Here is a 56,274-nt window from a genome sequence, read left to right as displayed (position 1 = left end):
GGGCGGGGCGACGACGAGATGGCTGGTCGTCGTACGGCCTCCTCGTCCAGCTCTACTCCCTGCTCTCCCGCCGCTCCTGGGGCATGGGCGACCTCGGTGACCTCGCCGAACTGGCCACCTGGGCCGGCCGGGCGCTCGGCGCCGGGTTCGTCCAGGTCAACCCGCTGCACGCGGCCGTACCCGGAACCCCGACCGACCCCTCGCCCTACCGCCCGTCCTCCCGCCGCTTCCCCGACCCCGTGCACCTGCGGGTCGAGGACGTGCCCGAGTTCGCTTACGTCGAGGACCGCGCGCGGGTGCGGGCGCTGCTGGAGCGGGGCGGACAGCTGCGGGCGGCGGTGCTGGAGGAGGGCGCGCTGATCGACCGGGACGCGGTCTGGGAGGCCAAGCGCGCGGCGCTGGAGCTGGTGCGCGAGGTGCCGCTCGGACCCGGGCGGCGGGCCGCGTACGTCGACTTCCTCGCGCAGGAGGGGGACGCGCTGGAGGACCACGCCACCTGGTGCGCGCTGGCCGAGGTGCACGGCTCGGACTGGCAGCGCTGGCCGCGGGGGCTACGGGATCCCCGCTCGCCCGAAACGGCCCGCGCGCGGGGCGAGTTGATGGACCGGGTCGACTTCCACTGCCGGCTCGCCTGGCTCACCGACGGCCAGCTGACCGCCGCCCAGCGGGCCGCGCGGGAAGCGGGGATGCCCGTCGGGATCGTGCACGACCTGGCGGTCGGGGTGCATCCCGGGGGCGCGGACGCCTGGGCGCAGCAGGAGTACTTCGCGGCCGGGATGTCGGTCGGCGCGCCGCCGGACGCCTTCAACGCGCGCGGCCAGGACTGGGGACTGCCGCCCTGGCGGCCGGACCGGCTCGCCGAGTCCGGGTACGAGCCGTATCGCCGCCTGCTGCGGGCGCTCTTCCGATACGCGGGAGCCCTGCGCATCGACCATGTCATGGGGCTGTTCCGGCTGTGGTGGGTGCCGCAGGGGCAGGCGCCGACGCAGGGGACGTACGTCCGCTACGACGCCGAGGCCATGCTCGCGATCCTGGTGCTGGAGGCTGCGCGGGCCGGGGCGGTCGTCATCGGGGAGGACCTCGGCACCGTGGAGCCGGGGGTGCGCGAGGACTTGCGTTCGCGGGGTGTGCTCGGGACCTCCGTGCTGTGGTTCGAGCGGGACTGGGACGGCGACGGGCGCCCCCTGCCGCCGGAGTCCTGGCGCGCCGACTGCCTCGCCACCGCCACCACCCACGACCTGCCGTCCACCGCGGCCCGTCTCACCGGTGAGCATGTCGAACTGCGCGACAGTCTGGGCCTGTTGACCGGGCCGCTGGACCAGGAGCGCGCACTGGCCGCGGCGGACACGGGCGAGTGGCTGGAGCTGCTGTCCCGGCTGGGGCTGCTGCGGGGTGCGCGCGGCGGGCACTGCGTCTCGGAGGAGGAGGCCGAGATCCAGGCCGTCCACCGCTTCCTGCTGCGCACCCCGGCCCGGATGATCGGCGTCTGGCTCCCGGACGGCGTGGGCGACCGCCGCCCGCAGAACCTGCCGGGGACCTGGGACGAGTACCCGAACTGGCGGCTGCCGATCGCCGACGCGGACGGCAGGCCGATGACGCTGGAGGAGCTGGCGGGGTCGGCCCGGCTGTGGGGGTTGGTCGAGGTGCTGCGGGGCGGAGCCGGGCGGCGGAGGTGACGGGGCGGCCGGGGGAGATGGGCCTCATACGGCACCCCGGGCGCGCGGGCCGTTCCGTCGTTCGATACTTTTGGCCCCGTGGACAAGAAGAACGCCCTGCGCGCCGGCGCCCTGGCTGCCGGTACGACGCTGATGATGCTGCTGATGTCGTCCCCTGCGCTCGCGCTCACGCGTGACGACGGCGACGACCCCGGGCAGGGCCTGAGCGTCATGGAGACGCTGGCCCAGTTCGTCATTGCCCCGATCGTGATCTTCGCGGTCATCGTGGGCCTCGTGATGGTCCTGGACCGCTCCACGGACCGCCAGCCGAAGGCCAAGGCCAAGGCGAAGGCCTGATCAGGGCGTTTTTGCCCGATCCCTGCTTCCGTCGAGGGCGCCGGCCCCGTCGTACGTACGCGCATCCGCCGTATGGACGACGAGGCCGGCGCCCTCGACGCGTTCCGCGCCCGCGCCCGGCGATCGGCGTTTCCTGGCCGGGCCGACCCCTTTGTGCCCCCGGCGTATCCCCGTCCCGCGAGGCCGCTCTCACGCGGGGTACGGCGCGGTCAGATACCGCTGCACCGTGGGCGCCAGCCAGGCCACGAGCTCCTCGGGGGCCAGCGCCACGGCCGGCTCGAAGCGCAGGACATAGCGCGTGAGCGCCAGCCCGAGCAGCTGTGACGACGCCAGCGCGGCCCGTGCCGGGGCCTGCTCGGGATCGGGGCACACCCGGCGGGCGAGCGGCAGCAACTGGTCCGCGAAGATGCCCTGCATGCGCTCGGCCCCGGCCTGGTTGGTCGCGCCCACCCGGAGCAGCGCCGTGAGCACCTCGTTCTCCTCCCACATGTCCAGGAAGTGCGTCACGAGCGCCCGGCCGACCTCGTCCCGGTTCAGTGAACCCGGCTCCGGCAGCCGCAGATCGATGGCCATGGCCGCCGCGAAGAGGCCCTCCTTGTTGCCGTAGTAGCGCATCACCATCGACGGATCGATGTTCGCGTGCTTGGCGATGGCGCGGATGGTGGCGCGCTCGTAGCCGTCGGCAGCGAAGCGTTCGCGGGCCGCGTCGAGGATCGCGGTGCGTGTGGCGTCCGAGCGGCGGGGTGGGGCGGTGGGCCCGGAGGTGCGCTGGTTCATGCCAACGATCGTAGGCCAACGTGTGTAGGCCAACAAGTGTTGACACCTCGATGCCCCCGTCCTACGGTTGCCAACAAGCGTTGACCAACAGTCGTTGGCAAACAAACGTTGGCAAGCAAGCGTTGGCACCCAGGAGGCCACCATGAACGACATCGCCACCGGCACCGGCACCGACAACACCGTGATCGTCGTCGGCTCCGGCCCCACCGGCCTCCTCCTGGCAGGTGACCTCGCCGCCGCCGGCGTCCCCGTCACCCTCGTCGAGCGGCGCCCCCGCAAGATCAGCAACCTCTCCCGCGCCTTCGGCGTGCACGCCCGCACCCTGGAGCAGCTCGACGCCCGCGATCTCGCCGACGACCTGATCGCCACCGGCAGCACCATCACCCGGTTGCGCCTGTTCCGCCGGCTCTCCCTCGACCTCGGCACGCTGCCGTCCCGCTTCCCGTTCCTGCTCATCACCCCGCAGTACGAGGTCGAGCGGCTGCTGGAGCGGCGGGCGCACGAGCTCGGCGTGGAGTTCCGCCACGAGAGCGAGGTCGTCGGGCTGCGGCAGGACGCCGACGGGGTCGACCTCGACGTGCGCGGCCCGGACGGGACGGTCGTCACCCGGCGCGCGGCCTACGTCGTCGGCACGGACGGGCACCGCAGCGCCGTACGCCAGGCGCTCGGCCTGCCCTTCCCCGGCGTCGCCGTCATCAAGTCCCTGTTCCTGGCGGACGTCCGGCTCGCCGAGCGGCCGGACGGCGTCCTCACCGTCAACGGCGCGGGCAACGCCTTCGCGATGATCGCCTCCTTCGGCGACGGCTGGTACCGCGTCATGGGCTGGAACCGCGACCACGAGGTCGCCGACGACGCCCCGCTGGACCTCGACGAGGTCAAGGACGTCACCCGGCGCGCCCTCGGCACCGACTACGGCATGCACGACGCCCGCTGGCTGTCCCGCTTCCACAGTGACGAGCGTCAGGTGCCGCGCTACCAGGTCGGCCGGGTCTTCCTGGCCGGCGACGCCGCGCACGTCCACTCACCGGCCGGCGGCCAGGGCATGAACACCGGCCTGCAGGATGCGGCCAACCTCGGCTGGAAGCTCGCCGCGGTCGTCAAGGGCCAGGTGTCCGCGGGCCTCCTGGACACCTACCACGCCGAGCGCCACCCCGTCGGCAAGGCGGTGCTGCGCAGCAGTGGCGGGCTGGTCCGGCTGGCCCGGGCACAGAACCCGGCGCTGCGTGCCGTACGCGCCCTTGTCTCCGCCTTCGCAGGCGCCGCCCGGCCCGCCCGGACGAAGGCCCTGGCCCAGATCTCCGGCATCGGCTACCGGTACCCCGCCCCGCGCGGCGCCCACCGCCTGGTCGGCACCCGTATGCCGGACGTGGCCCTGGAGGGCGGGCGCCTGTACGAGGTGCTGCGCGGCGGACGGTCCGTACTGATCGCTCCGCGGGCCGCGCGGGAGTCGTACGGGAGCCGGAGCGGCGGCGAGCACCTGCCGGTCGTGGAGCGCTGGGCGAGCGAGCGCCGCACGGCCGTGCTCGTGCGGCCCGACGGATACGTGGCGTGGGCGGCGGACGACGCCGACGCGGCGGCGATCGAGACCGGACTGACCCTTCAGTTCTCCTGAAAGGAATGCTCGAAAAGATTCGATGGACGTGACGGATGGTGCGCTGCGACGGTGGACGCGTCACCCTCACCGCCCATCGAAAGGACCTCAGTGCCCGCCGTCCTGAACCGGACCGCCCGTAAGACAGCCCCCACCGACTCCGCCTCCACCACCCCGATCCCGAGGACGGCCGCCCCCGTCCTCGGGATCGCGCTCGCCGCCCTCGCGACCGTCGTCTGGTCCGGCAGTTTCGTCACCTCCCGCGCGCTGCACGACAGCGTGCCGCCGGTGCAGCAGGCGTTCTGGAGATGGCTGGTGGCGTTGGCCGTGGTGGCTCCGTTCGGCGCGCGGCAGGCATGGCGGCAACGGGAGTCGATCCGCCGACACCTCGGCTTCGTGCTGCTCGCCTCGCTCCTCGGCGTCACCGGCTACAACACCCTCGTCAACCAAGCCGGGCTGACGACGCCCGCCGCCAACATGGGCATGATCATGGCCGCGTCGCCGGTGCTGATGGCCGTGTTCGAGCGGGCGTCGGGGGTACGGCTGGGCGCGCGCCGGGTCGCGGGGCTGCTGGTGGCCTGTGCGGGTGTGGTGCTGCTGATCGGGGGCGGTGCGGGCGGGGCCCGGTTCGCGGCGGGGGACCTGTGGATGGTGGCGGCGGCCTGCTGCTTCGGGTCCTACAGCGGCCTGCTGCGGCGCAAGCCGGCCGAACTGGGCGGTACGGCCTTCCTGTTCACCACGTTCCTGGTCGGCACGGTCCTGCTGCTGCCCGCGCAGGGAGTGAGCCTGGCGGTACAGGGCGGCTTCGCGGTGACGCCCGCCACCGTGCTGCCGATCCTCTATGTCGCGGTCGCCTCCTCCGCCGTCGCCTTCTTCGCCTGGAACCGGGCGATCGCGCTGGTCGGACCGAGCCGCGCCGGGCTCGTCTACTACCTCCAGCCGGTGTGCGTGTCCCTGCTGTCCTGGGCGGTGCTCGGCGAGGCGACCGGCATGGCTCAGGCACTGTGCATGGCGCTGATCCTGGGCGGGGTCGTCCTGGGGGCTGCGGGGCGTCGGTGACGTAGGTTGCCGCCATGGTCGAGTGGGACATCCGGAAGCTGCAGATCCTGCGGACGTTGCGGGAGCGGGGGACCGTGACCGCGACGGCCGAGGCGCTGCGGATGACGCCGTCGGCGGTGTCGCAGCAGCTGACGAACCTCGCGAAGCAGGTCGGGGTGCCGTTGCTCGAGGCGCAGGGGAGGCGGGTGCGGCTGACCGACGCGGCGCGGCTGGTGCTGCGGCACGCCGAGGCCGTGTTCGAGCAACTGGAGCGGGCGGACGCGGAGTTGGCGGCCTATCGGCACGGCGAGGTCGGGGAGGTGCGGGTGGGGGCCTTCTCCACGGCGGTGCCCGCGCTGGTCGTACCGGCCGTGCGGGCGCTGCGGCAGACGGCACCCGGGGTGGTCGTACGGGTGCGGGAGGCGGAGGCCGGGGAGGCGTACGAGCTGCTGGCCGCCGGCGAGGTGGACCTCGCGCTGTCCCTCGCCGCGCAGGCCCCGGCGGTCGGGGACGCGCGGTTCACCCGGGTCGAACTGCTCGCGGACCCGCTGGACGTCGCCCTCCCGAAAGGGCATGCACGCGCGGCCGTGCCGGAACTGCGGCTGGCCGACCTCGCCGGGGAGGACTGGATCTTCGGCGGGAGCGGGCCCTGGTCGGACATCACGCGCGGAGCGTGCGAGGCGGCCGGGTTCAGCCCTCGGCAGGGGCATTCGGCGGCCGGCTGGACGGCGATCCTGGCGATGGTGGAGGCGGGGATGGGGGTGGCGCTGGTGCCCCGGATGGCTGCGGTGGCGCGGGACGGTGTCGTGATGCGGGAGCTGGGGGAGGAGCGTCCGGCCCGGCATGTGGTGGCGGCCGTACGCAAGGGCGGGGAGGACGCGCCTGCCGTGGGGCGGGTGTTGGCGGCGTTGCGGGAAGGGGCGTCGGGACTCTCTGCCAGGACATGACGAGGGGCGCCCGGTGCCCATGGCACCGGGCGCCCCTGTCGACGTACCGACGTCTGCGCTGCAGCCGTTACTCGGCCGCCGCGTCCGCCTCCTGAGCCCGCAGCGCGCGCTCGACGCCCGCCCGCGACTCAGAGACCAGCCGGCGCAGGGCCGCGTTCGGCTCGGCCGAGGTCAGCCAGGCGTCCGTCTTGGCCAGGGTCTCCTCGGAGATCTGCAGCGCCGGGTACAGGCCGACCGCGATCTGCTGGGCGATGTCGTGGGAGCGGGAGTCCCAGACGCCCTTGACCACCTCGAAGAACGTGTCGCTGTAGGGGGCGAGCAGTTCACGCTGGTCGGTCTGGACGAAGCCGCCGATCACCGCCTTCTGGACGGCGCTCGCCAGCTTGTCGGAGTCGATGACCGACGACCAGGCCTCGGCCTTGGCCTCCGGGGTCGGCCGGGCGGCGCGGGCCATGGCCGCGTGACGCTCACCGGCGGCCGTCTTGTCCCGCTCGTACTCGCCCGCGATCTCCGTCTCGTCGAAGCGGCCCACCGCCGCGAGGCGCTGCACGAACGACCAGCGCAGCTCCGTGTCGACGGCCAGGCCCTCGATCGTCTGGGTGCCGTCCAGCAGCCCCTCCAGCAGGTCCAACTGCTCCGGCGTACGGGCCGCGTCGGCGAACGCCCGCGCCCACGCCAGCTGATGGTCGCTGCCTGGCTCGGCCGCGCGCAGATGGGCCAGCGTGGCGTCCGTCCAGCGGGTCAGCAGGGCCTCGCGGGCGGCCGGGGCGGCGTACAGCTCCAGCGCCAGCTTCACCTGGCGCTGTAGCGACTGCACGACGCCGATGTCGGACTCCTTGCCGATGCCCGACAGGACCAGGGAGAGGTAGTCGCGGGTGGCGAGCTCGGCGTCCCGCGTCATGTCCCAGGACGACGCCCAGGACAGGGCCCGGGGGAGGGCGGCCTCGAAGTCGCCGAGGTGCTCGGTGACGAAGGCGAGGGACTCCTCGTCCAGGCGGACCTTCGCGTACGACAGGTCGTCGTCGTTGAGCAGGATCACGTCCGGCCGACGGGTGCCCGACAGCTGCGGTACGGCCGTCAGTTCGCCGTCCACGTCCAGCTCGATGCGCTCGTCGCGCAGCAGCTTCCCGGACTCGGCATCCAGGTTGTACAGGCCCACCGCGATGCGGTGCGGACGCAGCGTCGGCTCGCCCTTCGCGCCGGACGGCAGGGCCGGGGCCTCCTGGCGGATCGCGAAGGACGTGATCACACCGTCGGCGTCCGTCGCGATCTCGGGGCGCAGGATGTTGATGCCGGCCGTCTCCAGCCACAGCTTCGACCAGCTCTTCAGATCGCGGCCGGAGGTCTCCTCCAGGGCGCCCAGCAGGTCGGACAGGCGCGTGTTGCCGAACGCGTGCCGCTTGAAGTACGCCTGGACGCCCTTGAAGAACTCGTCCTGGCCGACGTACGACACCAGCTGCTTGAGGACGGAGGCGCCCTTTTCGTAGGTGATGCCGTCGAAGTTGACGAGCACATCGTCCAGGTCGCGGATCTCCGCCATGATCGGGTGCGTGGACGGCAGCTGGTCCTGGCGGTACGCCCACGTCTTCATCTGGTTCGCGAACGTGGTCCACGCCTGCGGCCAGCGTGAGCCGGGGGCGTACGCCTGGCAGGCGATGGAGGTGTAGGTGGCGAACGACTCGTTCAGCCACAGGTCGTTCCACCACTCCATGGTGACCAGGTTGCCGAACCACATGTGGGCCAGCTCGTGCAGGATGGTCTCCGCGCGGCCCTCGTACGCCGCCCCCGTCACCTTGGACCGGAAGACGTACTGGTCACGGATGGTCACCGCGCCCGCGTTCTCCATCGCGCCCGCGTTGAACTCCGGCACGAACAGCTGGTCGTACTTCTTGAACGGGTACGCGTAGGCGAACTTCTCCTGGAACCAGTCGAAGCCCTGCCGGGTCACCTCGAAGATGGCGTCCGAGTCGAGGTATTCGGCGAGCGACGGGCGGCAGTAGATGCCGAGCGGCACGGACTGGCCGTCCTTCTCGTACACGCTGTGCACGGAGTGGTACGGGCCGACGATGAGCGCGGTGATGTACGTCGAGATGCGCGGCGTCGGCTCGAAGGACCAGACGTTGTCCTTGGGCTCCGGGGTGGGCGAGTTGGAAATGACCGTCCAGCCCTCGGGGGCCTTCACGGTGAACTGGAAGGTCGCCTTCAGGTCGGGCTGCTCGAAGGACGCGAAGACGCGGCGGGCGTCGGGCACCTCGAACTGGGTGTACAGGTACGCCTGCTGGTCGACGGGGTCGACGAAGCGGTGCAGGCCCTCGCCCGTGTTGGTGTATGCGCAGTCGGCGACCACACGCAGCACGTTGCGGCCCTGGAGCAGGCCCGCCAGCGCGATCCGGGAGTCCTTGAAGACCTCGTCCGCGTCGAGCGGGTCGCCGTTGAGCGTCACCTCGTGGACGGCGGGGGCCACGAGGTCGATGAAGGAGTCGGCGCCGTTCTCGGCGGCATCGAAGCGCACCGTGGTCACGGACCTGTAGGTGCCGCCCTCCTGCGCGCCGGAGAGGTCGAGATCGATCTCGTACGAGTCAACGGTGAGCAGCTCCGCCCGCTGCTGCGCCTCTTCGCGAGTCAGGTTTGTGCCAGGCACGCGGTCATCTCCTCGATATGTGTCGGTTGCGCCATCCTTCCACGGGACCTGACCGCAACGCGATGTCCGTTGACCGCCGGTCGGCGGGGCGTGCGCGCGCGAGGCTGGGGGCATGACGACACCTCTGGTACACGCCATCGATCCGACGACCCTGAAGGAGCTGCGCTCCGCCGACGACGCCGGGCGCCGCACGGTTCCCGTGACCGACGAGGAGGGCGGGGCGCCGCTGCGCTGCTGCTTGCGCCGCAGCACGCCCGGCGAGCGGATCGCCCTGGTCTCGTACGCCCCGCTGCGGCGCTGGGCGGCGGAGAGCGGAGTCGATCCCGGGGCGTACGACGAGCAGGGGCCCGTGTTCATCCACGCCGACGAGTGCGGGGGTCCGCACGGGGGCGCACTGCCCTTCGCCGACGCCCACCGGACCGTGCGTCGCTACTCGGGGGAGGGGCGGATCCTCGGGGGGCGGCTCGTGGGGCCGGGGGGATTCGAGGAGGCGTTCGCGGAGGCGTTCGGCGATCCGACGGTGGCGTTCGTCCATGTGCGGGCTGTGGAGTATGGGTGCTTCCTCTTCGAGGTGCGCAAGGGGTAGCTCCCGAACGGTAGCACCAAAGGTAGTACGATTCTTCGTCCGTTGCTATGCTGAGGGTATGAAGATCAGTGTGAGTCTTCCGCAGGAGGATGTCGCGTTCGTCGACGAGTACGTCGCGAAGAAGTCGGCGGACTCCCGGTCCGCAGTGATACACGACGCCATCGAGCTGCTGCGTCGAGCTCATCTGGAGCAGGAGTACGCGGAGGCGTTCGCCGAGTGGGACGGCAGCGAGGACGCCGAATTCTGGGACCAGTTCTCGGGGGATGGGCTGACCGATGAAGCGCGGTGACATCTACCTCGTCGACTACGAGCCGGTGCGCGGCAGTGAGGCCGGCAAGGCACGTCCGGCGGTGATCGTCTCGAACGACGGTGCCAATGCGGCCGTGCAGCGAACCGGGCGAGGCGTCGTGACGCTGGTTCCCCTGACGACCAACACGTCCCGCGTCTATCCGTTCCAGGTGCTGCTTCCCGCGGGGGAGGGCGGCCTCCTCAAGGATTCCAAGGTGCAGTGCGAGCAGGTCCGCGCTCTGGCCAAGGAGCGGCTGCTGCGGCCGATCGGGGCGGTGCCCCGTCAGCGCATGGCCCAGATCGATGCGGCACTCCGACTGCATCTGGACCTCTGACACCACGACAGGGGCGGCCACCGTTCACCGGTGGCCGCCCCTGTCGACGTAGGTGCGGGCGGTCAGCCCTTCAGCTCCGCCGCCACCAACTCCGCGATCTGCACCGCGTTCAGCGCGGCGCCCTTGCGCAGGTTGTCGTTGGAGATGAACAGGGCGATGCCGTGCTCGACCGTCTCGTCCTGGCGGATGCGGCCCACGTAGGACGGGTCCTGGCCGGCCGCCTGCAGCGGGGTCGGGACCTCGGTGAGGGCCACGCCCGGGGCGCCGGCCAACAGCTCCTTGGCGCGCTCCACGCTGATCGGGTCGGCGAAGCGGGCGTTGACCTGGAGGGAGTGGCCGGAGAAGACCGGGACGCGCACGCAGGTGCCGGAGACCTTCAGCTCCGGGATCTCCAGGATCTTGCGGGACTCGTGGCGGAGCTTTTGCTCCTCGTCGGTCTCGTGCAGACCGTCGTCGACGAGGGAGCCGGCCAGCGGCAGGACGTTGTACGCGATCGGCGCGACGTACTTGTGCGGCTCGGGGAACTCCGCCGCCGAGCCGTCGTGGGTCAGCTTCGGCGCGTCGTCGCCGACCTTCTTGACCTGCTCGAACAGCTCGTCCACGCCGGCCAGACCGGAGCCGGAGACGGCCTGGTAGGTGGCGACGACGAGGGCTTGAAGGCCGGCCTCGGCGTGCAGCGGCTTCAGCACCGGCATCGCCGCCATCGTCGTGCAGTTCGGGTTGGCGATGATGCCCTTGGGGCGGTCGGTGATCGCGTGCGGGTTCACCTCGGAGACGACCAGCGGGACCTCGGGGTCGCGGCGCCACGCCGAGGAGTTGTCGATCACCACGGGGCCCTGCGCGGCGACCTTCGGCGCCAGCGCCTTCGAGGTCGAGCCGCCCGCCGAGAACAGCACGATGTCCAGGCCGGAGTAGTCGGCCGTCGCCGCGTCCTCCACCGTCACGCCGTCCAGGACCGTCCCCGCCGAACGGGCCGAGGCGAACAGGCGCAGCTCGGTGACCGGGAAGTCCCGCTCCACGAGGATCCTGCGCATGACCGTGCCGACCTGACCGGTGGCTCCGACGATTCCGACCCTCACGGCGACTCCCTCTAGGCGTTCGTGCATGTCTGCGGCCTTTCCATCATGCGGCCGACCCCGGTCCGCCTGTCCAATTCTTTGCGCTTCATACCCGCCGACCGGGACACCCCGCCTGGCCGGACGGCACCGGAACTCCCGTCCGCACCCACGCTGAGCTGCAGAAATTCGGCCTACGGGGCCCTCGTGCCGCAAGCTGTGCTGCGCCCGCGCAGCGGTGTGACGTACACCTCGCGGAAACTCCCGACGACCCGGGCGAACGTTTCCGTGCGCTGCGGCGTCGTAGAGGAAACGCGGTGAGGGGGTGGCTTGTGCTGCGCAGAAAGGCCCGCCGTGCCCAGGAGGACGATCACACCGATCCCCTGGACGCGGCCCAGGAGCGTCGGGTACGGGCGGTGCTCGCGCTCGGCGGTGTGCCGCAGGCGGACCTGCTGGACGGGGTACAGCAGGTCCGGCTGCGGCTGCTGGAGCGGGCCGCGAGCGGACGTGAGGCGCCGCGGGACGTGTCGGCGTGGGCGGCGGTCGTCGCCTCCAACCTCGCCATGGACTGGCACCGGGCCAAGAAGCGCCAGGAACGCCTCGGCGAACGGCTCGCCTCCCTGCGCCAGACCGAGCACCCCTCCGGCGAGGACACCAGCCTGCTCTCCCTCGCCGTCACCCGGGGCCTGGACGAACTGCCCGACGCCCAGCGTCAGGTCCTCGTCCTGCGTTTCTACGGGGACCTGCCCGTGCGGGACATCGCCGAGGAACTCGGCATCCCGGAGGGCACGGTCAAGAGCAGGCTGCACACGGCGGTACGGGCCCTGCGCGCCCGCCTGCACGAGGACGAGGTGGTGTGACATGACCGCCGAGAACCAGGGCCGCGGCGCCGACGCGCTGATGGCCGCCATCACCGGTGAACCGCTGTCCGACGAGGCCCGGGCGGACGCCGCCTTCATGGCCGAGCACGACTCCGCCGCGGCCGACGTGGCGCTGCTGCGCGAGCAGCTCCGCATCATCGGGCACGCGCTCGCCGAACCACCGCCACCGGTGCCCGAGCCCGCTCCCGTTCGGCGGCCTTCCCGGGCCCGGCGCCGGATCCGCACCGTCGCCTTCGGCTCGCTCGCCGTGGCCGCTGCCGCGTCCGTGCTCGCGGGCATGGGCTGGCTGGTGACCCAGGCCGGGAGCGGAGCCGATTCCGACGCGGGGGCGAGCAGCGCGGACAAGGCCGCCCCCTCCGTGCAGGCCAGCGGCACCGACTTCGGCAGCCCGCGCTACCTCGCCTGCTCCCGGCTGGTGGCCGAGGGACGGGCCGCCTCGGTCGAGCAGGTCCCCGGTACGGCGTCCGTGCGCGTCACCCTGGACATGACCCGCTACTACAAGCCGGACCAGGGCGAGCGGGAGCTGACGTTCGTGGTCGACGAGAACCTCGTGCCCGGCCTGCGCGAGGGCGACCAGGTGCTCATCGGTATCCCGCGGGGCGACCGCGAGCCCGACTTCTGGGCCGTCGGCGAGCAGGACATCGCCCCCGAACGGGCCTGGATCACCGCCTCGCTCCGCGAGGGGCGCGAGCTGACCTGCTGACGACAGAACGGCAAAGGGCGGGCGCCCGCACGGACGCCCGCCCCACTGCCGTACCGAAGGACTACGGAGTGACCTTCTCGATCTTCACGCTGCCCACGCCCGCGACCGTGCCGCGCGCGTTCAGCAGCCGGACCTGGCCGAAGAACTCACGGCCCTCCGGAGCGGCCGCCTGCGCGGTGACGCTGCCGGAGACGGTGGCCGACTCGCCCGTGCCGAGCTTCACCGGCGCGTCGCCGACGGACACGGTGCCGAGCGCGGAGGAGAAGAACACGTCCAGGTAGTCGTAGGCCGTCGAGCCGCTCGGCACCGAGTAGCCGATGACCTCGACGCTGTACTTCCCGGCGGCCGGGTTCGCGACCTTGACCGCCTCCTCCGAGTCACCGTCGGCGGAGCTGCCGACCTCGGTGCCGGCCGCGTTGTAGACGACCAGGTCGAGGTCGGCGGCCGCGTCGGAGACGTTGCCGATGGAGACGTCGAGCGAGGTCGCGCCCTCGGGCACGTCGACCGTGGTGGTCTGCGTGACGCCCTCGGTGATGGTCGGACGCGCCGTCTTCGACGAGCCGAGCGGGCCGCCGGCCGGCTTGCCGTCGAGGGCGGCGTAGTTGTTGGTCACCTTCCAGGAGACGGCGGCCGGAGTGCCGACCTTGGCCTCGGGGACGGTCACGGTCTCCGGGTCGAAGGCCGCGCCGAGGACGGTGACGTCCAGCTTGTACGGGTTGTCGAGCAGCGGCGACGTACGGCGCGACTCGACCTCGATCTCCCAGACGCCGGGCTGCGGGTCGGCGTAGGCACGCACGTCCGGCTTGCAGCCGTTGCCGTCGAGGTAGTTGTTGTAGCAGAACGGCGTGCCGGTGTTGTCCGACGGGACGCCGTAGGGGTGGATGGCGATGAACCGGGTCTGGCTCTTGTCCTTCAGGCCGCCGATCGCGACCTCGAGCGACTTCGCGCCCTCGGGGACGGTCACGAAGTACGACTTGGTGCTGTTGCGCTGCGTCGAACCGGACGCGGAGTACGTGTACTTCAGCGGCGCGGAGACCACGACCGTGTTGAGGACCTGCTTGTCGATGCCCTCGGTGCGCGGGTCGTCGACCTCCAGGATCGCGCTCTTGATACCGGCCGAGGACGGCTTCGCGGAGACCTTGACGGTGACCGGCTTGTTCAGGCCGAGGCTGATCTCGTCCGAACCGACGATGCGGAAGGTGTCACCGGCGTTGTTCCCGAGGCTCAGCTCGTGCCGGATCGCCCGGTCCGCGCCGGACGTACGCGTGATGGTGACGTCGTACGTCTTCTTCTGCCCGGCCTTCAGGCCGCCCTCGCGGTCGTAGACGCCCGTGCCGAAGCCCGGGGTCTTCAGGAACTGGTCGATCGCGGTGTCGACCGGTGCCTTGACCGTGTACTCATGGGCGGTGGCGCCGTCGCGGATGGAGTCCCAGGCGTCCTCGATGTTGATGAGGCCGGCACCCTCCTCGTACGCCTGAACGCCCTTGATGTGGTCGGCGGTCGACGTGAGCGCGGTGCGCAGCTTCGCCGGGGTGAGGGCGATGCCCTTCTGCTTGGCGGCGCTCAGCAGCAGCGCGGACGCGCCCGCCGCCTGCGGGGACGCCATCGAGGTGCCCTGGAGCATGCCGTAGCCGGCCGGGAGGGTGTAGCCCGCCTCGGCGACCGGGGCGCCCGGCAGCCAGGTCTGGATGGTGTTGATCGCGGCGCCCGGCGCGGAGAGCGTCGGGGTGAAGCCGCCGTCCTCACGCGGACCGCGCGAGGAGAACGGCATCATCGCGTACGGCTTGGACACGGCCGAGCCGTAGTTGGCGGCCCAGGTCTCCCTGGACACCGTCGCGCCGACCGAGATGACCTTGCTCGCCAGGCCCGGGTCGCCGATGGTGTTCGCGCCGGGGCCGGAGTTGCCGGCGGATATGACGAGCTGGACGCCGTAGGTGTCGATCAGGCGCGTGTACAGCTCGGCGCGGGCGTTGTTGCCGTCGTTCAGCGCCGGGAGACCGCCGATCGACATGTTGACGATGTCGACGCCACGGTTCACGACGAGGTCGATCATGCCCTCGGTGAGCGCGACGTTGGTGCAGCCGCCGGTCCAGGTGCAGGCACGGGAGGCGACGAGCTTCGCGCCGGGGGCCTGCCCGTTCATCCTGCCGCCGAACAGGCCGTTCGCGGCGGTGATGCCGGCGACGTGCGTGCCGTGCTCGGACTCGATGACGCCGATGTTGACGAAGTCGCGCTTCTGGCCGACCCAGTCCCCGCCCAGCGGGTCCATCGGCACGTCCTTGCGGATCTGCACGACGAACGGCTGACGCTCGGCGACGTCGGTGGCCGGGTTGTCGGTGCCGAAGTACCCGATCTGGTAGCCGTCCTTGTACGGCTTCATCGGGGTGTCGTCACCGAAGTCGTAGTTGTTGTTGAGGTCCACACGGACCGTGCCGTTCGCGGCGTCGTACAGCACGCCCCACGAGTCGGTCTTGTCGCCGTCGCGGTTGGCGTCGCCCGCCGCGTCGCCCCCCGTGGTGTACGACTCCAGGAAGGTGCTCACCTGGTACGAGCCGGCCGGCGCCGTCCAGGTCTTGCCGCTGTAGGTGAAGCTGGGCCCGGAGACGGAGGTCACCATCGGGCGCCAGGTGCGGTCGCTGTCGACGAGCGGGTCGGTGGCCGTGACCCAGTCGACGATCTTCCGCTCACCGGTGGTGGTCTTCTGCAGCGCCGGGTGGCCGAGGTCGATGCCGGAGTCGAGGATGCCGATGGTGATGCCGCGGCCGTCCGCCTTCGGGTTCTTCTTCACGAAGTCGACGGCGCCCGTCTCGAAGGACGGGTTGTACGGGTTCGCGGCCGGGGTGTTCTTGCTCGGGCCGGTGTACGAGGTGGCGGCGGCCGTCGACTTCTTCGTGTCGACGGCGGGGTCGTCCAGGGGTATCTCCTCGCGCAGGTCGATGCCGTGCACCGAGGAGAGCTTCGCCGCGGCGGCGATGGCCGAGTCGGCCTTGCCGGTGGGGACGGTGGCCCGGACGTAACCGAGCTTGTCGTAGGTACGGCCCACAGAGCCGACCGCGTCCAGCTGCTCGGCGACCTTCTCGGTCTGGCCGGGTGCGGTCGCGACCATCATCGTGACGTTCTTGGCGCCGTCGGCCTTCGCCTCGGCGAGCAGATCGGCGTCGTCCGAACCGAGCTTGTCGTGCGCGGACTTGACGCTCGGGTCCGTCGCGGCGGGCGCGGGGTCCACGGCTATCGCCATGGGTATCGGCCCTGCTGCGGAGAGCGCGGCGACGAGACCGGCGGCCACGGCTATGCGGGCCGCGCGTCTCGGGCCCGGCTTCGGATCGCGCTGGGGGGTGAGGGTCATCGGCATCCCTTGTTGGTAAAGGAGCAACGGGGCGTCCGGTATGCGACCCCGGACGACCGCACAGCCTTACGCAAGGGAAGGATGTTTGGGAAGAGTTGACGGAATTGAAATGGACGGATGGGGAAATCCCGCTATGCATTTGGGGTGATAGGTGCGAAGCGGGCAAGTCGCCCACAAGCTGAATATTCGCCTGCCGATTCGGCTCCGGCCGCTTAACGTCCCTATGTGCAGAAGAAGTTGAGGGTGGCGGCCTACGCCCTATGCGTTCGCGACGGACAGCTCCTCCTCGCCCGTTCCCCGGCACCCCGCGGCGGCTTCGAGTGGGTGCTGCCCGGAGGCGGCATGGAACACGGCGAGGATCCCTACGACACGGTCGTGCGGGAGGTGGAGGAGGAGACCGGCTATCTCGTCGAGCCGACCGGGCTGCTCGGCATCGACTCCTCCCACCGCGTCTTCCCGGCCCGCTTCGGGCGCAGCGTCGACCACCACGGCGTACGGCTCGTCTACGAGGCACGGATCACCGGCGGTGAACTGCGCTACGAGGCCAACGGGTCGACGGACATGGCGGCCTGGCACCCCTTGGACCGGGTGCCGGAGCTGACCCGCATCTCCATGGTCGACAAGGGGCTGTCGCTGTGGCGCGAACGGCCCGCCACCGGGCGGATCCGAGCAGCCGACGGACAGCCCGGGAAATAGCTTCACTACCCCGAAAGATGAACACGGAGTGACCGCGTCCCGGCCGTTCGAGGAGCGGTCGTGGACGCGGAAGGTAGCCCAAGATCGACGTACGGTGATCGGCGCTGCGCGTTGCCGTCATGTTCATGCGCAGGCCATTCCCGGTGCCAACGATCCACAGTGAGCGGGCCGTTCGCGTAAGCGACCGCCCCGCGCCCACTGCCGACGCGTTCGCACTCGGGGAGACCGCGCCATGTCGCGCATACGCTCTGTCGCCAGCTCCGCGCTGGGGATCCACCGCCGTACCCTGCTCGCCGCCACCGGTGCGGTGACCCTCTCCGCGGGCGTCGGCTACGCCCTGCGGCCCACGGACAGTGAGGCCGCCACCACCCACGGCGCCGCGAGCGCGCCGAACGCCGGCGCGGCCGACGCAGCCGCTGCCGAGGCTCCCGTGGGCGCCTCCCGCAGGGTGCCGGTCGCCCTCGCCCCGTACACCCGCGGCACCACCGTCGCGGGCGTCGCCACCCCGCAGGGCAGCGGCGGCTACCGCCGGCTCGCCGACGGTCCCGGCTGGAAGCGGGTCGTCCGGGAGAACCTCGCGGCGGCCAAGTCGGGCCGCGAGGGCCGGCGTACGGCGCTCGCCGCCTTCGTCCAGCTCACGGACCTGCACCTGATCGACGCCCAGCACCCGCTCCGGCTGGAGTACCTGCGCTCGACGGACGTGCACGCATGGCGCCCGCAGGAGGCACTGACCGTGCCCGGCGCGGTGGCGCTCGTCGAGCGGATCAACGCGCTGCGGGGCGCCCCCGTCACCGGCGCCCCGCTCCACTTCGCCATGACCACCGGCGACAACACGGACAACAACTGCAAGTCCGAGCTGGAGTGGTTCCTCACGGTGATGAGCGGTGGCCGGGTCACCCCGAACACCGGTGACCCGCGGCACTACGAAGGCGTCCAGAACAGCGGACTGAAGCAGTACTGGCAGGCCGACGACACCGTCCGCGACGCCGACAAGCAGCTCGGCTTCCCGCACATCGAGGGCTACCTGGCCGCCGCGATCCGCCAGATGCGCAGCCCCGGCCTGAACATCCCCTGGTACTCGACCGTCGGCAACCACGACGCGATGCCGCTCGGCACCTACGCCTCACACAGCGACTCCTACCTCACCGACCTCGCCGTCGGCGGCAAGAAGCTGATGAACGTGTCCGCCGCGGACGCCAAGAAGCTCCAGGACTCCCTCAAGCAGGACAAGGACCCGAGGGGCACCGTCTTCAAGGACTTCCTCAAGGCCCACGCCCGCTCGATGCGCTCGGTCACGCCGGACGAGAGCCGCGCCCCGTTCACGCCCAAGGACTACCTGCGGGCCCACCTGGACCCGGCCCACCGCGGCCACGGCCCGGTCGGCCACGGCTACTCGACGGCCAACCTGGACGCGGGCACCCAGTACTACAGCTTCCGCATCGCCGACGACGTCATCGGTATCAGCCTGGACACCACCGACCCGGGCGGCCACTACGAAGGGTCCATCGGCGCGGCCCAGTTCAAGTGGCTGGACAAGACGCTGCGCGACAACAAGGACTCGTACGCGATCGTCTTCAGCCATCACACGAGCGAGACGATGGACAACCTGCGCCGCGACCCGGCCCGCCCGAGCGAGCGGCGCGTGGGCGGCGCCGAGCTGCTCCAGCTGCTCGGCAGCCACCGGGGCGTCCTCGCCTGGGTGAACGGCCACATCCACAAGAACGTCATCACCCCGCACACCGCCGCCGGCGGGCGCTCCTTCTGGGAGATCTCCACCGCCTCCCACGTGGACTTCCCCCAACTCGCCCGGATCATCGAGGTGGTGGACAACAACGACGGCACGCTCTCGCTGTTCACCACGCTGATCGAGTCCTCGGCCCCGCACCGCACCAGCTTCACCGACCTCTCCCAGACGGGCCTGGCCGCGCTCTACCGCGAGCTGTCCCTGAACGCCCCCGGCGCGAGCACGAAGCTGGGCGGCGAGCGCAAGGACCGCAACACGGAACTGGTGCTGAAGAAGGGCTGAATCGCGCTCAACTGCCCCATCCCGCTTCAACCTTCGCAGCAGGCGCCCGGTCTCTCCCCGCGACCACGCTCGACGAGAGCGTGCAGAAGGGGGAGAGACATGAGCGTACGTAGGACCCGCACGGCCCTCGTGGCCGCGACGGCGGTGGCGCTGTCGGTGGCCCTCGCGGCGCCCGCGCTGGCGGCGGCGCCCGCCGGCACCGACCACGAGCCGACCCGGAGGGCCGCCGAGGCCGCGGTAGCGGCGGGCGTCCCCGGCGTCACGGTGACGGCGAGGGACGGACAGGGCACATGGTCGGCGACAGCGGGCGTCGGCAACCTCAAGACAGGGAAGCCGCGTTCGGCCGACGACCGCTACCGGGTGGGCAGCATCACCAAGACCTTCGTGGCGACGCTGCTGCTCCAGCTGGAGGCGGAGGGCCGGCTGTCGCTGGACGACACGGTGGAGAAGTGGCTGCCGGGCGTGGTGCGGGGCAACGGCCACGACGGCAGCCGGATCACCCTGCGCCGGCTCCTGAACCACACCAGCGGCATCTTCAACTACACGGCGGACGAGGACTTCGGGCGCACGTACTTCCTGAAGGACGGCTTCTTCGAGCACCGCTACGACACCAAGAAGCCCGGGGAACTGGTCGCCCTCGCCATGACCCACAAGCCGGACTTCGAGCCGGGCACCTCGTGGAACTACTCCAACACCAACTACGTCCTGGCCGGCATGGTGATCGAGAAGGCCACCGGCCGCCCCTATGGCGCCGAGGTCCGCGATCGCATCATCAAGCCCCTGCACCTGACCGGCACGTCCGTCCCGGGCACGCGCGTGACGGTGCCGGGCCCGAGCAGCCGGGGCTACTCCAAGCTGGCCGAGACGGCGACGGGCCCGACGTACGACGTCACGAGGCTCAACCCGTCCCTCGCCTACTCGGCCGGCGAGATGATCTCCGATTCCACCGACCTCGGCCGCTTCTACACGGCCCTGCTGAAGGGCAGGCTGCTCCCCGCGAAGCAGCTCTCCGAGATGAAGACCACGGTCAAGGTCGACGACATCCCGAACGCGGGTTACGGCCTCGGCCTGATCGGACGCAAGCTGAGCTGCGGCGTCACGGTCTGGGGTCATGGCGGTGGCATCCACGGCTCGACGTCGGAGGCGGTGACGACGGCTGACGGCCGCCACTCCCTGGCCTTCAACTTCAACGCGGACTGGACGGGAGACACCGACGCCGTGATCGAGGCGGAGTTCTGCGGAAAGGAGCCGGTGAGGGCCGGTCATCGAGCGGACTCGGACACGCAGCGGGGCGGGGCTTCCGTTATGCGTTGATGAACCTGAATTCCGGCCCGTAGGTCCTACCGCTGCCGTCGGGCAGGTCGCGTTGCATCAGCGCCTGGGCGGGTTCGGCCAGGGAGAACATCTGGCCGATCGCTTTGGTGAGCAGACTGTTGGCCGTGGCCGGCAGATCGGCCTGCCAGGCCTGCTCCAGGAACCGCAACATGTCGCTGTACGCGCGGTTGCCGGCATCGAGCAGTTCCTTCGTCTCGGGATCGGGCGCCAGGCCTCCCGCTTCCCAGCCGCCCGCCGGCACCGTGCCCATGGGCAGGGCGGGCGGCATCGGGATCTCGTCCCCGGCGAACTCCCAGTGGTCCGGGTCCTGAGAGGTCCTGATCAGCTTTCGGCCGTGGAAGAGTTCCCGGAAGACGTAGAAGTGGGCGAGCTCGTCCTCTTCCCCGGGGTGCGGGTTCTCCGGTGACACGGCCGTGCCCTCGCCCTGTTCCTTGATGACGCCGATGGCCTTCTCGACGTCGGCCAACGAGGTGAGGGCCACAACGCTGTTGCCCTCACCGTGGTGCGTCATGGGCCGGCGCAGCTGTCGAGTACCGGTGATCAGTTCCGGATGGCTCCGGAACACCTCGAGGATCGCGGTGTAGAAGGCCCCGATGGAGGTGTGCGTCTCGGTTTTCGCGACGGGGTCGTCGGGTTCTTCGATCCGGGAGAACAGATCCAGGGACTGCTTCGTCAGCCCGCTCAGGAAGACGGTCAGTCCGGGGCGCACGCCCCCGGGGAGCGGGCCGGGATACTTCGGCACCGTCTTCTCTCCGGCGAGGCGGGGCGCTCCCTCGATGGTGGTGAGCAGGTTCCCGGCCAGGCCGAGATGCGACATCTCGTCGAAGACGATCCGGCGGACGGCGGCGGCCGCGTCCGAGCTCTGGTCCTCGATGGACCACAGGGCGCAGAGATAGGGCGGAAGCGTGGCCAGTTCCAGCATGACGGCCTGCTGCAGCGACTCCTTCAGCCAGTCGACACCGCGGTCTTCCGCGGGCTCGTCCATCAATTCGACGATCCTGTTGCTTCGATAGCCGACAACTGTCGCCATAGAAATCCCCTTTGTTCAAGATGTGTTGCGAAGGGCTCGGCTCCTCTGCCGTTGACCGCAACTCTGACGTGTAGCGGCCGTTTCCGGACGGCGGGCGGCGATCAGGGTGCAGTTCGAACGCTGCGGTGGCGCCTACGTTGAAGGCGATGAGGGGATCGCCGCTGTAGGCGGCCGAGTCGACCCTCGACGCGCGCGGGAAGCGTCTTGTCGGAAATGTTCTCACCGACCCAGTGTGAGATTGCGTCACGAAGCTGCCGCTCGCTTTCGGTGCCGTCTCGAACGGCGGCGGTCAGTGCTTGCCGCTCGAATACGGCGTCGGCGTTCTGAGCGACCAGGGACCGCAGAATCTTGCGGTCCTCTTCTGAGACGGGATGACTGGGGTTGATCTGCTCATAGTCCTTGGGCACGACTCCTCCCTGGCGGCCACTTGTGAATCGCCTCTGTGGACCGGTCGGCGTCATTGATTTTCGACGCGAGCCTTCGGTCGTTTCGAGCGTACGACCTGCGCTCACCGGTCGCACTTGGACGACGACTGCCCGAAGCGGGAGTTGAGCGTTCAATGAGGAGGGGCCGCCGGTTGAAGGCTCCGGCGGCCCCTCCTCTCCCCTCCTGATGCTGCCTTCGCGGTCCGTCACTACCTCGGCAGCACCACGACATACGCGGCCGGATCCCGGTCCGCCGCCGCCATCAGGGCCGTACGGACCACCGCGGCCTGCTGTTCCATGCCGTCCCGGAGCTTCTTCGGGGTGATGTGGACGACCGTGATGCCGAGGCGCTCCAGGGTCTCCCGCTTGCGGGCGTACTCGGACCAGAGCGCGTCGTCGTCCTGCCGGTGGCCCTGGCGCGGGGCCCGGGTGTCCAGTTCCACCGCCACCGCCTGCTCGGGCCAGTAGGCGTCCAGGCCGCCGAGGTGGGGGCCGCCCGGCAGGCGCAGGTCGACGTTCCAGACCGGGTCGGGCAGGCCGTACTCGTGGACCATCGCGTACAGCCGGTCCTCGGCGATGGCGCGGCCCTCGGCGAGCAGGGAGTCCACCGCGTCCACCACGTGCGGGCGGGACAGGAGCTTCGCCTGGTTCAACTCCCGTACCACCGACGCCGGTTCGCAGTGCCCGGCGCGCACGGCCTCGGTCAGCAGACGGCGTACGGCGCTGGCGTCCGTGAGCTCGGCGACCGCGTCGGCCAGGGCGCGGKGGACCGGGGCCACGGGGAGGCCGGTGACCTGTCGGGGCGTGGGGAGCGCGGGGGCGCGCAGGATGCGGGCGCAGCCCGTGGAGCGCAGCCGGCGCATCCGGGGGACCAGGACGTCGATCGTGTCCAGGGCGGTGAGCGGCGGTGTGGCCGAGAAGCCGTGGAGGGTGAGTGCCGCAAGGCCGGTGATCATCGCCTCGGCGTAGGCGGGGGCGGCGTGCCCCTCACCGTCGCCCGGCTGGGACGGCACGCCCGACGTGCGCTCCCGCGCCGCGTACATCAGCACCGCGTGCAGGCGCTCCTCGCTGGTCGGCGGGCCGGGGTGGAGCAGGAAGACGCCCGGGAGGATCTGCCGCCAGGGGCCGTCGGCGCGGCACTGCTCGCTCATCTCGGCGGGCGCGACACCGTGCGACTTCAGCTGAGCGGTCGTCATGACGCGGCGGTGGACTTCGGAGAGGTGACGCAGGGGGCGGGGGGACAGCGGGGAGAGCGGGGTGTTGTGGTTCATGACCCGGAGGTTCCCGCGCTCGATCCGCCTATTAACCGCTGTTACAGGGCCGTCGACAAAAGCGGACAACATGGCACTAAAGGACGGGTGTTCGGATGCCTAGTAGCCAGGGAAAACCCCTGGTCCAATCGGGTTGGACCAGGGGTTACGGCTGCTATTGCCTGAATTCCGTAACGGTCACGCAGGCCATGACCGTTGGCCAAAGGTCTTAGGCGGTTGACGCCGCCGACGCGTCACACGCCTGCCCCCGCAGCCCCCGCGCCAGATCGTCCCGCGCCTCCAGCACCAGCCGCCGCAGCGCCGGAGCCGCCTCCTCGTGCGCCGCGAGCCACGCGTCCGTCGCGTCCAGCGTGGCCCCCGACTGCTGGAGCCCCGGGAACAGGCCCCGGACCACGTGCATACCGATCTGGATGGAGCGTTCCGACCACACCCGCTCGATCGCGGCGAAGTATTTGTCGGCGTACGGCGCGAGCAGCTCGCGCTGGGACGGCTGGACGAAGCCCGCGATGGTCGCCTCGACGAGTGCGTTGGACAGCGCGTCCGACTCGACGACCTGGGCCCACGCCTGCGCCTTCACCGCCTGAGACGGCCGCGCGGCCAGGCAGCGCACCTGGTGGCGCCTGCCGGAGGCCGTGTCGTCGCGGGCCAGCTCGGCGGCCAGCTCCTTCTCGCCGACGACGCCGTACGTGGCCAGGGTGTCGAGCAGCACCCAGCGCAGCTCCTGGTCGACCTCCAGGCCCTCGACCGAGGCCGAACCGTCGAGCAGGCCCGTCAGCAGCTCGAAGCCCGGCTCGTCGGTCACCCGGGCGAAGAACCGCGCCCACGCCAGCTGGTGTTCGCTGCCGTGCTCGGCGGCGTACAGCCGGTCCACCGCGCCCTGCGTGAGCAGCCGGGTGCCCTGCTCCCGCCACTGCGGCGCCGCGTAGTGCGTCAGCGCCGACTCGGCCCACGCGTGCAGCATCTGCAGGACGCCGATGTCGGACTCCCGGTGGGCGGACTTCAGCACCAGGTCGATGAACTCCCGCGCCGGCAGCAGCGCGTCCCGCGTCATGTTCCACAGCGCCGACCAGCACAGGGCACGCGCCAGCGGATCCGTCATGTCACCGAGAGCGGCACGCAGCGTCGCCAGCGACGTGTCGTCGAAGCGGGTCTTGCAGTACGTCAGGTCGTCGTCGTTGACCAGCACCAGCTCCGGCGCCTCGGCGCCCACCAGCTCCGTCACGAGCGTGCGCGGCCCGTCGACGTCCACCTCGGCGCGCGCGTACCGCTCCAGCGCCCCCTGCGCACCCCGCCGGTACAGACCCACGGCGACCCGGTGCGGGCGCAGCTCCGGGTGCGACTCGGCGGCCTCCTGCACCACCGCCAGCTCGCTCACCCGGCCCTCGCCGTCCAGCAGCACCTGCGGGGTCAGCGAGTTCACGCCCGCAGTCTGCAGCCAGGAGCGCGCCCACGCGCTCATGTCCCGGCCACTGGTCTCCTCCAGCACCGACAGCAGATCGCCGAGCCGCGTGTTGCCGTACGCGTGCCGCTTGAAGTAACGCCGCGCGCCCTCCAGGAACGCGTCCTGCCCGACGTATGCGACGAGTTGCTTCAGTACCGAAGCGCCCTTGGCGTACGTGATGCCGTCGAAGTTGAGCTTGGCGTCCTGCAGGTCGCGGATGTCCGCGGTGATCGGGTGGGTGGAGGGCAGCTGGTCGGCCCGGTACGCCCATGCCTTGCGGCGGTTGGCGAAGGTGATCCAGGCGTTCTTGAAGCGGGTCGCGCCGACATTGGCGAACGTGCCCATGAAGTCCGCGAAGGACTCCTTCAGCCACAGGTCGTCCCACCACACCATGGTGACCAGGTCGCCGAACCACATGTGCGCCATCTCGTGCAGGATGACGTTCGCCCGGCCCTCGTACGACGCCTGCGTCACCTTGCCGCGGAAGACGAACTCCTCCCGGAAGGTCACCATCCCCGGGTTCTCCATCGCACCCAGGTTGTACTCGGGCACGAACGCCTGGTCGTACTTGCCGAAGGGGTACGGGTAGTCGAAGTGGTCGTGGAAGAAGTCCAGGCCCTGCTTGGTGACCAGGAAGATGTCGTCGGCGTCGAAGTAGGGGGCCAGGCCCTTGCGGCACATGGCGCCGAGCGGGATCCGCAGCGTCGTGCCGTCGGCGAACGTGCGCTCGTAGGAGTCGGTGACGTAGTGGTACGGGCCCGCGACGACACAGGTGATGTACGTCGAGATCGGCTTCGTCTCCGCGAACTTCCAGGCCCCGTCCGCGAGTTCACCGGCCCCGTTGCTCCACACCGTCCACTCCTGCGGCGCCCGCACCTCGAAGCGGAACGGCGCCTTGAGGTCCGGCTGCTCGAAGTTCGCGAAGACGCGGCGGGAGTCGGCCGGCTCGTACTGCGTGTAGAGGTAGACCTCGCCGTCCTCGGGGTCGACGAAGCGGTGCAGGCCCTCGCCGGTGCGGGAGTAGGCGCACTGGGCGTCGACGACGAGCTCGTTGTCGGCGGCCAGGTCCTCCAGGGTGATCCGCGCGCCGTCGAAGACCTCGCTCGGGTCCAGGTCCTTGCCGTTGAGGGAGACGGCCGTCACGCTCGGCGCGATCAGGTCCGCGAAGCTCGACGCGCCGGGCTCGCTGCAGCGGAAGCGGATCGTGGTGACCGAGCGGAACGTGCGCGGCGCCCCGTCCTCCGAGTCCCCGTCGTCGAGGGCGGAACGCACGTCGAGGGACACGTCGTACCCGTCGACGGACAGCAGGGCGGCCCGCTCCCGGGCCTCGTCGCGGGACAGATTCTCACCGGGCACGGGTGACACTCCCTGGGGTGGTGTTCAGTATGCGGACAGTGCCGATCCTGCCATGTGGCCCTGACCCGCGGCAGTGGGGAATGGGTCGGCGAGCAGCAGTGTTCCCCGAGAGGTTCAGCTGAGACCTGCTTGCCTCATGAGGAGAGACATGTCGGACAAGACCCCCGTCGACTTCTGGTTCGACCCGCTGTGCCCCTGGGCCTGGATGACCTCACGCTGGGTGCTGGAGGTGGAGAAGGTCCGCGACATCGAGGTCCGCTGGCACCTGATGAGCCTCGCCGTCCTCAACGAGGACAAGCTCGACGACCTGCCCGAGCAGTACCGCGAGCTGCTGGAGACCAAGGCGTGGGGCCCGGTCCGGGTCGTCATCGCCGCGCAGGAGGAGCACGGCGCCGAGGTGCTCGGTGACCTCTACACCGCGCTCGGCACCCGCATCCACAACCAGGGCGAGGGCCCGACCAAGGAGGCGGTCGCCGCCGCCGTGAAGGAGGTCGGCCTGCCCGACTCCCTCATGGACCACTGGGACGACACCCCCTACGAGCCCCAGCTGCGCGCCTCCCACAAGGAGGGCATCGACAAGGTCGGCCAGGAGGTCGGCACCCCGGTCATCGCCGTCCCCGGCGCCGACGGCGAGCAGATCGCCTTCTTCGGCCCGGTCGTCACCCCGGCCCCCCAGGGCGAGGACGCCGCCAGGCTCTGGGACGGCACCCTCGCCGTGGCCTCGGTCCCCGGCTTCTACGAGATCAAGCGGACCCGCACCAAGGGCCCGGACTTCAGCAACCTGTAGGGGTCACTTCGCCTCTGTGACGGCGGCCTGGATCTTCAGTTCCTCCGGGAGCAGGCCGCCGTCGCTCTGCTTGTGCCAGGGCTGGTACCAACGGCAGCCCTCGGCGGTGCAGCGCCACAGATCTCCACGGTCCGCCTTGATCGCCGCCAGCTCCTCGCGGCTGAGCGGCCTGAACACCTGCGTGCGGCCGCCACCACACGTGCGGCAGTGCTTGTCCCGGAAAAACATCAGCCCCTCCTAGCCATCACCGCCAGATCGGGGAAGTCGGTCACCACCGCGTCGACCCCCATCCCGTAGTACAGCGCGTACTCCGCGAACGCGTCCCCGAAATCGTTCGGTCCGGTTCCCCGGCGCAGATCCGCCGGCAGGAACTGGTTCTCCGCCCGGAAGGTGTACGGCCCCACCCGCAGCCCCGCCGCATGGGCGTCCGCGAGGACGGACGTGCCGACGAGCGAGGACTTGTCGGGCCCGATCCAGTCCGCGTACTGCGCGATCCGCGCCAGCCCCGCCGGCGTCATCATGTCCTTGTACGTCGTCGGATCCCCGGCGGAGACGAGGTCGTACGGTCCGCCCGTGGTCCCCAGCGCCTGCCACAGCGCCACCCCCAGCCGCTCGGCCGCGATCCGCTTGAGGCTCGTCGGCTCGAAGGACTGCACAACGCAACTGCGCCGGCCCAGCCGGTTGCGTCGGATCAGCCGCGCCAGCTGCGGCTCCAGGGGCAGGCCCAGCGAGCGGAAGTACGTCGGGTGCTTGGTCTCCGGGAACACGGCGATCGTCCGGCCGTACGCCTTGGACAGCCCGCGCGCCAGGTCGACGACCTCCTGGAAGGTCAGCACCTCCTCGCGGCCGTCGAACACCGTGTTGCGGTTGCGGACCAGCGGCAGCCGCTCCACCGCCCGCAGCGTCTTCAGCTCCGCCAGCGTGAAGTCCTCGGTGAACCAGCCGGTCACCGCCCGCCCGTCCACCGTCTTCGTCGTACGGCGGCCCGCGAACTCCGGGTGCGTCGCCACGTCCGTGGTCTGCGAGATCTCGTTCTCGTGCCGGACCACCAGGACGTGATCCTTCGTGGGCACCAGATCCGGCTCGATCCAGTCGGCGCCGGTCTGGACGGCGTACGTGTACGAGGCGGCCGTGTGCTCGGGACGCCAGCCGGCCGCGCCGCGATGGCCGATGACGAGCGGCCTTCGCGGGGGATGCGACTCGGGCACGGCGGCGGCGGTGGCGGGTACGGCCGCGGCCGCCGTGGTGCCGGCGGCCGCGAGCAGCAGGGATCTACGTCTGGGGTGCATACGACTCCCTTTCGTCGCAGGGCTCTTCAGGCACGTGCCCGGGCGCGCGCCTCGCTCAGGCGGATCAGGTGTTCCTCGTACCCCTGCGCGTAGTACGCGGCCCGTGCCGCGTCCGGCTCGACCACCGCCGTCGGCCGCGTCCACGCCTCGGCGTCCAGCGCCTCCCCGTACCGCTCGGCCGCCGCGAGCACCGCGCCGCGCGCGCCCACCTCACCCTCGACGACCCTGAGCGGCCGCCCCAGGACGTCGGCGAGCAGCCGCATCCAGGCCGGGCTGCGCGTACCGCCGCCGCAGACGGCCAACGTCCCTGTCAGCCCGGCCGCCGCCAGACAGTGCCGGGCCGCGTAGCCGATGCCCTCGCAGGTCGCCCGGATGAGGTCGGCGGGGGTCGACTCCAGGCAGACGCCGGTCAGTTCGGCCCGCAGACGCGGCTCGACGAAGGGCGCGCGCTCGCCCGACGGCGCGAAGTACGGCAGTACCCGCACCCCGTGCGCCCCCGGCGGGGTCTCGGCCAGCAGCCCGTCGACCTCCTCGTGCCGGACGCCCGTCGTCGACAGCACCCAGTCCAGCGCCGCCGTACCGACCATCGCGGGCATCGCACGCAGCCAGTGCCCGGGCCGGTCGGTACTGATGTACAGCCCGGCCGGCTCACCGGCCAGGTCCAGGTCGGTGGTCGCGACGAGGCTGGCCAGACAGGTGCCGACGATGAGGAGACCGTCGCCGGGGGACGTCACGCCCGCGCCGAGCGCGCAGGCCGGCAGGTCGTACGGCCCGTTCGCGATCCGGGTTCCGGGCGGGAGCCCCTCGCCGCGCGTCCGTGCCGTCGCGACCGGGTCGCCGACCGGGGGGAGGAGTCCGCGCCGGTGCGTCAGCCCGAGCAGTTCGACGACCCCGTTGTCGTACGACCGTGTCCGCGGGTCCAGGAACGGCATCGACGCGTCCGACACATCCGTCGTCGCACCCGCGCCCGTCAGCCGCTGGAACACCATGTCCTTGCAGTACAGGGCGGTGGCCGCGGCATCCAGCGCCTTTGGCTCATGGCTGTCCAGCCACGCGAGGAGAGGTCCCGGACACCCCGGGAACATCGCACTCCCCGTCCGCCGGAACACCGTCTCGAACGTGCCGTCCGCCATCCACCGGTCGACCAGCTCGTGGGCGCGGCCGTCCATCCAGGAGGCGGCGGGCCGGACCGGCCGCCCGTCGGCGTCGACGAGCCAGACGCCGTCGCCCTGTCCGGTGAGGCCGACGAGCCCGACGGGCTCCGGGACCCGTGAGGTCACCTCGTCGAGCACGGCGACGACCGCCCCGTACACCTCCTCCATGTCCTGCTCGACGAACCCGCCGTGCAGCACCAACCCCACCGGGCGGGAAGCGACGGCCAGTTCACGGCCCCCGGAGTCGAACGCGGCCGCCTTCACCGTGGACGTGCCTACATCGATACCGACGTACATGCCGACCTCCTCCGGTCCGTCACGTCAGACAGTGCGCCAACGGCTCGCCACGCACCCAGCGCCCCACCTCCGCCGCCGCGATCGCCGCCGCCTTCTCGGCGACCGCGCGGCTCGCGCCGCCCAGGTGTGGGGTCAGGACGACGCGGTCGGCCAGGGCATGCAGGCGGGAGGACGCAGGAAGCGGCTCCTGCGCGTAGGTGTCCAGGGCCGCCGCCGAGAGATGCCCGTTCTCCAGCGCGTCGCACAGTGCCTCCTCGTCCAGCAGGGGACCCCGTGCCGCGTTCACCACCACCGAGCCCTGCGGCAGCAGGGCGAGTTCGCGGGCGCCGATCAGGCCTCGGGTCTCGGCTGTCAGGCGGGCGTGCAGCGTGATCACCCGGGACTTGCGCAGCAGCTCGTCCAGGGAGGCGACCCGCAGGCCGTGGATCTCGCCGTGGACGTACGGGTCGTACACCATGACCCGCGCCCCGAACGCGCACAGCACCCGCGCGACCCTGCTGCCCACCGCCCCGTAGCCGACCAGCCCGACCGGCAGGTCCTCCAGCTCCAGACCGCTGTGCTCGTAGGTGTAGTACGTCGCCCCCTCCCAACTGCCTTGCAGGGCGAGGAGGTTGTGTGACTGCGGGATCCGGCGCAGGGCCGCCAGCATCAGGCCGACCGTGAACTCGGCGGTGGCGGCGGCGTTGCGGCCCGGGGCGTAGCAGACGCGGACGTCGTGCCGTTTGGCCGCGTCCAGGTTGACGTTCACCGGGCCGCCCCGGCACACGACGACCAGCCGCAGGTCGGGGCAGGCGTCGAGGACGCGCTCGGTCACCGGGCCCATCTGCGTGACCAGCACCCGCGCTCCCGCGAGCGCCTCGATCAGCTCGTCCTCGGCGTCGCTCGCCTCCGTCACCTCGGCCACAGGGCCGAAGGGATCCAGCGGCCAGCCCAGGGTCAATTCACCGATGTCACAGGCGAGTTCACGGCCGAGCGCCTCCCTGATGAGCGACGGCAGGATGAAGTGGTCGCCGGCGGCCACCACGCGCACTTGGTTCCCGTTGGTCATCGCAGGGAGTCTCCTGTCTCGGCGTCAAAGACATGGGTGAGGTCAGGGTCGGCGGCGACGTGGACGCGGTCGTCGTGGGCGAGGCGGACCTCGGGGGCGGTGAGGACGACGAGGGGGTTCTCGACGCCGTCGAGGGCGAGGGTCGCGATGCCCGACTCCAGGAGCGGTTCGTGGGCCACGACCCGGGCGGGCAGGCCCTCGTCCTCGCCGGTCGGCGTCAGGTCCTCCGGGCGGATGCCGACCACCACCTCCCGGCCCGTCGCCACCGGCACCGGCAGCGCGATCCGCACGGTGGAGGAGAGGTGGGCGTGGCCGTCCGCGTCCGCGATGCCGGGCAGGAGATTGATCGCCGGCTCGCCCACGAAGTCCGCGACGAAGAGGTTCGCCGGGCTGTCGTAGATCTCGTACGGCGTGCCGAGCTGCTGGATCACTCCGTCCTTCATCACGGCGATCCGGTCGGCGAGGGACAGGGCTTCCTCCTGGTCGTGGGTGACCAGGATGGTGGTGTGGCCCAAGTCCCGTTGGATGCGCTTGAGTTCGCGGCGGGTCGTGTCGCGCTGGGCCGCGTCGAGGTGGGACAGGGGCTCGTCGAGGAGCAGGACGTCCGGTTCGCGGATCAGCGCGCGGGCCAGGGACACCCGCTGCTTCTGGCCGCTGGACAGGCCCGCCGGGCGGGCGTCGAGGATGCCGGTGAGGTCGACGCGCTCGGCGATCTCCTTGACCTTGCGGTCGACGTCACCCCGGTCGGCCCGTCGCCGCGCCTTCAGCCCGAACGCCAGGTTCTCCGCCACCGTCAGCGGCGGGTAGAGGGCGTAGTTCTCGAACGCGACCCCGATGTTGCGCTGCTGGGCCGGGCGGGCGGTCACCGACGCCCCGCCGACCAGGATGTCCCCGCCGGTCACCGTCTCCAGCCCGGCGATCATGCGCAGCGTCGTGGACTTCCCGCAGCCCGAAGGGCCCAGCAGCCCCAGCAACTCCCCGGAGCGCAGGCTGAGGTCGATACCGCGTACGGCGTCCACGGCCGGGCGGCCCCGCGCACGGTAGGTCTTGCGCAGATCACGTAGCTCCAGCTGGGTCATGGCTGCTGCCCTTCGTCGCGCATACCTCGTAGCGGACCTTGTGCTCGTCCAGGTCCCGCAGCGCCTCCGCCGACGCCCCGTCGTCCACGAGGAGCAGGTCGAAGCGGGACAGCGGGACCACCCGGTGCAGGGCGACGCGGGCGAGCTTGGTGTGGTCGATCAGCAGGATGTTGCGGGCGGCCGCGTCGAGCATGGCCCGCTTCACCGACACGATGTGCTGCTCCTGGTGGTAGGCGTACCCCCCGCGCACGGCCGACGTCGACGCGAAGCAGACGTCCACGCGCAGCTGCTCTATCGCCTCGACGCAGGACACGCCGAGGAAGGACGAGTGCAGCGGGTCGTAGTCGCCGCCGAGGGCCATGAGGTGGATGCCGCGCTGGTCGGAGAGGAGGTTGATCGCCTCCAGGAAGTTGGTGACGACCGTCAGCGGGGTCACCTCCCCGAGCCGCAGCCCGCGGGCTATCTCCAGGGTCGAGGTGGAGTCGTCCAGCATGATCGCCATGCCGGGCTCGATCAGCTTCAGGGCGCGGTCGGCGACGGCGGCCTTCTGCGCGCGCATGGTCTTCAGCCGGTACTGCACGTTCGACTCGAAGACACCGGAGGGCTGCGCCGTCACTCCACCTCTGAACTTCCTTACGATCCCCTGCCGTTCGAGCTCGTCGAGGTCCCGGTGGATGGTCATCAGGCTCACCCCGAACCGCTCGGCCAGCTCGGCGGCCGTCGCCGACCCGTCGGCGAGAACCAGCTCGGCCATGGCGGCCTGACGGGCGGCGGGACCCTGCTGTGCGTTGCTCATCGCGCGGTTCACTGTCCGATCCTTCGTCCTGGACGCTCCGGCCGGTCGGCCTCGAACAGCAGCAGGTTCTCAGGCCGGACCGACAGTCGTACCGGATCGTCGGGCCCAAGACCGCTCGCCTCGCCGCGCGGGGCGACCAGTGACAGGTGCTGCTCGCCGAGCCGGACCGTGACCTCCACGGACCGGCCGAGCACCTCGGTGACGTAGACGGTGCCGGTGAGCTCGTGGCCGGGACCCTCGCCGAGAGCGAGATCGCGGGGGCGGACACCGATCAGCACCTCTGTCCCGACGGGGGCGTCGGCCCGGATCGGCAGGTCGACCTTGCCGTCTGCGGAACGGAAGCCGCCGTCGGCCGTGATCGCCCCCGGCAGCAGGTTGATCCGGGGCCGCCCGAAGGCCCGCGCGACCTCCGTGTCGTACGGCCGGTACCAGATCTCCTCCCGCGTCCCGGTCTGCACGATCCGCCCGTCCCGGATCACCCCGATCCGGTCACCGAGCGCCAGTGCCTCCACGGAGTCGTGGGTGACGTAGAGGGTGGTCGTGCGCCGCACCGCCCCGATCGCCTTCAGCTCCGCCCGCATCTGCTGGCGCAGCTTGGCGTCCAGATGGGACAGGGGCTCGTCGAGGAGGAAGGCGCGGGCGGGCCGGACCAGGACCCGGCCGAGGGCGACGCGCTGTCGCTGGCCGTTGGAGAGCCGGCCCACCGGGCGGTCCAACAGGGCGGAGATCCCGAGGAGTTCGGCGACCTCGCCGATCCGCTCCCGGGCCTGCGCGGCGGGCAGGCGGTGGCGCGGGGAGCGCAGCGGCGAGGCGAGGTTGTCGTAGGCCGACTTGTGCGGGTAGAGGGCGTAGCTCTCGAAGCACATCGCGACGCCACGGTCGTACGGCTCGACGCCGAGCATGTCGGCGCCGCCGAGCTCGACCGTGCCGGCGTCGGGGATCTCCAGCCCTGCGACCGTCTTCAGGGTCGTGGTCTTGCCGGCGCCCGACGGGCCGAGCAGGCAGAAGAACTCGCCCTCCCGCACGTCCAGTTCCAGCCCGTCGAGCGCGGTGACCTTGCCGTACGTCTTGCGCACACCCCGCAGCCGGATCATGACTTCACCGCCCCGAACGACAGCCCCCGCACCAGATACCGCTGGATCGTCAGCGCGAGCAGCAGCGGCGGTACGACGGAGACGAGTGCGGCGGCGGCCGTGAGGTTGTACTTGGGCCGGTCGCCGCCGAGGAAGGACAGCGCGCCCACCGTCACGGTCTGGGCCTCGTTGGAGGTCAGGATCAGCGGGAAGACGAAGTTGTTCCAGGCGAAGATGAAGGCGAGCAGCGACACGGCCGCGACCCCCGGCTTCACCAGCGGCAGGGCCACCCTCAGGAAGGCCTGCTTGCGGGTGTAGCCGTCCAGCAACGCCGCCTGCTCCAGCTCGGGCGTCAGATCGGCGAAGTACGACCGCATGATCCACACGATCAGCGGCAGCGTGACCAGCTGGAGCACCCACACCATGCCGACGTACGTGTCGAAGAGCCCGAGCTTCTGGTAGAGCACGAACAGCGGGATGATCACGGTCAGTTCGGGTGCGAACCGGAACGACAGCAGCGTGAACATGAGGTTCTCGGAGCCCTTGAACCGCCAGCGCGCCGAGGCGTACGCGGCCGGGAGCCCGACCAGGAGCGACAGCACGACCGCTCCCACCGACACCACCAGGCTGTTGACGAAGAACCGCACGAACGGGATGCCCTCGCTGTCGCCGAGGACCGTGCGGTAGCCGTCGAGGGTGGGGGAGAAGGAGAAGTAGGTCGAGAAGAGCTGGTTCGTCGGCTTCAGCGACAGGATCACCATCCAGGCGATCGGGAACAGCGCGAAGACGAAGTACAGGACGAGGGCGGCGTCGGCGAGCCACCCCAACAGGCGTTTGCGCACGGTCATTTCGCCTCCGCCGCCTTCCGCTGGATCTTGCCCAGGTGCTTCACCAGCACCATCGCGGCGAGATACACCACCGCCCACAGCACGATCGTGTAGCTGATGCCGAACGAGTACCGCTGGAAGCGGATCGCCTCCAGGTAGGCGCGGATCTGCAGGACGACGGTCGAGTCGCCGGGGCCGCCCTCCGTCAGGGCGTAGATGATGTCGAACACCTTCAGCGAGTCCATGAACCGGAAGATCACCGCGACCAGGACGTACGGCCACAGCATCGGCAGCGTCAGTCGCCGGAAGGTGTACCACCAGCCCGCACCGTCGACGGCCGCCGCCTCGAAGGGGGACGTCGGCAGCGACCGCAGTCCGGCGAGGGCGAGGATCGCCACGAACGGCGTGTACACCCACACGTCCACGGCGATCGACGACAGCAGCGCCCCGGTCGGGGTGTCCGTCCACTGGACTCCGCCCAGCCCGAAGGGTCTCAGCAGATAGTTGATCACCCCCACCGACGGCTGGAGCATCAGCTTCCAGATGATCGCCGCGATCACCGGCGCGATCATCAGCGGCAGGATGAGGATCTTCTCCAGCACCCGCCCGACGATCGTCGACCGGTGCAGCAGCAGGGCGACGGTGACGCCGAGGACGGTCTCGACGGCGGCGGCCCCGACCGCGTACAGCACCGTCACCCACGCCGAGTTCCAGAACGCCTCCTGGGTGAAGACGGTCTCGTAGTTCTCGAACCGCACCATGTCCGGCTGCGGCTTGCTCGCCGAGAAGTCGAACAGCGTGTAGTAGAGGCCGAGCCCGAAGGGGTAGAGGATCCCGCAGGTCAGCAGCAGGGCGGGGACGATCAGGACGTACGGGCGAAGGGCGAGCCGCCATCCCATCGCGCTAGCCCACCTTGTCGGCGAGGTCGCCCGCCAGCCCGTCGAGCACCGACTCGGCCCCCTTGCCGCCGTAGATCTCCTGGAGGGCGGCGGCCCAGCTGGTGGTCGCGTCGAAGAACTGGGCCTGCGGGGTGAACTGGATCTTCGTCTGGTCGACGACGGTCTCGAAGGTCTCGATGAAGCCGGGCAGGTGCCTCATCTTGTCCTTGTAGGCGGCGTCGTCGGCGATCGACTTGCGCACCGGGTCGATGTGGTTGTGCGTGATCGCGCTCCTGCGCAGGTGCTCCTTGCCGGTCGCCCACTGCAGGAACAGCCAACTGGCGCTCTTCTTCTTGCTCTTGGCGTTCATGCCGAGCGACCAGATCCACATGTTGGTGGCGAGGGAGCCGTCCGGCCCCTTCGGTCCGGGATGGAAGGCGATCTTCCCGGAGGCCGGGCTCGCGCCCTCCACCGCCTGGAAGTAGGCGGCCGTATCGGCGTCGAACAGCATCCCGGCCTTCTTCGCGCCGAGGTCGCTGGAGCACTGGTACCAGGTGTACGACGTCCAGGACGGCGGGCCGCCCTGCTTGACCATGCCGGCCCAGTCCTCGGTGAACGCGACGGCCTCCGGGGTGTTCATCGCGGGTGTGAGCTTCCCGCCGGTGACTGTGAAGTCCTTGAGCCCGTTGCGGGCGTACATGGTCATGAAGCCGGGGTGGATGGTCGCCCAGCTCCTCGATCCCCGTACGGCGATCCCGTACATGCCGTCGAAGCCCGCACCCGGCGCCTTCTGCTTGATGGCGCCGGCGATCTCGCGCAGCTCGTCGAAGCTCTCGGCGGGCTTGAGGCCGAGCTTCTTGAAGACGTCCGTGTTGTAGGCGACGACGTTGGTCTCCCAGCCCCACGGCAGCGCGTACTGCCCGCCCTGTCCGAGCGGCGCGCCCGCCTTCAGGGACCACTGGTCGGCCTGGAGGAGGTTCGGGAAGAAGTCGGCCTGGTCCCATTCGGCGCCGGTGGCCGAGGCGTTGCGCATCCAGGGGCCGAGGTCCTCCAGCCAGCCCGGCGGCCCGTACTGCCACACCATGTACGCGCCGAGCATGAAGACGTCGTACGACGCGCGTCCGCTGGACAGGTCGACGGTGAGCTTGTCGAAGTAGTTGTCCTCCGGGAAGACGTCGTACTCGACCTTGATGCCGGTCTTCTCGGTGAACGACTTCAGGTCGGCGATCAGCGCGTCGGTGTAGGGGTGCTTGTTCAGCAGCGCCTTGACGGTGGTGCCCTTCTCGCGCTTGAAGTCGAAGGAGCCGGTGACGTCGTCCGCCGCCGAGCCGTCGCTCTTGCTGTCGTCGCCGCCGAATCCGGCACCGCAGGCGGAGATCAGGGGCGTGGCGGCCAGGGCGGCGCTCAGCGCCAGGAACCGTCGGCGGTCGTGCGCGTGCATGTTCATCCGTGACCTCCACGTGGGGTTCGGCCATCCGGGTGTGCATCGGTTAACACGGCGAGTCGACTCGTTAACAGAGGGTGGAACGGCGGAAGTTGGGCGTCAATCCCTCGCGCAGGGGAAAATCTCAGTGCAGAGTGTGAAGTTCACGGATCCAGATGTGCGGGAGGTCCGGATGACCGACGATCACGAGGCCTGGCTGGGGATCGACCTGGGCACCCAGAGCGTCCGGGTGCTGCTGGTCACCGGGGACGGCACAGTCCTCGGCAGCGGCTCGGCGCCCCTCGGCGGACGCCGGGACGGGGTGCGGCACGAGCAGGATCCGGACGACTGGTGGAAGGGCGTGTGCGCGGCGTCCCGGGCCGCACTGCGCGGGCGGTCGAAGGCGCGGGTCGGCGGACTCGCGGTGTGCGGGACGTCCGGGACCGTGCTGCTCACGGACGGGGCGGGACGGCCGATGAGCCCCGCCCTGATGTACGACGACGGGCGGGCGACGGCACAGGCGGCGCGGGCGCGGATGGCGGGGCTCGGGGTGCAGGACACCTGGGCCCTGCCGAAGGCGGTGTGGCTGACCGAGACCTACGGCCCCGGCCGGATCACCCATCAGCCGGACCTGGTCGTCTCCCTCCTCACCGGCGAGCTGCCTCCGGCCGACTCCAGCCACGCCCTGAAGACGGGCTACGACCTGGAACGCGACGCCTGGCCCGCCATGCTGCCCCGCCTCGGCCTGCCCGACACTGCGATCCCGGACGTCGTCCGCCCCGGCACCCGCCTCGGCCAGGTCTCCACGTCCGCCGCCGAGGCCACCGGCATCCCCGCCGGCACCCCCGTCATCGCCGGGATGACCGACGGCTGCGCGGCCCAGATCGCCTCCGCCGCCCTGCGCCCCGGCTCCTGGAACTCGGTGCTCGGCACCACCCTGGTCCTCAAGGGCGCCTCCCCGACGCCGGTCCGGGACCCGACCGGCGTGGTCTACAACCACCGTGCCCCGGACGGGAGTTGGCTGCCCGGCGGCGCCTCCAGCGTGGGCGCGGGCGTGCTCACGGCGGCGTTTGCGGGCGCCGACCCGGCGGCCATGGACGCGCTGGCCGCCGCCTACGAGCCGTCCGGCGCGATCACCTACCCGCTGGTGTCACCCGGCGAGCGCTTCCCGTTCCTCGCCCCGGACGCCTCCGCGCTGGTCCTGGGCGAACCGGAGTCGGACGCCGACCTGTGGGCCGCGCTCCTCCAGGGCGTCGCCTTCACCGAGCGCCTGTGCCTGGACTACCTGCACCACCTCGGCGCACCCCTCGACGGCCCCCTCACCTTCACCGGCGGCGCCGCCCGCAGCCCGTACTGGAACCAGCTGCGCGCCGACGTCCTGGGCCGCCCGGCCCGGGTGCCGCAGCAGACCGAACCGGCCCTGGGGATGGCCGCGTTGGCGGCGTACGGCGCCGGTACGGCGCCGCATCTCGCCCAGGTCGCGGAAGGCATGGTCCGGATCGGCACGACCGTCGAACCCCGGCCCGAGCGCACCGCCCGCTTCGCCGAGTCCTACGCCCGCCTGGTCGAGGAGCTGACGACCCGAGGCTGGCTGCCCCCACCGGTCGCGGCGCACGCGAAGGCCCGCCTGGACGGGGATACTGCGGATTCATGAGCACGAGCAGGAGCATGAGCGCGGATACGACACTGCTGCTGGCCCGCCACGGACAGACGGTCTGGCACGCCGAGAACCGCTACGCCGGGGTCAGCGACGTGCCCCTCACCGACACGGGCCGCGCCCAGGCGGAGGCCCTCGGCCGCTGGGCCGCCGCCCACCCGGTGGACGCGATCTGGACCTCGCCGCTCTCCCGTGCCGTCATCACCGCCGACCCCGCGTGCCGGGCGCTCGGGCTCACCCCGCACCGCGAACCCGGCCTACGCGAATGCGACTTCGGTGTGCTGGAGGGCCGTACGCTCGCGCAGTTCGCGGCCGAGGACGCGGCGGCCGCGGAGGCGTTCCGCACCGACCCGGTGGCCCATCCGTTCCCGGGCGCGGAGAACCCTGCCGCTGCCGCGGAACGCGGGGCCGCCGCCCTGCGCCGGGTCGCCGCCGCCCACCCCGGCGGCCGTGTCCTCGTCGTCGCGCACAACACGCTCTTCCGTCTGGTGCTGTGCACACTGCTGTCGATCCCGGCCCGGGAGTACCGCAGAGTGTTCCCCCGGTTGCGCAACGCCGCGATCAGCGAACTCCTCGTGAAAACAGACGGATCCGCCGCACTTCTCTCCCTCAATGTGCCCTGCGAGCCCGAGCGGCCGTAGCACCATGGGCACATGACGGAGATCGACACCTCGGTACCCCATTCGGCCAGGATCTGGAACTACTGGCTGGGCGGCAAGGACAACTACCCCGTGGACGAGGCGGCGGGTGACGCGTACACCGCCGTCTTCCCCGGCATCGTCACCATCGCGCGCAGCAGCCGCGCCTTCCTGGGGCGCAGCATCCGGTACCTGGTCGCGGAGTCGGGCGTACGCCAGTTCCTCGACGTCGGCACCGGGCTGCCCACGGTCGACAACACCCACGAGGTGGCCCAGCGGGTCGCCCCCGAGTCGAAGATCGTCTACGTCGACAACGACCCCCTGGTCCTGGCCCACGCCCGCGCCCTGCTGACCTCGACACCCGAGGGCGTGACGGCGTACGAGGACCTGAGCCTGTACGAGCCGGAGAAGATCCTCGAGGCCGCCTCACGCACCCTCGACCTCTCCCGGCCCACGGCCCTGATCCTGAGCGGCATCCTCGGCCACGTCGCCGACTACGACCAGGCCCGCGACCTGGTCCGCCGTCTGCTGGCCGGCCTGCCCTCCGGCAGCTACCTCTGCGTCAACGACGGTTCCCGGGGCACCGACCCGGACTACGAGAACGCCCAGGACGGCTACAACGAGACCGGTGCGGTCCCGTACTTCCTGCGCCCGGTCGACAGGATCGAGGCGTTCTTCGAGGGCCTGGAGCTGGTGGAGCCGGGCATCGTCTCCGTCCCGCTGTGGCGCCCCGAGCCGAGCGACGAGGCACCCCGGCCGATCGGCCAGCACGGCGGCGTGGGCCGCAAGCCCTGACCGACGAGGACAGGCCGGGGACGAGAGGGCGGCCACCGCTCGGTGGCCGCCCCGTGCCTCACCTCCGTCGCCCCCCTACGGCGGTCCGGCGCAGGGGACTTGCCCGACGGGCGGTGTTCAGGCGACGTCGCCGCAGCCACAGCAGCACGATCAGCGCGAGGACGAGCGCCGGCAGCAGCCGCAGCGCCCAGGTGCTCATGGACACGGGCTTCGCCTCGGCCGCACCGGTGCCGGCACCGGAAGCGGCCGCCTGGCGCGGGGTCGGTGAGCCGAGCCAGACGGTCCCGTCCCCCTCGGCGGGCGAGGGCGCGTCCAGCGAACGGTCGACGCTCTGGGGGAGCCCGGCGAAGTCCGAGGTGAAACGGTCGTCCGTGACCTTCTTCAGAGGGATCCTGGTGAGGTCGACGCCGCCGTAGACGTAGCTGCGTACGTAAGTGGTGTTGCCCTCGGTGGTCTTGTCGGTGACCTTGAACTCGCCCTTGGTGTACGAGTCGACGTACCGGTCGAAGGTGTCGACGGGCTGCCAGTCGTCGGTGGTGCGCCAGGTGTCGATGTCGCCGCTGTCGATGAGGTCGCCGTAGGTCGTGTCCTTGGTCCGGCTCAGCTCGCGGTACCACTCGGCGGCGACCCGCGAGAGGTAGACGCGGCGCAGCGCGGCGTACTCGGGGGCGGTGTTGATGGCCTTCTTGAGCCTGGGGAGGATGAGGTCGCGGTAGAGCGCTTCGTTGTGGTCCTCGGTGGCCTGGTCCTGTTCGGGACAGGACCGCGCGGACGACGCCCCATTTTTTGCCAGGTACTGCGTCTCCATCTGGACGTCGAGGGGCGCGTCGAGAATGTAGAGCTTGTCTCCGTCCTGGTGGACCGACGCGGGCGCCGGCAGGATCCAGTTGCGGAACGACATGCAGTCGCCCCGTACCCCCTCCCAGAACTTCCGGCCGAGCGCGCTGTGGGGATGGATGAGTTTGCCGACGGTCTTCTTCATCCGCAGGTCGGCTTCCAGCAGCACCCGCCCGGCGTCCGTACGCCCCAGCTTGTCGTCGACGATGCGGTCCGGCTCGTTGGGGTTGAGGTTGACCCAGAAGTCCTGGGGGCTGAGGGAGAGCCAGACGAAGAAGGCGTCGGAGGACTGGGTGGCGGTTGTGATTCCGGTGGACTGGCGCAGGTCCCCCTTCAGGGGGTCCAGGTCGGCGCTGAACGAATACTGCAGGCCGCTTCCGTCACCGGGATCCGCGAGGTAGCGCAGCTCCATGGTCGAGAAGTCGATGCCGCCGTTGCCCATGCCGGGGAGGGTGAGAGTGGTGCCCAGACCGCTGGGGTTCGCGGTGTTCGCAGTGTCCTCGCCCTCGCCGCAGGGGTCGGCTGCCTTGGCCGGTACGGCGAGCGCCATGGTGCGCGGCGCCGGGACGGGAAGGCGCTGCGACTGCGCGTCCGGGGGCGGGCACTCGGACTGCAGGCTGGAGAAGAGGGGCTGAAGCACATGAGTGGTCCACGTCTTGGACTCCTCCCGCACGTGGCCGAGGTCGACGCCCATTTGGACAACGGCACTCTTGTTGCGTTCCGTCCGCAGCTTCTTCAGCAGGTCCCTCGTGTATTCCTCGGCCTTTCTCCGCGCCTCGGGCCCCTTGTGCGCGGCCCTGTCCCCGGCCCGTTTGATGGCCTCCTCCTGCCTGGCGACCTCCTGTGAGCTGAGGTCGTAGCTGCGCCCGTAGACGGTCGGTGTGTCCGAGTCGTACAACGGGGTGCATCTGTCCGCACACTGCTGGCGCTCGGACGCCCCCAGGACTCTGACCTCCCGACCGATGCCGTGCTTGGTCAGTTTGTCCTGGATCTGCTCCTCAGAATGCCTTCCGCGCGGTTTGTTCAGCGCCGTGACGGCGATGAGGCGGGTGACGCCCTCTTTCTTCAGTTGTTCGACGACTTCGGGTTTCAGATAGGCCTTCAGCGGCTCCAGCTCGACCATGGCGGGGAACCACAACTCGCCGCTCTTGTTGGTGATGCTGGTGGGGTCGTTCAGGAGCTTGGTGATCTGCTCGTCCGTCATCAGCAGCGGGTTGAGGTAGTCGACCGCGCCGTTGCGGTTCGCGTCGAAGGCCGAGTCGAAGTCGTTCAGGATGTGGCCGACCGCCAGACGCAGTTCCTCGACCGGCCGGAGCGCCGGATTCAGCAGGGGGTTGGCGTCGGACTCCGCCGAGAGGTCGCGGCCGTCCGCCGCACCTGGAGGCCGCTTGTCGTCGGCGACCCCGGCGGGCGTGGCACCGATCGAGATGAGGAGGGCCAGCAGCAGCGCCGTCAGGGCGCGCAGCCAGGTGCGGGCGGACCGGCTCGGCGCGGATGGGTTCACTGTCCGTCCTCCGTGGGGAAGGGAGCGGCGGGGACCGTGTCTGCCCGCCGCTCCTGGCTGAACACCTCGTCGATCGTGGCCAGATCGGCGTCCGTGCCGGCCCGCGACCGGGACAACGCCGAGGCGAGCCACAGCCCCGCGGCCAGCAGCAGGAGTGCCCACACTCCGGCCGACGCGCCGCCGGCGACCGCCTCGGGACACTCGCCGACGTGGAGGGGCAGGCCGCCGTGGTACGTGGGGGCCGCGCACTCCGCCGAGGCGGGCGAGGGGGTACCGAGGACGAGCGTCGCGGTGGCGGTCACCAGGGCGGACAGCCGTGCGATGCGTGGGCCGGTCATGACAGCGCCTCCTGGGCGGGCAGCGAAGGTGTCTGCGAGGTCGTGGGGGCGCCCTTCAACTCCAGCACGCGCTCCCGCAGTCGCCCCTCGGGCGGGATGAAGGAGTCGGCGCCGGGACGTGCGCGGTGCCGGCGCTGGACGGCGAGATCGAGCTGAGCCTGCTGGAACCGCAGGAGATGGCGGAGCCCGGCTGTGCCGTCCCGGCGCCATACCCGCAGTTCCAGCAGGAGGCGGCGGCGCGGCGAGAGCAGCAGGCCGATCTCCGGCTCGGTGACCGCGCCGTGGCCCGTGGCGGCCTCGGCGCGCAGCGCGTCGGCCAGTCCCGCTGCCTGAGCCTTGAGCCCGCTCCGCAGGATCAGCACGTACAGCGCCACGAACACACCCGAGGTGATGAGCGTCATCACCGGGATCCCGACGAGCAGACCGAGGGTCTCGTCGGCGTACCAGTCCGCCCTGCGGTTGTCGAGGCGCATCAGCATCACGTCCGTCTCGAAGTGCCCGCCCACCGCGGCCAGGAGTCCGCCGCCGACGGCGAGCAGCCGGTCCCGGCGCGCCGGCAGCCAGCGGGCCGCGCCGATCCCGGCGCCCGCGAGCGCGGTGAACGCCACGTGGGCAGCCATCAGCCCGACCACCTGCCGGTCCCAGAACTGGGTGAAGTGGTGCTCGGGGTTGACGAAGCTCAGGTAGTGGACCGTCTCGGTGAGGTTGAACCCGAGTCCGACGGCCGCCCCGAGGACCACTCCGGAGACCACGCTGTCGATGTGGCGCCGGAAGAGCAGGAACAGGACGGCGACCCCGGCCGCCTTGCCGAGTTCCGTCACGATGGCCGTGTTGAGGGGGAACAGTGTGTAGAGCTCGCGGACGCTGTCCTGGGGGCGCTCCCAATAGCGGGACATGAAGTAGCCGGGCATGGCCCGCTGGAACCAGGTGATCATGACGATGCCGAACCCGCCGCCGATGAGCGCTCCCCACCCGAAACCGGTCAGCAGCAGCCACCCCGGCATCCGCCGGTAGAACTGCACCCGGTGGACGAGGAACAGCGCCGCCAGCGTGGTGGGCAGGCAGAGCAGCAGCTGGGGCAGGTTTCCGAACGCGCCGGCCAGCGGCATCGCCGTGAACGGCAGGAGCAGGGCACCGAGGATGCCGAACTGGTAGCTGCGCACGGTCCGTTCGGATCCGCTCCGGTCCCCGGAGTCCGCCTCCGGGGCGCCGCCGCGCCGGGTGAGCAGTACGCCGATGGCGAGCAGGGCCGCGACGCCCCAGCCGATCAGGAGCAGGACCCGCGTCACCTGGAAGGGCTTCGGCGCGGGCAGCAGGAAGAACTTGAGCCAGGTCAGGCGCGAGGTGAGTTCGGGCGCGGTCCAGAAGAGGATCTGACCGACCGCGTACACCGCGGAGAGCGACAGCGCCACGACGATCGCGCCCGCCATGCCGCTTCGGGGCACTCGCGCGGGCGGTCTGCCGGGGACGGTCGCCACGGCTCCGGCTGCCGTGCTCATGAGGTACCTCCGGCCTGGGAGAGGTCGGACAGACCGGGGAGGTCCGAGGGCAGCCCGGACAGGTCGGTGGGGAGGGCAGTGGGGAAATCGGTGGGGAAAGAGGTGGGCAGATCGGTGGTGAAGCCGGTGGGGAAGCCGCTCGGCAGCTGCGTCGGCCTCGTGTAGTCGGTCGGCAGGTCGGAGGGGAACTCGGTGGGGAACGCGCTGAGGAGTCCGCTCGGCAGGGAGGTCTGCCCCGGCGTCGGCATGCTCGGCATGGTCTCCGGCAGCCGGAAGACCGGATCGGTGGTGAGGCCGACGATCGCGGCGGCCGCCGAGGCGGCGAGACCGATCCCGCCGATCGCGGCCATCAGCCGCACATAGGGGCGGGGCCCGAGTTCCGGCCCGCCGGGCGGGCCCGGTCGCGTATCTCCCGGCGGCTCGGGGACCGGCCCGGGCTCGTTCGTGTCGAAGGTCATGGCTCTCCCCCGTGAGGCAGCATGAACGGCTGCCGGTCGCAACGGACTTGAGGTGACAGCACCAGTTCGCCGGCGGCACGCCCGGCCGGTCCTGTCCATGCCACGTACGGTTGTCCGGGTGCGTGAAATCCCGGTGAAGCCCGCAGACATGGGAAGCCCCCGCGAGTCAGGTCCTCGCGGGGGCTTCCGTCATTCCGCCTGCCGTTCGTGAAGGGTGAGAAGACGATCACGAGGCAGGACGATCTCCGTGGCTCAGGGAGCCAGCAACAGGACGTCCGTACGGGACTTGGCGGCGGTGTAACGCCGTGCCACGTCCTGCCAGTTGACGACCTGCCACATCGCCTCGATGAAGTCGACCTTCTGGTTGCGGTACTGGAGGTAGAAGGCGTGCTCCCAGGCGTCGAAGACGAGGATCGGTGTCGCACCCTGGCCGACGTTGCCCTGGTGGTCGTAGACCTGCTCCACGATCAGCCGCCCGCTCAGCGGCTCGTACGCCAGCACACCCCAGCCCGAACCCTGCGTGGTCGCCGCCGCCTTGGACAGCTGTGCCTTGAAGTGGGCGAAGGAGCCGAACGACTCGGCCACGGCGTCCGCCAGTTCCCCGACCCCATCGGCCTCCAGCGGCTCGCCGCCGCCGTCTCCGGTCATGTTCTGCCAGTAGATGCTGTGCAGGATGTGCCCGGACAGATGGAAGGCAAGGTTCTTCTCCAGGCCGTTGATCGACCCCCACGACTCCTTGTCCCGGGCCTCGGCCAGCTGCTCCAGGGTGTCGTTGGCGCCCTTCACGTAAGCCGCGTGGTGCTTGTCGTGGTGCAGCTCGATGATCTCGGGGCTGATCACCGGCGCGAGCGCGGAGTAGTCGTAGGGCAGTTCCGGGAGTGTGTAGACGGGCATGAAGGGTTCCCCTCAGAGCTCTTATTGCAAGTAACTTGCAACAACAAGCTAACAGCAAAAAGCCCCCGTGTGGATCACACGGGGGCTTCGGCGGCGCCGGAAGGGTGTCAGCTCCTGGCGCGCTTCTTCTGCCAGGCGTACCCCACGGCCGCGAGGAGCAGCGTCATCGCACCCGTCGAGTACAGCTGCACGCGCGTGTCCGGCTCGCGGGCCATCAGCACGAAGATCGCCGCCATGCCGGCCATCGCGACCCAGGTCAGCACCGGGAAGGCCCACATCCGCACGGCCAGCTTTTCCGGCGCCTCGCGCTCCAGACGGCGGCGCAGGCGCAGCTGGGAGGCGGCGATGAAGATCCAGACGACCAGGATGACCGCGCCGATCATGTTCAGCAGCCAGGGGAAGACGTCGTCCGGCCGCCAGTAGGACAGGACGACGCAGACGAAGCCGAACACGGAGGAGGCGAGGACCGCGATGCGCGGGACGCCGCCCGAGACCCGGCCCAGCGCCGCGGGTCCCTGGCCGCGCTGGACGAGGGAGTACGCGATGCGCGAGGAGCCGTAGATGTTGGCGTTCATGGCGCTGAGCAGGGCGACCAGGACGACCACGTTCATCAGCTGGCCTGCGCCGGGGATGCCCAGGTGGTCGAGGGTGGCGACGTACGGGCCCACCTCGACGATCTCCTTGGAGTCCCAGGGGACCAGGGTGACGACGACGGCCATCGAGCCGATGTAGAAGAGGGCGATGCGCCACATCGCCGTGCGGACCGCGCTCGCGACACCGCTGACCGGGTCCTCGGACTCGGCGGCCGCGATGGTGACCGTCTCCATGCCGCCGTAGGCGAAGACCGAGGCCAACAGGCCGATGATCAGTCCCTCGCTGCCGTTCGGCAGGAATCCGCCCTCACCCGTGAGGTTCGCGGTGCCCGGCGCGTCCGTGCCGGGCAGCACGCCCGCGATGGCCAGCCCGCCCAGCACCAGGAACAGCGCGATCGCGCCGACCTTCAGCGCGGCGAACCAGAACTCGAACTCGCCGAAGTTCTTCACGGCGGCCAGGTTCGCGCCGCAGAAGACGACCATGAAGAGGGCCACCCAGGCCCACTCGGGGGTGTGCGGAAGCCAGGTCGTGACGATCTTCGCGGCACCGATGCCCTCCAGGCCGACGGCCGTGCAGAGCAGCACCCAGAACGACCAGCCGGCCGTGAAGCCCGCCCAGGGGCCGATCGCCCGCTCGGCGTGCGCGGAGAAGGACCCGGAGGAGGGATAGGCGGCCGACATCTCGCCGAGCATCCGCATCACCAGCATCACGAGGAGGCCGGAGATGACATAGGCGATGACGATCGAGGGGCCGGCGGCGGCGATACCCGCGCCGGATCCGACGAACAGGCCGGCGCCGATGACGCCGCCGAGGGCGATCATCGACAGGTGGCGCTGCTTGAGACCGTGGGACAGGGAGACGTCGTCCGTCTTCGGCGGTGTCCCTGTGGAGGTGCTTGGCATGGGCGCGGCTCGTCCAATGCGTAGAGGGCAAAAAACGCCCACAGTCTGGGCAGCCTCTCCGCTCGGAAGGAGAGACTGCCCACTATGCGGACACTTGCCGCACTGTAAGTGTCCGGGCTGTCACGCAGCGACAGGCGTGTAGTGCGACGCGTCCCCCTCGATCGAGTAGCTCGCCTTGCCCTCGATGCCGACCGGCACGTCACCCGCGACGGTCACGCGGTGCAGGCGACGGGGCTGCCCGTCGTAGTTGTCGACGGCGTAGTGCTGGGTGATGCGGTTGTCGAAGACGACCAGCTGGTTCTCGGACCAGCGGTGCCGAAGGATGTTCTCCGGCCGGGTGACGTACGTCTGGAGCAGGTCGAGGATCTTGCGGGACTCGCCCGGCGACAGGCCCACGATCCGCTGCGCGAACCCGCCGATGAACAGGCCGCGCTCACCGGTCAGCGGATGGACGCGGACGACCGGGTGGACCGTGCGGTACTTGATCGACGTGAACTCGGCGCGGTTGGCGGCCTGCTGCTCGTCGACCTCCTCGTCCGGTACGGCGTAGTCGTAGTCGTTGGTGTGTTCCGCCCACAGCGTGTCGGCCAGCTTCCGCAGTGGCTCGGGCAGCCCGCGGTAGGCCGCCGCCGAACTGGCGATCAGGGTCTCGCCGCCGTACGGCGGGATCGTGACGCTGCGCAGGGTGGTGGCCTGCGGCGGGTTGAGGACGAAGGTGACGTCGGTGTGCCAGTGGTTGGCGGCACGGCCGTGCTGGCTGTCGACGGGCAGGACGTTCGGGACACCGTTGACGGAGGAGACCGTCGGGTGGGCGGTGGTGACGTCGCCGAAGTGGCGGACGAAGGCCTGCTGGGTCTCGTCGTCCAGGTTCACGTCGTCGAAGACGAGCGCCTTGTGGACGTTGAGGGCCTCGCGAAGGGCGGCGACCGTGTCGGAGCCGAGCGGCTGGTTGATGTCGACCCCGGACACGCGGGCGCCGATGTGCGCGGTGACCTTGTGGATTTCGATGCCGGACATGGGCGGGTCCTCTCAGGTTCTCAGACGAGGGCGGATTCGCGGACGGTGTACTGGTTGGCGGGGCGCGGGAGGCCGTAGCGCTCGCGCAGGGTCCGGCGCGGGCCGTACTCCTCCCGGAGCAGGCCGCGTGCGCGCAGGATCGGGACGACGTGGTCGACGAAGGCGTCGAGGCCGGAGGGCAGGACCGGCGGCATGATGTTGAAGCCGTCGGCGGCGCCCTCGGTGAACCACGTCTCGATGGCGTCGGCGACCTGCTCGGGCGTACCGGCGAAGGTGAGGTGACCGCGGCCGCCGCCCAGCCGCCCGATCAGCTGCCGCACGGTCAGCCGCTCACGCCGGGCCAGCTCCACCACGAGCGTGTAGCGGCTCTTGGCGCCCTCGACGGCGTCCTCGGAGGGCAGGTCGTCGGGGAGCTGGGCATCCAACTCCAGCGCACCGGGCTCCAGTTGCAGCAGGCTCTCCAGCCGGCCCACCCCGTGCGCGTACACGATGTGGTCCTCCAGAACCTGCTCGGCCGCCAGTGCCTCGGCCTCCGTCGAGCCGATCACCGGGACGATGCCGGGCAGCACCTTGATGTGGTCGGGGTCGCGGCCCGCCTCTGCGGTGCGTGCCTTGAGGTCGGCGTAGAAGGCCCGCGCGTCCTCGATCGTCTGCTGGGCGGTGAACACCGCCTCCGCGTACCGTGCGGCGAAGCCCTTGCCGTCCTCGCTCGACCCCGCCTGCACCAGCAGCGGGTAACCCTGAGGCGTCCGCGGCACATTGAGGGCGCCCTCGACGCTGAAGTACGTCCCCTGATGCCGCGGCGGATGGATCTTGGCATCGTTGCCCCAGACACCGGCCGCCTTGTCGGCGACGATCGCGTCGTCCTCCCAGCTGTCCCAGAGCTTCAGGGCGACGTCCAGGAACTCGGCGGCACGGGCGTACCGCTCGGCGTGCGCGGGCTCGGCGTCAAGGCCGAAGTTCCGGGCGGCCTCGGCACCGGCGGTGGTGACGATGTTCCAGCCCGCCCGGCCGCCGCTGATGATGTCGAGGGAGGCGAACTTGCGGGCCAGGTTGTAGGGGGAGTTGTAGGAGGTGGACGCGGTGGCGATGAGCCCGATGTGCTCGGTGGCCGTCGCCAGCGCGGTGAGCAGGGTGAGCGGCTCCAGGGCACCGGCGGGCCGCTGGGCGAGGTTGTTCCACAGCTGGGGGCCGTCGGCGAGGAAGAGCGAGTCGAAGGTCCCGCGCTCGGCGACGCGGGCCAGGCGGACGTAGTGGGCCAGGTCCACGTGGGCGTACGGGTCGCTCTCGGGGAGCCGCCAGGAGGCTTCGTGGTGGCCGGTGTTCATGAGGAAGGCGTTGAGGTGGAGCTGTCTGGTCATGGGCGTCCTTGGTTGTGGACGGGCGAGAGAACTTTTCGAGCGCCGGTCAGTGCATCCAGCCCCGTCTGGGGGTCCCCCCTGCTCGAAGAGCTTGGGGGAGCTTGAGGACGAGGCCCGTTCAGGGTCGAAGCGGGGGTTCGGGGGCGGCAGCCCCCCGAAAGGCGGTCACGGGCAGCCGAGGGTCACTTCAGTGGTCCTCCGTCACGCCGAGCGCGGCCAGCAGTCGTTCGCGGTACTCGCCGAGCAGCGGATCCCGGTACGTCCGTGGATGCGGGCGGTCGATGGTCAGGTCGAGGCCGATACGGCCCCGGTCGAGCACGAGCACCCGGTCGGCGAGCACGATCGCCTCGTCGACGTCGTGGGTGACGAGCAGTACGGAGGGGCGGTGGCGTTCCCACAGCTCCCGCAGCAGGTTGTGCATCTTGATCCGGGTGAGGGCGTCCAGCGCCCCGAACGGCTCGTCGGCCAGCAGGAGTTCGGGCTCGCGCACGAGCGAGCGGGCCAGTGCCGCGCGCTGCTGCTCGCCGCCGGACAGCTCGTTGGGCCAGGCACGCTCGCGGCCCTCCAGCCCGACCTCGGCGAGGGCCTCGCGGCCCTTCTGCTCCGCCTCCCTGCCGTCGAGCCCGAGCAGGACGTTGGCGAGGATGCGGCGCCAGGGCAGCAGCCGGGAGTCCTGGAAGACGACCGACACCCGGTCCGGCGAGCTGAGCTGTCCGCTGCCGGTGACCTCGTGGTCGAGCCCGGCGACCGCCCGCAGCAGGGTGCTCTTGCCGGAGCCGCTGTGCCCCAGCAGGGCCACGAACTGGCCGGCGGGGATGTCCAGGTCGATGCCGTCGAGGACGACACGCTGGTCGAACGAGCGCGTCAGCGAGCGGAGTTGGACGGCGGGGCGGGTCAGCTGCTCAGTGTGCGGCGCCACGACAGCACCCTCCGTTCGATGAGACGGACCGTGCTGTCCGAGACGAGGCCGAAGATGCCGTAGACGACCAGGCCGACGAGGATGACGTCCGACTGGCCGTAGTTCGTGGCCTGGAACATCATGTAGCCGAGGCCGCTGGTGGCGTTGATCTGCTCCAGGACCACCAGGCCCAGCCAGGAGCCGGTCACGCCGAGTCGGAGTCCCACGAAGAACCCGGGCAGCGCGCCGGGGATGACGATCTCCCGGATGAAGCGCAGCTTCGACAGGCCCTGCACCTCGGCGAGCTCGACGAACCGGTTGTCGATGCCGGACAGGGCGGCATGCGTGTTGAGGTAGATCGGGATGTAGACGACGATCGCGATGATCGCGATCTTGAAGGTCTCGCCGATGCCCAGCCAGAGGATGAACAGCGGGATCAGACCGAGGGTCGGGATGGCCCGGTTGAGGTTGACCGTGCCGTCGATCAGCGCCTCCCCGGTGCGGGTGAGCCCGGAGGCCAGGGCCAGCACCACGCCCGCGGTCAGACCGATCACGAACCCGGACGCGGCCCGCTGCAACGAGGTGAGGATGTCGGTGATCAGGGTCCCGTCGGTCCACAGCTGGGCGCCGGTCTCCACCACCGTCCAGGGTGCGGGTATCGCGGCGGGGTCGAGCGCCTCGGCGGCGGACGCGACGGCCCACAGCGCGAGCACCAGCAGGGGCCCGGCGAGCCGGGCGGCGGGCAGGCGTTTGCCGGGGGCGAGCCTGCGGCGGCGTTTACGGGGCCGCTCGTCGGCGTCGACGGCGACGGCGGCGGCCTTGTCCAGGGTGGTCGTGGTCATGGCGGTCACTTCCGGTACTCGGCCGGTACGGACTTCGCGGCGATGCCCTCGAAGCGGTGGTCGAAGAGCTCGCTGACGTCGAACTTCTTCACGAACCCGCCCTCGGCGAGCAGATCCGCGGTCTCCTGCTCCCACTTGATCGCCTCGTCCCAGCTCGGCGGGAACAGCGGCTTGTTGGCGAGCTCGGTGATCGCCTCGGCCTGGGGGAGGGTCAGGTTCTGCGTCTTGACGTAGAACTCCCGGTTCCAGACGTCGGGGTGCTCGTACGTCCACACCTGGCCCTTGGCCCAGTACGGGATGTACGCGGCGACCGCGGCGGCCTTCGCGGAGTCGTTCAGCACCGAGACCGGCGCCCACAGCAGGTTGAGCAGGTCGACGACGTCGGTGGTGATGACGCGAGCGCCCTTGCCCTCGTACTGCGTCAGATAGGCGGGCGCCTGACTGTTGCCGAGCGGGGCGATGTCGACCTGCCCGGACTGCAGGGCCGTGAGGAACTGGTTGCTGGTCAGCGGGACCAGCTCCACCTCGTCGTACTTCAGCCCGGCCTTCTTCAGCGCGCGGAGCAGGACGACGCCCTGCGCCTGGCCCTGCGAGAAGGCGAGCTTCCTGCCCTTGAAGTCCTGGACCGACCGGATGTCGCTGCCGGGCTTGGTGGCGAAGAGGTAGTTGGGCTTACGGGTGATGTTGATCGCCACGATCTTCGCGTCGAAGCCCTGGTAGTGCGCCTGGATCGGCGGGATGCCCGCGTTGTTGGCGAGGTCCAGGGACTTGGCCCGGAAGGCGTTGATGACATCGGGCCCGGCGCCGATGTTCAGCCAGTTGCTGACCGTGAAGGGCGGATCGCCCAACTTGGCCAGTCTGAACTGGAGTTGCTGGGTGTTCTGGAACGAGGCGATCTTCAGGCTCGTACCGGCGGGCACCTTTGTGGCCAGCGGGGCGGTCGAGGCGCCCTTGCTCGCGGCGGCCGCGCTGCTGTCGGCGCAGCCGCTGAGTCCGGCGACGCCGGCCGCGGCGCCGAGGAGGGAGGTGAGGAAGAGCCGTCGGTCGACACCGGACACGGGGGATGAAGGCATGGGAGAGCTCCGCGAGTTCAGGGAGGAATATGTGCGTTCAGCAGGAAAGAAGGCATGCGGAATTCCGGGCCGGAGAGGCCGGAGAAAGGGAATTCACGCAGGAGAAAATGAGCGCTTCACACGCGGCGACGTGTCAGCAACAGTGGGTGCGACAGCTCACGAACAGGCTCATGAGCAGTAGGTTCCCGGCCATCGGTGTTCCTTGTCAACATTCCGAGTTTCTGAATTAAATAGCCTCAGGTGACGCGCCCAGCGGATCGCGGTAGAGCACGTCCAGTGCCACCGAACCGCCCGCCACGGCAAGGACGGAATCCGCGAAACTGCTCGGCACGACGGCCGCGGCGCGCTCGCTTCCGACCGCGCTGCGCAGCGCGGCGAGACAGTCCTGTCGGCTCAGCACGCCGAGCTCGGTGACGACGACGGTCTCCGGGTTGAGCACGTCGAGCAGCAGCCCCACCGCCCGCCCGGTCATCCGCGCCCGGTCGGTCAGCAGCCGTACCGCCACGGCGTCGCCCCGCGTCGCCGCGCGCAGGACGTGCATCGGGTTCACCCCGTCGACGACCCCGGCCGCGCGCGCCCGGCGGCACAACGTCCGCTCGCTCAGCTCGACCTGGAGGCAGCCGACCCGTCCGCAGTCGCAGGTCTCCGTGCCGCCCGGCACCGGCAGATGCGCGATGGCTCCGGCCTGGGAGCGGGGGCCGTGGTGCACCTCGTCGTTCGTGGCGAACGCCGCGTCGACCACATTGCCGACGAACAGGTGCAGCACGCTCCCGCTGCCGCGCGCACGCCCGAAGAGCCGCTCCGCGTTCACCAACGCCCGCGCGTGGCCGTCCACATGGACCGGCAGGCCGGTGCGGTCACCGAGCACCTCCCGCACCGGCACGTCGCGCCAGCCCAGCAGCGGGTGTTCGACGATCGTCCCCGAGTCCCGGTCCACCCAGCCGCCCGCGGCGAAGCCGACGCCGAGCGGCCGACTGCCCGGCGCCGCGGCCAGCAGCCCGGCCAGGCCGTCGGCCGCGCGGGCGAGGACACCGTACGGATCCGTGGCGCCGCAATGCTTCAACTCCCTTTCCGCGACGACCCGCCCGCGCAGATCGAGCAGCGCCACCGTGCTGTACGGCACCGCCACATGCACCCCGCCCACGACGAACCGTGTGTCGTCCAGGTCGATGGGTACGTGTGGCCGGCCGACGCCCTTGGACTGCCGGGGCGCGGCGGTCTCGCGGATCAGCCCGAGCCGGGTGAGGCGGGCACAGTGGTCGGTCACCGACGCCGGTGACAGTCCGGTCAGCCGGGCGATGTTGCTGCGTGCGACCGGGCCGTGCTCCAGCACGGACCGCAGGATGACGCTGGCGCTGGTCCGGCGCCGGTCACGGTCGGCGATGCGGGGGATCGGGGACGAAAGGGTGGGTGCCTCGGTACGGGGCATGGGGTACTTCCTCGGGAGCCGGTCCGACACTGCGCCGTCTGCTGCGGGCGAGTCGGACCGGAGCCACCTCGGACCGACTCACCCCGGTCGGCGACAGGCGGCCGCGCCCACGCGTCGCAGGTCGACATGGCGACGCGACGTGAAGTTCCGGGACTGGGCGACCATGCGCTCGAAGCTAGCAAAGCGGACCACCGCTGCCCAGACGGCGACCGACGGGCGAGACGCCTCTTCACACTCCGGCAACATGCTTGTGAGCTGGACGTCCTTGCCTCAGTGACGGGCATCACCCCGTACCCCGTGTAACCCCCACCCTTTGTCCGGAGCCAACGAACCCCACGATCCGGCCTTTGTCGACCACTGACGGTGAGGGACCGAAACACCCTGGGATAGCGTCACAGCGTCCCGTACTGCCCTCACCTCGCGGAGTCCCCATGAGCACCGCTGCCGCTGCCGCAGCCCCCGCACGCGCCGGGCAGGTCCTCGCCGACCTGCTCCCCGCCTCCCGCGTCCGCGACATCGCGCTCGTCGTCGGTGGCGCCGCGCTCACCGGCCTCGCGGCCCAGATCTCCGTGCCCGTGCCGGGCTCCCCGGTGCCGGTGACCGGCCAGACCCTCGCGGTGCTGCTGGTCGGCACGGCCCTCGGCGCCGGCCGCGGCTTCCTGTCCCTCGCGCTGTACGCGCTGGCAGGCATCGCGGGGGTGCCGTGGTTCGCCGACGGCACCTCCGGCGCCGCGGCCCCCTCCTTCGGCTACATCCTCGGCATGATCCTCGCCTCCACCGTCGTCGGCGCCCTGGCCCGCCGCGGCGCCGACCGCTCCGCGCTGCGCACGGCGGGCGCGATGCTCCTGGGCGAGGCGATCATCTACGCCGTCGGCGTCCCCTATCTCGCCCTCGCCACCGGCATGTCGGCCTCCGCCGCGATCGCGGCCGGCCTCACCCCGTTCCTGATCGGCGACGCCGTGAAGGCGGCCCTGGCGATGGGCGCGCTGCCCACCGCCTGGAAGCTGATCAACCGCTGACGCGGTAGCTCCTGCGCAAGAGGCTCGCCGGGTCCGTGACTTCGACCCGACGAGCCTCATTCGCGTGTCTGCGCCGGACAGCGAGCCCGTGGGCTCAGTCCGCGTGCCGCCTCGGCCGCCGCAGCTGCGACCACCACAGCCCGGCCGCGCCCGCCGCGATCAGCGCCGCGCCGGCCGCGCCCAGCGGCAGGACGTCACGGCCGAGACCGGTCTTGGGCAGTTCGTCGGGGCCGGGCGCCACCGGTGTGTTGTCGGTGCCGAGCAGCAGCGGGGTGGCCGGGGCGTCGGGCGACGGGTTCGTCGTACCGAAGGGCACCGGGCCCTGCTGCCAGTAGGTCTTCTTGCCGTCACCGGTCTGGACGGGGAGACAGATGTTGCCCTTCTTGGTGAGGTCGTATGTCGCGCTCACCGCGTACGACTTCGACTCACCGGCCGGGAGATTGTCGAGTGGGCAGGCGAAACCGCTGTTCGAGCCCTCCGGAAGATTGCTTTTCTCGATTGCCGAACAACCTTCGACATTCTTGACCGTCAGGCCGTCGAACCCGACGACCAAAAGCTGGATCTCTCCGCTCTCCTTGGTCCCTTCGTTCTTGACCGTGGCGGTGATCTCGGTTTCTTGCGAACTGTTGTTCACCGAGATTTTCTCGGGCAGCTCAGTGGTGAGCTTCACCCCCGCCGGTGCCTCGTCGATGACCTTTCCCCCCTTGCTGCTCCCGGGTCCCTGGTCGTCCGCACTGGCAGTGAAGGAAAGGATCATCACTGCCGAAAAAGATGTCGCGACCAGCGATCCCGCGATGGCCGTCGTGCGACGAGAACTCATGTTCGCCCCCCTTGCCTGCGCCTGAATTCGCAGTACTTGAAGAGCTACCACAAGATTTCTCCGCACTATGCTGGTACGGCGCGAAGTGTGACCATTGTGTTTCAATGGCGGATGTCCGATGCGGCATCGAGGGGGTGCAGTCGATTGCCGGGGAATATGGGAAACACGAGAAGTGGCGGGGTTCCAGGTTTACTGGTGACGGGGCGTTATCGATTGGTCGAGAGTATCGGCCAGGGGGGAATGGGGCGTGTGTGGCGAGCGGTCGACGAGATTCTCGATCGACTGGTCGCCGTCAAGGAAATGCGCATCGACGGCCTCGACCCCGAGGACACCCGCACGCGCCGTGAGCGCACCCTGCGCGAGGCGCGGGCGACCGCGCGGATCGACCACCCCAACGTCGTACGGGTCTACGACGTCGTCGACGAGGGCGAACGCCTATGGATCGTCATGGAGTTGGTGGCCGGCCGCTCCCTGGAACGCATCATGGCGGAGGAGGGCCCGCTGGGCCCCGCCGAGGCTGCCCGGATCGGCATGGGGCTGGTGGCGGCGCTGCGCCAGGTGCACGACCGCGGCGTGCTCCACCGGGACATCAAGCCGGGCAACGTGCTGGTGGAGTCGGAGGTGAGGCGCGGGCGGGGCCGCGTTGTCCTGACGGACTTCGGCATCGCGGCGATCCAGGACGCGAAGGCCCTCACCATGGTCGGCATGCTGGTCGGCTCCCCCGACTACATGGCCCCCGAGCGCATCTCCGGCCGCCCCCAGGGCCCGCCCTCCGACATCTGGTCGCTGGGCGCCACGCTGTGCGCGGCCCTCGCCGGCCGCTCCCCCTTCTCCCGCGACACGACCCTGGCGACCCTGCACGCGGTCCTCTACGAGGCACCCGAACTCCCGCCCACGGCAGGCCCGTTGGGCGACATCCTCGCCGCCCTCCTGGAGAAGGACCCGGCCCTGCGCCCGGGCCTGGACGACCTGGAGACGGCCCTGCAGCCGGTGGCCCACCCGGCGCCGACGCCTACGGTGCCGGTTGTGGGGGGAGGAGTGCGTCGGGCGGCGGTGGGCGAGCGGGCCGGCGGGGGAGACACGGAGACGGAGGCCTCGCCGCCGGATGCTGAGCCGGATTCCGGTCAGGGGCAGCCTGTCGAGGTGCAAGAGCCGGACTGCGAGCGGCAGTTGGGCTTGATACCGGAGGCGGCGGTCGCACCGGTGGGCGTGATACCGGAGACAGCGGCTGCACCGGAGCAGCGCCCGGACCCGTCCCCGTCCCCGAT

At 70.7% G+C, this 56,274-nt stretch carries 49 protein-coding genes and 1 pseudogene; 19 read left to right on the top strand and 31 right to left on the bottom strand.

All coding sequences use genetic code 11. The features are described 5' to 3' along the window. Both malQ and EAO75_RS35760 read left to right on the top strand, forming a co-directional pair. Nucleotides 1-1,676 (top strand): annotated as a pseudogene (gene malQ, locus EAO75_RS35765) (4-alpha-glucanotransferase); the annotation flags it as partial. A gap of 78 nt (nucleotides 1,677-1,754) precedes the next feature. Beyond that, entirely contained in the window at nucleotides 1,755-2,012 is a 258-nt protein-coding gene (locus EAO75_RS35760) for a hypothetical protein (RefSeq protein WP_147999301.1), read from the top strand. Nucleotides 2,013-2,201: 189 nt separating this feature from the next. On the opposite strand, the gene EAO75_RS35755 is transcribed toward EAO75_RS35760, so the two are convergent. Next, on the bottom strand, nucleotides 2,202-2,789 hold the full coding sequence (locus tag EAO75_RS35755; protein ID WP_147999300.1) for a TetR family transcriptional regulator: 588 nt from the start codon (nucleotides 2,787-2,789) through the stop codon (nucleotides 2,202-2,204). Between the two features lie 142 nt (nucleotides 2,790-2,931). Between EAO75_RS35755 and EAO75_RS35750 the strand changes: the two genes are divergently transcribed. The 3 genes from EAO75_RS35750 (at nucleotide 2,932) to EAO75_RS35740 (ending at nucleotide 6,365) form a co-directional block, all read left to right on the top strand. Further along, nucleotides 2,932-4,401 carry an FAD-dependent monooxygenase gene (locus EAO75_RS35750; RefSeq protein ID WP_147999299.1) on the top strand — a complete coding sequence of 490 codons (1,470 nt, stop codon included), beginning with the start codon at nucleotides 2,932-2,934 and terminating at the stop codon, nucleotides 4,399-4,401. 90 nt (nucleotides 4,402-4,491) lie between these two features. Beyond that, complete coding sequence (locus tag EAO75_RS35745; protein ID WP_147999298.1) at nucleotides 4,492-5,439, top strand: DMT family transporter; 948 nt, start codon at nucleotides 4,492-4,494, stop codon at nucleotides 5,437-5,439. A gap of 14 nt (nucleotides 5,440-5,453) precedes the next feature. Then, entirely contained in the window at nucleotides 5,454-6,365 is a 912-nt protein-coding gene (locus EAO75_RS35740; protein ID WP_147999297.1) for a LysR family transcriptional regulator, read from the top strand. Between the two features lie 67 nt (nucleotides 6,366-6,432). On the opposite strand, the gene pepN (EAO75_RS35735) is transcribed toward EAO75_RS35740, so the two are convergent. Next, nucleotides 6,433-9,006, bottom strand: a complete 2,574-nt coding sequence (pepN, locus tag EAO75_RS35735; protein ID WP_147999296.1) for an aminopeptidase N — start codon at nucleotides 9,004-9,006, stop codon at nucleotides 6,433-6,435. A gap of 112 nt (nucleotides 9,007-9,118) precedes the next feature. Here pepN (EAO75_RS35735) and EAO75_RS35730 point away from each other — a divergent pair, with 112 nt between their 5' ends. From EAO75_RS35730 to EAO75_RS35720, 3 genes are read left to right on the top strand one after another with little or no spacing between them, the layout of a single operon-like run. Next, nucleotides 9,119-9,592 carry a DUF1203 domain-containing protein gene (locus EAO75_RS35730; RefSeq protein WP_147999295.1) on the top strand — a complete coding sequence of 158 codons (474 nt, stop codon included), beginning with the start codon at nucleotides 9,119-9,121 and terminating at the stop codon, nucleotides 9,590-9,592. Nucleotides 9,593-9,650: 58 nt separating this feature from the next. Next, nucleotides 9,651-9,881 (top strand): ribbon-helix-helix domain-containing protein, encoded by a 231-nt coding sequence (locus EAO75_RS35725; RefSeq protein ID WP_147999294.1) that lies wholly within the window; start codon nucleotides 9,651-9,653, stop codon nucleotides 9,879-9,881. Beyond that, nucleotides 9,868-10,215: a type II toxin-antitoxin system PemK/MazF family toxin gene (locus EAO75_RS35720; RefSeq protein ID WP_147999293.1), complete on the top strand. Its 348-nt coding sequence runs from the start codon at nucleotides 9,868-9,870 to the stop codon at nucleotides 10,213-10,215. The genes EAO75_RS35725 and EAO75_RS35720 overlap by 14 nt, the downstream gene beginning before the upstream one ends. Before the next feature lie 62 nt (nucleotides 10,216-10,277). Here EAO75_RS35720 and EAO75_RS35715 read toward each other — a convergent pair whose 3' ends face one another. Then, the gene (locus EAO75_RS35715; protein ID WP_147999292.1) at nucleotides 10,278-11,294 is read right to left on the bottom strand and encodes an aspartate-semialdehyde dehydrogenase; all 1,017 of its coding nucleotides are present in this window, start codon (nucleotides 11,292-11,294) and stop codon (nucleotides 10,278-10,280) included. Nucleotides 11,295-11,602: 308 nt separating this feature from the next. Here EAO75_RS35715 and EAO75_RS35710 point away from each other — a divergent pair, with 308 nt between their 5' ends. Further along, nucleotides 11,603-12,130, top strand: a complete 528-nt coding sequence (locus EAO75_RS35710; RefSeq protein ID WP_148000476.1) for an RNA polymerase sigma factor — start codon at nucleotides 11,603-11,605, stop codon at nucleotides 12,128-12,130. 1 nt (nucleotide 12,131) lies between these two features. Next, nucleotides 12,132-12,854: a hypothetical protein gene (locus tag EAO75_RS35705; protein ID WP_147999291.1), complete on the top strand. Its 723-nt coding sequence runs from the start codon at nucleotides 12,132-12,134 to the stop codon at nucleotides 12,852-12,854. A 61-nt stretch (nucleotides 12,855-12,915) separates the two neighbouring features. On the opposite strand, the gene EAO75_RS35700 is transcribed toward EAO75_RS35705, so the two are convergent. Further along, the gene (locus EAO75_RS35700; protein ID WP_147999290.1) at nucleotides 12,916-16,200 is read right to left on the bottom strand and encodes a S8 family serine peptidase; all 3,285 of its coding nucleotides are present in this window, start codon (nucleotides 16,198-16,200) and stop codon (nucleotides 12,916-12,918) included. A 225-nt stretch (nucleotides 16,201-16,425) separates the two neighbouring features. Between EAO75_RS35700 and EAO75_RS35695 the strand changes: the two genes are divergently transcribed. From EAO75_RS35695 to EAO75_RS35685, 3 genes are all read left to right on the top strand, one after another. Further along, nucleotides 16,426-16,896, top strand: coding sequence for an NUDIX hydrolase (locus EAO75_RS35695; RefSeq protein WP_147999289.1), 471 nt, complete (start codon nucleotides 16,426-16,428; stop codon nucleotides 16,894-16,896). 232 nt (nucleotides 16,897-17,128) lie between these two features. Beyond that, a complete protein-coding gene (locus EAO75_RS35690) occupies nucleotides 17,129-18,922 on the top strand; it encodes a TIGR03767 family metallophosphoesterase (protein ID WP_147999288.1) in 1,794 nt (597 codons plus the stop codon). Between the two features lie 99 nt (nucleotides 18,923-19,021). Beyond that, complete coding sequence (locus EAO75_RS35685; RefSeq protein ID WP_187284721.1) at nucleotides 19,022-20,236, top strand: serine hydrolase domain-containing protein; 1,215 nt, start codon at nucleotides 19,022-19,024, stop codon at nucleotides 20,234-20,236. Here the strand turns inward: EAO75_RS35685 and EAO75_RS35680 are convergent. The 4 genes from EAO75_RS35680 to pepN (EAO75_RS35665) form a co-directional block, all read right to left on the bottom strand. Beyond that, nucleotides 20,226-21,242, bottom strand: coding sequence for a ferritin-like domain-containing protein (locus EAO75_RS35680; RefSeq protein ID WP_261989562.1), 1,017 nt, complete (start codon nucleotides 21,240-21,242; stop codon nucleotides 20,226-20,228). The genes EAO75_RS35685 and EAO75_RS35680 overlap by 11 nt on opposite strands. Before the next feature lie 146 nt (nucleotides 21,243-21,388). Continuing rightward, nucleotides 21,389-21,694, bottom strand: coding sequence for a hypothetical protein (locus tag EAO75_RS35675; protein WP_147999286.1), 306 nt, complete (start codon nucleotides 21,692-21,694; stop codon nucleotides 21,389-21,391). Between the two features lie 227 nt (nucleotides 21,695-21,921). Then, on the bottom strand, nucleotides 21,922-22,983 hold the full coding sequence (locus tag EAO75_RS35670; protein ID WP_147999285.1) for a hypothetical protein: 1,062 nt from the start codon (nucleotides 22,981-22,983) through the stop codon (nucleotides 21,922-21,924). A gap of 208 nt (nucleotides 22,984-23,191) precedes the next feature. Next, nucleotides 23,192-25,780 (bottom strand): aminopeptidase N, encoded by a 2,589-nt coding sequence (gene pepN, locus EAO75_RS35665; protein WP_147999284.1) that lies wholly within the window; start codon nucleotides 25,778-25,780, stop codon nucleotides 23,192-23,194. A 148-nt stretch (nucleotides 25,781-25,928) separates the two neighbouring features. Here pepN (EAO75_RS35665) and EAO75_RS35660 point away from each other — a divergent pair, with 148 nt between their 5' ends. Then, nucleotides 25,929-26,567: a DsbA family protein gene (locus EAO75_RS35660; RefSeq protein ID WP_187284720.1), complete on the top strand. Its 639-nt coding sequence runs from the start codon at nucleotides 25,929-25,931 to the stop codon at nucleotides 26,565-26,567. A 3-nt stretch (nucleotides 26,568-26,570) separates the two neighbouring features. Here EAO75_RS35660 and EAO75_RS35655 read toward each other — a convergent pair whose 3' ends face one another. Genes EAO75_RS35655 through EAO75_RS35610 form a run of 10 tightly spaced genes read right to left on the bottom strand, consistent with a single transcriptional unit; the run spans nucleotide 26,571 to nucleotide 36,455 of the window. Then, nucleotides 26,571-26,795, bottom strand: coding sequence for a hypothetical protein (locus EAO75_RS35655; RefSeq protein WP_147999282.1), 225 nt, complete (start codon nucleotides 26,793-26,795; stop codon nucleotides 26,571-26,573). Next, nucleotides 26,795-27,856 carry a glycerophosphodiester phosphodiesterase family protein gene (locus EAO75_RS35650; RefSeq protein ID WP_147999281.1) on the bottom strand — a complete coding sequence of 354 codons (1,062 nt, stop codon included), beginning with the start codon at nucleotides 27,854-27,856 and terminating at the stop codon, nucleotides 26,795-26,797. Before EAO75_RS35650 ends, EAO75_RS35655 begins: the two co-directional genes overlap by 1 nt. A 26-nt stretch (nucleotides 27,857-27,882) precedes the next feature. Then, nucleotides 27,883-29,307, bottom strand: coding sequence for an FGGY-family carbohydrate kinase (locus EAO75_RS35645; protein ID WP_147999280.1), 1,425 nt, complete (start codon nucleotides 29,305-29,307; stop codon nucleotides 27,883-27,885). A 19-nt stretch (nucleotides 29,308-29,326) separates the two neighbouring features. Then, nucleotides 29,327-30,355, bottom strand: coding sequence for a 2-hydroxyacid dehydrogenase (locus EAO75_RS35640; RefSeq protein WP_147999279.1), 1,029 nt, complete (start codon nucleotides 30,353-30,355; stop codon nucleotides 29,327-29,329). Continuing rightward, a complete protein-coding gene (locus EAO75_RS35635) occupies nucleotides 30,352-31,434 on the bottom strand; it encodes an ABC transporter ATP-binding protein (protein WP_147999278.1) in 1,083 nt (360 codons plus the stop codon). The genes EAO75_RS35640 and EAO75_RS35635 overlap by 4 nt, the downstream gene beginning before the upstream one ends. Continuing rightward, nucleotides 31,412-32,230, bottom strand: coding sequence for a DeoR/GlpR family DNA-binding transcription regulator (locus EAO75_RS35630; protein WP_147999277.1), 819 nt, complete (start codon nucleotides 32,228-32,230; stop codon nucleotides 31,412-31,414). The genes EAO75_RS35635 and EAO75_RS35630 overlap by 23 nt, the downstream gene beginning before the upstream one ends. Before the next feature lie 8 nt (nucleotides 32,231-32,238). Beyond that, complete coding sequence (locus EAO75_RS35625; protein WP_147999276.1) at nucleotides 32,239-33,324, bottom strand: ABC transporter ATP-binding protein; 1,086 nt, start codon at nucleotides 33,322-33,324, stop codon at nucleotides 32,239-32,241. Continuing rightward, nucleotides 33,321-34,151, bottom strand: coding sequence for a carbohydrate ABC transporter permease (locus EAO75_RS35620; RefSeq protein WP_147999275.1), 831 nt, complete (start codon nucleotides 34,149-34,151; stop codon nucleotides 33,321-33,323). Before EAO75_RS35620 ends, EAO75_RS35625 begins: the two co-directional genes overlap by 4 nt. Beyond that, nucleotides 34,148-35,029, bottom strand: coding sequence for a carbohydrate ABC transporter permease (locus tag EAO75_RS35615; RefSeq protein ID WP_147999274.1), 882 nt, complete (start codon nucleotides 35,027-35,029; stop codon nucleotides 34,148-34,150). The genes EAO75_RS35620 and EAO75_RS35615 overlap by 4 nt, the downstream gene beginning before the upstream one ends. Before the next feature lie 4 nt (nucleotides 35,030-35,033). After that, entirely contained in the window at nucleotides 35,034-36,455 is a 1,422-nt protein-coding gene (locus EAO75_RS35610; protein ID WP_147999273.1) for an ABC transporter substrate-binding protein, read from the bottom strand. Between the two features lie 169 nt (nucleotides 36,456-36,624). Here EAO75_RS35610 and EAO75_RS35605 point away from each other — a divergent pair, with 169 nt between their 5' ends. From EAO75_RS35605 to EAO75_RS35595, 3 genes are read left to right on the top strand one after another with little or no spacing between them, the layout of a single operon-like run. Beyond that, entirely contained in the window at nucleotides 36,625-38,085 is a 1,461-nt protein-coding gene (locus EAO75_RS35605; RefSeq protein ID WP_147999272.1) for an FGGY-family carbohydrate kinase, read from the top strand. Between the two features lie 14 nt (nucleotides 38,086-38,099). Continuing rightward, nucleotides 38,100-38,729, top strand: coding sequence for a histidine phosphatase family protein (locus EAO75_RS35600; RefSeq protein WP_148000474.1), 630 nt, complete (start codon nucleotides 38,100-38,102; stop codon nucleotides 38,727-38,729). A 12-nt stretch (nucleotides 38,730-38,741) separates the two neighbouring features. Continuing rightward, nucleotides 38,742-39,521 carry an SAM-dependent methyltransferase gene (locus EAO75_RS35595; RefSeq protein ID WP_147999271.1) on the top strand — a complete coding sequence of 260 codons (780 nt, stop codon included), beginning with the start codon at nucleotides 38,742-38,744 and terminating at the stop codon, nucleotides 39,519-39,521. Nucleotides 39,522-39,579: 58 nt separating this feature from the next. Here the strand turns inward: EAO75_RS35595 and EAO75_RS35590 are convergent, their stop codons facing one another. The 12 genes from EAO75_RS35590 to EAO75_RS35535 all read right to left on the bottom strand — a co-directional run bounded on the left by EAO75_RS35590 (nucleotide 39,580) and on the right by EAO75_RS35535 (nucleotide 53,167). Beyond that, complete coding sequence (locus EAO75_RS35590) at nucleotides 39,580-41,862, bottom strand: hypothetical protein (protein WP_147999270.1); 2,283 nt, start codon at nucleotides 41,860-41,862, stop codon at nucleotides 39,580-39,582. Beyond that, a complete protein-coding gene (locus EAO75_RS46220; protein ID WP_187284719.1) occupies nucleotides 41,859-42,200 on the bottom strand; it encodes a hypothetical protein in 342 nt (113 codons plus the stop codon). Before EAO75_RS46220 ends, EAO75_RS35590 begins: the two co-directional genes overlap by 4 nt. Beyond that, nucleotides 42,197-43,699, bottom strand: a complete 1,503-nt coding sequence (locus EAO75_RS35580) for a PrsW family glutamic-type intramembrane protease (protein WP_147999268.1) — start codon at nucleotides 43,697-43,699, stop codon at nucleotides 42,197-42,199. The genes EAO75_RS46220 and EAO75_RS35580 overlap by 4 nt, the downstream gene beginning before the upstream one ends. Next, complete coding sequence (locus EAO75_RS35575) at nucleotides 43,696-44,157, bottom strand: hypothetical protein (protein WP_147999267.1); 462 nt, start codon at nucleotides 44,155-44,157, stop codon at nucleotides 43,696-43,698. Before EAO75_RS35575 ends, EAO75_RS35580 begins: the two co-directional genes overlap by 4 nt. Before the next feature lie 252 nt (nucleotides 44,158-44,409). Next, nucleotides 44,410-45,051, bottom strand: a complete 642-nt coding sequence (locus EAO75_RS35570) for a superoxide dismutase (protein ID WP_147999266.1) — start codon at nucleotides 45,049-45,051, stop codon at nucleotides 44,410-44,412. Between the two features lie 107 nt (nucleotides 45,052-45,158). Then, complete coding sequence (locus EAO75_RS35565) at nucleotides 45,159-46,547, bottom strand: amino acid permease (protein ID WP_147999265.1); 1,389 nt, start codon at nucleotides 46,545-46,547, stop codon at nucleotides 45,159-45,161. Nucleotides 46,548-46,667: 120 nt separating this feature from the next. Beyond that, the gene (locus EAO75_RS35560; RefSeq protein WP_147999264.1) at nucleotides 46,668-47,564 is read right to left on the bottom strand and encodes a TauD/TfdA dioxygenase family protein; all 897 of its coding nucleotides are present in this window, start codon (nucleotides 47,562-47,564) and stop codon (nucleotides 46,668-46,670) included. Nucleotides 47,565-47,584: 20 nt separating this feature from the next. Then, nucleotides 47,585-48,925 (bottom strand): LLM class flavin-dependent oxidoreductase, encoded by a 1,341-nt coding sequence (locus tag EAO75_RS35555; RefSeq protein WP_147999263.1) that lies wholly within the window; start codon nucleotides 48,923-48,925, stop codon nucleotides 47,585-47,587. 187 nt (nucleotides 48,926-49,112) lie between these two features. Next, entirely contained in the window at nucleotides 49,113-49,844 is a 732-nt protein-coding gene (locus EAO75_RS35550) for an ABC transporter ATP-binding protein (RefSeq protein ID WP_147999262.1), read from the bottom strand. Then, nucleotides 49,820-50,665, bottom strand: coding sequence for an ABC transporter permease (locus tag EAO75_RS35545; RefSeq protein WP_147999261.1), 846 nt, complete (start codon nucleotides 50,663-50,665; stop codon nucleotides 49,820-49,822). The genes EAO75_RS35550 and EAO75_RS35545 overlap by 25 nt, the downstream gene beginning before the upstream one ends. A 5-nt stretch (nucleotides 50,666-50,670) precedes the next feature. Beyond that, on the bottom strand, nucleotides 50,671-51,738 hold the full coding sequence (locus EAO75_RS35540) for an ABC transporter substrate-binding protein (protein ID WP_147999260.1): 1,068 nt from the start codon (nucleotides 51,736-51,738) through the stop codon (nucleotides 50,671-50,673). Between the two features lie 226 nt (nucleotides 51,739-51,964). Continuing rightward, nucleotides 51,965-53,167, bottom strand: a complete 1,203-nt coding sequence (locus tag EAO75_RS35535; protein ID WP_147999259.1) for an ROK family transcriptional regulator — start codon at nucleotides 53,165-53,167, stop codon at nucleotides 51,965-51,967. A gap of 431 nt (nucleotides 53,168-53,598) precedes the next feature. Between EAO75_RS35535 and EAO75_RS35530 the strand changes: the two genes are divergently transcribed. After that, the gene (locus tag EAO75_RS35530; protein WP_147999258.1) at nucleotides 53,599-54,186 is read left to right on the top strand and encodes a biotin transporter BioY; all 588 of its coding nucleotides are present in this window, start codon (nucleotides 53,599-53,601) and stop codon (nucleotides 54,184-54,186) included. 94 nt (nucleotides 54,187-54,280) lie between these two features. On the opposite strand, the gene EAO75_RS35525 is transcribed toward EAO75_RS35530, so the two are convergent. Further along, entirely contained in the window at nucleotides 54,281-55,006 is a 726-nt protein-coding gene (locus tag EAO75_RS35525) for a hypothetical protein (protein WP_147999257.1), read from the bottom strand. 240 nt (nucleotides 55,007-55,246) lie between these two features. Between EAO75_RS35525 and EAO75_RS35520 the strand changes: the two genes are divergently transcribed. Next, nucleotides 55,247-56,274: serine/threonine-protein kinase (locus EAO75_RS35520; protein ID WP_261989561.1), on the top strand; the 1,028-nt coding region annotated here is incomplete at its 3' end.

This window comes from Streptomyces sp. UW30, assembly GCF_008042075.1.
Taxonomy (GTDB): Bacteria; Actinomycetota; Actinomycetes; order Streptomycetales; family Streptomycetaceae; genus Streptomyces.
The sequence above is the reverse complement of the archived record's forward strand: the minus strand, read 5'-3'. Positions and strand labels throughout refer to the sequence as shown.

Coding starts and splice junctions, on each gene's coding strand:
- EAO75_RS35700 (WP_147999290.1), bottom strand. CDS start 16,200: ATGACCCTCACCCCCCAGCGCGATCCGAAGCCGGGCCCGAGACGCGCG.
- EAO75_RS35615 (WP_147999274.1), bottom strand. CDS start 35,029: ATGGGATGGCGGCTCGCCCTTCGCCCGTACGTCCTGATCGTCCCCGCC.
- EAO75_RS35560 (WP_147999264.1), bottom strand. CDS start 47,564: ATGTCCGGCATCGAAATCCACAAGGTCACCGCGCACATCGGCGCCCGC.
- EAO75_RS35755 (WP_147999300.1), bottom strand. CDS start 2,789: ATGAACCAGCGCACCTCCGGGCCCACCGCCCCACCCCGCCGCTCGGAC.
- EAO75_RS35655 (WP_147999282.1), bottom strand. CDS start 26,795: ATGTTTTTCCGGGACAAGCACTGCCGCACGTGTGGTGGCGGCCGCACG.
- EAO75_RS35595 (WP_147999271.1), top strand. CDS start 38,742: ATGACGGAGATCGACACCTCGGTACCCCATTCGGCCAGGATCTGGAAC.
- EAO75_RS35640 (WP_147999279.1), bottom strand. CDS start 30,355: ATGACCAACGGGAACCAAGTGCGCGTGGTGGCCGCCGGCGACCACTTC.
- EAO75_RS35600 (WP_148000474.1), top strand. CDS start 38,100: ATGAGCGCGGATACGACACTGCTGCTGGCCCGCCACGGACAGACGGTC.
- EAO75_RS35725 (WP_147999294.1), top strand. CDS start 9,651: ATGAAGATCAGTGTGAGTCTTCCGCAGGAGGATGTCGCGTTCGTCGAC.
- EAO75_RS35530 (WP_147999258.1), top strand. CDS start 53,599: ATGAGCACCGCTGCCGCTGCCGCAGCCCCCGCACGCGCCGGGCAGGTC.
- EAO75_RS35555 (WP_147999263.1), bottom strand. CDS start 48,925: ATGACCAGACAGCTCCACCTCAACGCCTTCCTCATGAACACCGGCCAC.
- EAO75_RS35680 (WP_261989562.1), bottom strand. CDS start 21,242: ATGGACGAGCCCGCGGAAGACCGCGGTGTCGACTGGCTGAAGGAGTCG.
- EAO75_RS35630 (WP_147999277.1), bottom strand. CDS start 32,230: ATGAGCAACGCACAGCAGGGTCCCGCCGCCCGTCAGGCCGCCATGGCC.
- EAO75_RS35565 (WP_147999265.1), bottom strand. CDS start 46,547: ATGCCAAGCACCTCCACAGGGACACCGCCGAAGACGGACGACGTCTCC.
- EAO75_RS35610 (WP_147999273.1), bottom strand. CDS start 36,455: ATGAACATGCACGCGCACGACCGCCGACGGTTCCTGGCGCTGAGCGCC.
- EAO75_RS35575 (WP_147999267.1), bottom strand. CDS start 44,157: ATGACCTTCGACACGAACGAGCCCGGGCCGGTCCCCGAGCCGCCGGGA.
- EAO75_RS35620 (WP_147999275.1), bottom strand. CDS start 34,151: ATGACCGTGCGCAAACGCCTGTTGGGGTGGCTCGCCGACGCCGCCCTC.
- EAO75_RS46220 (WP_187284719.1), bottom strand. CDS start 42,200: ATGACCGGCCCACGCATCGCACGGCTGTCCGCCCTGGTGACCGCCACC.
- EAO75_RS35730 (WP_147999295.1), top strand. CDS start 9,119: ATGACGACACCTCTGGTACACGCCATCGATCCGACGACCCTGAAGGAG.
- EAO75_RS35660 (WP_187284720.1), top strand. CDS start 25,929: ATGTCGGACAAGACCCCCGTCGACTTCTGGTTCGACCCGCTGTGCCCC.
- EAO75_RS35690 (WP_147999288.1), top strand. CDS start 17,129: ATGTCGCGCATACGCTCTGTCGCCAGCTCCGCGCTGGGGATCCACCGC.
- EAO75_RS35570 (WP_147999266.1), bottom strand. CDS start 45,051: ATGCCCGTCTACACACTCCCGGAACTGCCCTACGACTACTCCGCGCTC.
- EAO75_RS35740 (WP_147999297.1), top strand. CDS start 5,454: ATGGTCGAGTGGGACATCCGGAAGCTGCAGATCCTGCGGACGTTGCGG.
- EAO75_RS35580 (WP_147999268.1), bottom strand. CDS start 43,699: ATGAGCACGGCAGCCGGAGCCGTGGCGACCGTCCCCGGCAGACCGCCC.
- EAO75_RS35705 (WP_147999291.1), top strand. CDS start 12,132: ATGACCGCCGAGAACCAGGGCCGCGGCGCCGACGCGCTGATGGCCGCC.
- EAO75_RS35625 (WP_147999276.1), bottom strand. CDS start 33,324: ATGATCCGGCTGCGGGGTGTGCGCAAGACGTACGGCAAGGTCACCGCG.
- EAO75_RS35750 (WP_147999299.1), top strand. CDS start 2,932: ATGAACGACATCGCCACCGGCACCGGCACCGACAACACCGTGATCGTC.
- EAO75_RS35605 (WP_147999272.1), top strand. CDS start 36,625: ATGACCGACGATCACGAGGCCTGGCTGGGGATCGACCTGGGCACCCAG.
- EAO75_RS35635 (WP_147999278.1), bottom strand. CDS start 31,434: ATGACCCAGCTGGAGCTACGTGATCTGCGCAAGACCTACCGTGCGCGG.
- EAO75_RS35645 (WP_147999280.1), bottom strand. CDS start 29,307: ATGTACGTCGGTATCGATGTAGGCACGTCCACGGTGAAGGCGGCCGCG.
- EAO75_RS35545 (WP_147999261.1), bottom strand. CDS start 50,665: ATGACCACGACCACCCTGGACAAGGCCGCCGCCGTCGCCGTCGACGCC.
- EAO75_RS35525 (WP_147999257.1), bottom strand. CDS start 55,006: ATGAGTTCTCGTCGCACGACGGCCATCGCGGGATCGCTGGTCGCGACA.
- EAO75_RS35650 (WP_147999281.1), bottom strand. CDS start 27,856: ATGCACCCCAGACGTAGATCCCTGCTGCTCGCGGCCGCCGGCACCACG.
- EAO75_RS35720 (WP_147999293.1), top strand. CDS start 9,868: ATGAAGCGCGGTGACATCTACCTCGTCGACTACGAGCCGGTGCGCGGC.
- EAO75_RS35685 (WP_187284721.1), top strand. CDS start 19,022: ATGAGCGTACGTAGGACCCGCACGGCCCTCGTGGCCGCGACGGCGGTG.
- EAO75_RS35540 (WP_147999260.1), bottom strand. CDS start 51,738: ATGCCTTCATCCCCCGTGTCCGGTGTCGACCGACGGCTCTTCCTCACC.
- EAO75_RS35535 (WP_147999259.1), bottom strand. CDS start 53,167: ATGCCCCGTACCGAGGCACCCACCCTTTCGTCCCCGATCCCCCGCATC.